General features: G+C 46.7%; 41 protein-coding genes and 1 pseudogene (1 of these 42 running past the window's edge). 21 read left to right on the top strand and 21 right to left on the bottom strand.

Translation table 11 applies throughout. The features are described 5' to 3' along the window. Positions 1–1057 carry the 3' portion of an alanine dehydrogenase gene (gene ald, locus G493_RS0110185; protein ID WP_028580294.1) on the top strand. 56 nt of this gene lie to the left of the window's left edge, so the window shows 1057 of its 1113 coding nt (coding positions 57–1113); its start codon lies beyond the left edge, outside the window; the stop codon is at positions 1055–1057. A gap of 398 nt (positions 1058–1455) precedes the next feature. Then, the gene (locus tag G493_RS28760; RefSeq protein ID WP_035274176.1) at positions 1456–2835 is read left to right on the top strand and encodes an alanine/glycine:cation symporter family protein; all 1380 of its coding nucleotides are present in this window, start codon (positions 1456–1458) and stop codon (positions 2833–2835) included. 425 nt (positions 2836–3260) lie between these two features. Here G493_RS28760 and G493_RS0110175 read toward each other — a convergent pair whose 3' ends face one another. The 3 genes from G493_RS0110175 to G493_RS32070 form a co-directional block, all read right to left on the bottom strand. After that, positions 3261–5987 (bottom strand): MlaD family protein, encoded by a 2727-nt coding sequence (locus G493_RS0110175; RefSeq protein ID WP_028580293.1) that lies wholly within the window; start codon positions 5985–5987, stop codon positions 3261–3263. Positions 5988–5999: 12 nt separating this feature from the next. Further along, a complete protein-coding gene (locus tag G493_RS0110170) occupies positions 6000–7259 on the bottom strand; it encodes a paraquat-inducible protein A (RefSeq protein ID WP_028580292.1) in 1260 nt (419 codons plus the stop codon). Between the two features lie 70 nt (positions 7260–7329). Next, on the bottom strand, positions 7330–10293 hold the full coding sequence (locus G493_RS32070; protein WP_051309201.1) for an EAL domain-containing protein: 2964 nt from the start codon (positions 10291–10293) through the stop codon (positions 7330–7332). A gap of 988 nt (positions 10294–11281) precedes the next feature. On the opposite strand from G493_RS32070, the gene G493_RS0110155 reads away from it, so the two are divergent. After that, positions 11282–12646, top strand: a complete 1365-nt coding sequence (locus G493_RS0110155; RefSeq protein WP_028580290.1) for an MFS transporter — start codon at positions 11282–11284, stop codon at positions 12644–12646. On the opposite strand, the gene G493_RS0110150 is transcribed toward G493_RS0110155, so the two are convergent. Together G493_RS0110150 and G493_RS0110145 are read right to left on the bottom strand one after the other, a co-directional pair. Further along, complete coding sequence (locus G493_RS0110150) at positions 12641–15787, bottom strand: efflux RND transporter permease subunit (protein ID WP_028580289.1); 3147 nt, start codon at positions 15785–15787, stop codon at positions 12641–12643. The two genes, G493_RS0110155 and G493_RS0110150, sit on opposite strands and share 6 nt — an antisense overlap. A gap of 40 nt (positions 15788–15827) precedes the next feature. Then, entirely contained in the window at positions 15828–17003 is a 1176-nt protein-coding gene (locus G493_RS0110145) for an efflux RND transporter periplasmic adaptor subunit (protein ID WP_028580288.1), read from the bottom strand. 464 nt (positions 17004–17467) lie between these two features. Here G493_RS0110145 and G493_RS0110140 point away from each other — a divergent pair, with 464 nt between their 5' ends. Together G493_RS0110140 and G493_RS32065 are read left to right on the top strand one after the other, a co-directional pair. Further along, positions 17468–18835: a TolC family protein gene (locus tag G493_RS0110140; RefSeq protein ID WP_028580287.1), complete on the top strand. Its 1368-nt coding sequence runs from the start codon at positions 17468–17470 to the stop codon at positions 18833–18835. 113 nt (positions 18836–18948) lie between these two features. After that, a complete protein-coding gene (locus G493_RS32065; protein ID WP_051309199.1) occupies positions 18949–21306 on the top strand; it encodes a mechanosensitive ion channel family protein in 2358 nt (785 codons plus the stop codon). Positions 21307–21726: 420 nt separating this feature from the next. Here G493_RS32065 and G493_RS0110130 read toward each other — a convergent pair whose 3' ends face one another. Next, entirely contained in the window at positions 21727–22470 is a 744-nt protein-coding gene (locus G493_RS0110130) for a VWA domain-containing protein (protein ID WP_028580286.1), read from the bottom strand. 406 nt (positions 22471–22876) lie between these two features. On the opposite strand from G493_RS0110130, the pseudogene G493_RS34810 reads away from it, so the two are divergent. From G493_RS34810 to G493_RS0110120, 3 genes and pseudogenes are all read left to right on the top strand, one after another. Next, positions 22877–23038 (top strand): annotated as a pseudogene (locus tag G493_RS34810) (TetR family transcriptional regulator); the annotation flags it as partial. Between the two features lie 27 nt (positions 23039–23065). After that, the gene (locus tag G493_RS0110125; RefSeq protein ID WP_028580285.1) at positions 23066–23539 is read left to right on the top strand and encodes a CerR family C-terminal domain-containing protein; all 474 of its coding nucleotides are present in this window, start codon (positions 23066–23068) and stop codon (positions 23537–23539) included. A 449-nt stretch (positions 23540–23988) separates the two neighbouring features. Next, positions 23989–24615: an MlaC/ttg2D family ABC transporter substrate-binding protein gene (locus tag G493_RS0110120; RefSeq protein WP_028580284.1), complete on the top strand. Its 627-nt coding sequence runs from the start codon at positions 23989–23991 to the stop codon at positions 24613–24615. A 212-nt stretch (positions 24616–24827) separates the two neighbouring features. Here G493_RS0110120 and ureG read toward each other — a convergent pair whose 3' ends face one another. The 15 genes from ureG to G493_RS0110035 all read right to left on the bottom strand — a co-directional run bounded on the left by ureG (position 24828) and on the right by G493_RS0110035 (position 40233). After that, entirely contained in the window at positions 24828–25442 is a 615-nt protein-coding gene (gene ureG, locus G493_RS0110115) for an urease accessory protein UreG (RefSeq protein WP_028580283.1), read from the bottom strand. A gap of 7 nt (positions 25443–25449) precedes the next feature. Next, the gene (locus G493_RS0110110) at positions 25450–26157 is read right to left on the bottom strand and encodes an urease accessory protein UreF (protein WP_205623665.1); all 708 of its coding nucleotides are present in this window, start codon (positions 26155–26157) and stop codon (positions 25450–25452) included. Next, positions 26117–26566, bottom strand: a complete 450-nt coding sequence (gene ureE / locus G493_RS0110105) for an urease accessory protein UreE (protein WP_028580281.1) — start codon at positions 26564–26566, stop codon at positions 26117–26119. Before ureE ends, G493_RS0110110 begins: the two co-directional genes overlap by 41 nt. Positions 26567–26568: 2 nt before the next feature. Further along, the gene (gene ureC / locus G493_RS0110100; protein WP_028580280.1) at positions 26569–28272 is read right to left on the bottom strand and encodes an urease subunit alpha; all 1704 of its coding nucleotides are present in this window, start codon (positions 28270–28272) and stop codon (positions 26569–26571) included. Between the two features lie 2 nt (positions 28273–28274). Continuing rightward, positions 28275–28586 carry an urease subunit beta gene (locus G493_RS0110095; RefSeq protein ID WP_028580279.1) on the bottom strand — a complete coding sequence of 104 codons (312 nt, stop codon included), beginning with the start codon at positions 28584–28586 and terminating at the stop codon, positions 28275–28277. A gap of 17 nt (positions 28587–28603) precedes the next feature. Further along, the gene (gene ureA, locus G493_RS0110090; protein WP_028580278.1) at positions 28604–28906 is read right to left on the bottom strand and encodes an urease subunit gamma; all 303 of its coding nucleotides are present in this window, start codon (positions 28904–28906) and stop codon (positions 28604–28606) included. Between the two features lie 25 nt (positions 28907–28931). Beyond that, positions 28932–29765 carry an urease accessory protein UreD gene (locus G493_RS0110085; protein WP_028580277.1) on the bottom strand — a complete coding sequence of 278 codons (834 nt, stop codon included), beginning with the start codon at positions 29763–29765 and terminating at the stop codon, positions 28932–28934. Then, positions 29765–30460: an urea ABC transporter ATP-binding subunit UrtE gene (gene urtE, locus G493_RS0110080; RefSeq protein WP_028580276.1), complete on the bottom strand. Its 696-nt coding sequence runs from the start codon at positions 30458–30460 to the stop codon at positions 29765–29767. Before urtE ends, G493_RS0110085 begins: the two co-directional genes overlap by 1 nt. 1 nt (position 30461) lies before the next feature. Continuing rightward, positions 30462–31292, bottom strand: coding sequence for an urea ABC transporter ATP-binding protein UrtD (gene urtD / locus G493_RS0110075; RefSeq protein ID WP_028580275.1), 831 nt, complete (start codon positions 31290–31292; stop codon positions 30462–30464). Further along, positions 31289–32380 carry an urea ABC transporter permease subunit UrtC gene (gene urtC, locus G493_RS0110070; protein ID WP_035274168.1) on the bottom strand — a complete coding sequence of 364 codons (1092 nt, stop codon included), beginning with the start codon at positions 32378–32380 and terminating at the stop codon, positions 31289–31291. The genes urtD and urtC overlap by 4 nt, the downstream gene beginning before the upstream one ends. Positions 32381–32384: 4 nt before the next feature. Then, entirely contained in the window at positions 32385–34013 is a 1629-nt protein-coding gene (urtB, locus tag G493_RS0110065) for an urea ABC transporter permease subunit UrtB (RefSeq protein WP_084813517.1), read from the bottom strand. Positions 34014–34077: 64 nt separating this feature from the next. Continuing rightward, the gene (gene urtA, locus G493_RS0110060) at positions 34078–35367 is read right to left on the bottom strand and encodes an urea ABC transporter substrate-binding protein (RefSeq protein ID WP_028580272.1); all 1290 of its coding nucleotides are present in this window, start codon (positions 35365–35367) and stop codon (positions 34078–34080) included. Positions 35368–36029: 662 nt separating this feature from the next. After that, positions 36030–36971, bottom strand: coding sequence for a thioredoxin-disulfide reductase (trxB, locus tag G493_RS0110050; protein WP_051309198.1), 942 nt, complete (start codon positions 36969–36971; stop codon positions 36030–36032). Positions 36972–36985: 14 nt separating this feature from the next. Continuing rightward, positions 36986–37201, bottom strand: coding sequence for a YgaP family membrane protein (locus G493_RS0110045; RefSeq protein ID WP_028580269.1), 216 nt, complete (start codon positions 37199–37201; stop codon positions 36986–36988). 281 nt (positions 37202–37482) lie between these two features. Then, positions 37483–40233, bottom strand: a complete 2751-nt coding sequence (locus G493_RS0110035; RefSeq protein ID WP_028580268.1) for an RND transporter family protein — start codon at positions 40231–40233, stop codon at positions 37483–37485. A 710-nt stretch (positions 40234–40943) separates the two neighbouring features. Between G493_RS0110035 and acs the strand changes: the two genes are divergently transcribed. From acs to G493_RS28735, 13 genes are all read left to right on the top strand, one after another. After that, the gene (acs, locus tag G493_RS0110030; RefSeq protein WP_028580267.1) at positions 40944–42932 is read left to right on the top strand and encodes an acetate--CoA ligase; all 1989 of its coding nucleotides are present in this window, start codon (positions 40944–40946) and stop codon (positions 42930–42932) included. A 590-nt stretch (positions 42933–43522) separates the two neighbouring features. Next, on the top strand, positions 43523–46168 hold the full coding sequence (gene alaS, locus G493_RS0110025) for an alanine--tRNA ligase (RefSeq protein ID WP_028580266.1): 2646 nt from the start codon (positions 43523–43525) through the stop codon (positions 46166–46168). 331 nt (positions 46169–46499) lie between these two features. Continuing rightward, complete coding sequence (locus G493_RS0110020; RefSeq protein WP_028580265.1) at positions 46500–47750, top strand: beta-ketoacyl-[acyl-carrier-protein] synthase family protein; 1251 nt, start codon at positions 46500–46502, stop codon at positions 47748–47750. 165 nt (positions 47751–47915) lie between these two features. After that, positions 47916–48167: an acyl carrier protein gene (locus tag G493_RS0110015; protein ID WP_028580264.1), complete on the top strand. Its 252-nt coding sequence runs from the start codon at positions 47916–47918 to the stop codon at positions 48165–48167. 56 nt (positions 48168–48223) lie between these two features. Continuing rightward, positions 48224–49597 (top strand): phytoene desaturase family protein, encoded by a 1374-nt coding sequence (locus G493_RS0110010; protein ID WP_035274166.1) that lies wholly within the window; start codon positions 48224–48226, stop codon positions 49595–49597. 33 nt (positions 49598–49630) lie between these two features. Next, positions 49631–51037, top strand: a complete 1407-nt coding sequence (locus tag G493_RS0110005; RefSeq protein WP_028580262.1) for a phytoene desaturase family protein — start codon at positions 49631–49633, stop codon at positions 51035–51037. Positions 51038–51254: 217 nt separating this feature from the next. Continuing rightward, on the top strand, positions 51255–51992 hold the full coding sequence (gene fabG / locus G493_RS0110000; RefSeq protein WP_028580261.1) for a 3-oxoacyl-ACP reductase FabG: 738 nt from the start codon (positions 51255–51257) through the stop codon (positions 51990–51992). Next, on the top strand, positions 51992–52435 hold the full coding sequence (locus tag G493_RS0109995) for a 3-hydroxyacyl-ACP dehydratase FabZ family protein (RefSeq protein ID WP_028580260.1): 444 nt from the start codon (positions 51992–51994) through the stop codon (positions 52433–52435). The genes fabG and G493_RS0109995 overlap by 1 nt, the downstream gene beginning before the upstream one ends. Before the next feature lie 2 nt (positions 52436–52437). Beyond that, positions 52438–53238: an enoyl-ACP reductase FabI gene (locus G493_RS0109990; protein WP_205623664.1), complete on the top strand. Its 801-nt coding sequence runs from the start codon at positions 52438–52440 to the stop codon at positions 53236–53238. Positions 53239–53242: 4 nt separating this feature from the next. Then, complete coding sequence (locus tag G493_RS28740; RefSeq protein WP_051309197.1) at positions 53243–53476, top strand: YkvA family protein; 234 nt, start codon at positions 53243–53245, stop codon at positions 53474–53476. A 198-nt stretch (positions 53477–53674) separates the two neighbouring features. Then, on the top strand, positions 53675–54709 hold the full coding sequence (locus G493_RS0109980) for a 3-oxoacyl-ACP synthase III (protein ID WP_028580258.1): 1035 nt from the start codon (positions 53675–53677) through the stop codon (positions 54707–54709). After that, complete coding sequence (locus G493_RS0109975) at positions 54703–55587, top strand: alpha/beta fold hydrolase (protein WP_028580257.1); 885 nt, start codon at positions 54703–54705, stop codon at positions 55585–55587. The genes G493_RS0109980 and G493_RS0109975 overlap by 7 nt, the downstream gene beginning before the upstream one ends. Then, positions 55568–57223: a fatty acid CoA ligase family protein gene (locus tag G493_RS28735; protein WP_035274165.1), complete on the top strand. Its 1656-nt coding sequence runs from the start codon at positions 55568–55570 to the stop codon at positions 57221–57223. Before G493_RS0109975 ends, G493_RS28735 begins: the two co-directional genes overlap by 20 nt. Positions 57224–57671 lie beyond the last annotated feature (448 nt).

The raw sequence follows: 57671 nt of genomic DNA, 5'->3' as shown, positions 1-57671 counted from the left end.
GCCTGCCGGTGTTGAGGTCATGCGCGCCAACGGGCATGATGTTGTGGTTGAAAAAGCAGCCGGTTTGGGTAGCGGGTTTTCCGATGAAGCCTATATTGCCGCTGGTGCAAAAATAATCGATACTCCGGCTGAAATTTACGCTGATTGCGAAATGATAATGCACGTGAAAGAGCCGCAACCGTCTGAATATGACCTGGTTCGCGAAGGTCAGATCGTGTTCACCTATTTTCACTTCGCTCCTGATGAGCCCTTGACTCGGGCCTTTATCAAAAACAAATCTGTTGCCATTGCCTATGAAACAGTGGAAGGACCCTCAGGCGATCTGCCTTTGTTGACTCCCATGAGCGAGGTTGCTGGCCGCATGTCCATCCAGGAAGGAGCAAAATATCTTGAACGCTACTATGGTGGACGCGGCCTCCTTATGGGCGGCGTTACTGGGGTTGCCCCGGCAAATGTTGTCGTTATCGGTGGCGGTGTTGTCGGCACCAATGCAGCCCATATGGCCTGTGGGCTTGGTGCAAAAGTGCATCTGCTTGATATGAACCTGGACAGGCTACGCTACCTTTCCGAAATTATGCCCAAGAATTGTTTTCCCATGATGAGCAGTCCTGCTCTTCTTCGCGAGCTGGTTATGGATGCCGATGTTGTTATCGGAGCTATACTGGTTGCCGGTGCCAAGGCTCCAAAGCTAGTAACCCGCGATATGCTCAAATCCATGAAAAAAGGTTCTGTGATTGTTGATGTTGCCATTGATCAGGGCGGATGCTTTGAAACCTCAATCCCCACCACGCACGGTGATCCTGTCTATGAAGTGGAAGATGTCATTCACTACTGCGTTGCCAATATGCCGGGAGCCGTTCCTGTAACCTCCACCATAGCTCTTACCAATGCCACCCTCCCTTATGCTGTTGAAATTGCGAATAAAGGATGGAAGCAGGCTGCCATTGAAAACAATGCCATCAAAACAGGTCTGAATATGGTTAATGGCAAGGTAACTTACAAAGGGGTTGCTGAGGCTTTTGACCTTGAGTATGTGGTCGTGGACAACGTGCTGTAATACAACCCCTTGCCATTACAGTGAGTAGTTTACCGTGATACGGTAGAACAATCTAACCGCGCTACGGTTTGTGTCGAACCCGGCAATATGCTCACCATGGCCTTAAATTCGGGTTAATAATTTCCTGCTGCAGTTCTATAGAGGTAACAAGGGCAGCCTTATTGCAGCAGGAAATGAAAAAAGTCCAGATTGATGTCTAGAACTCTCTGCATATCAGAGGATGAAGTTTTGAGCCTGATGGCTCAATTTGGCAGGCAGGTGTAGGCCAGGAAAAGATCATTTTGGGGACAGACACAGATTGACGACTCAAAGAGAAGGGGATTGGCGAACAGCAAGAACAACAAGCTACACAGTACAAAGCAGTACTACGCATCAAGAAAAAAAATCAAGGGGGAAAGATGGATTTTTTTACGTTACTGGATGGAATAGTAGGAAAGATATGTACCTTGGTATGGGGAGTGCCTATGCTCATTCTGCTTGTGGGAACGGGAGTCTGGCTTACCATCTCACTGCGTGGGCTACAATTCAGGAAGCTACATTATGCCTTGTATCTTGCGTTGATTAAACGCAAGGAAGAAGGTAACGAGCCTGGCGATATTACCCATTTTCAGGCTCTTATGACAGCCTTGTCGGCAACGGTGGGAACAGGGAATATTGCCGGAGTAGCCACGGCTATTGCCGTAGGGGGGCCGGGAGCGATGTTCTGGATGTGGATTACCGGTCTTGTGGGGATGGCAACGAAATATGCAGAGGCTGTTCTGGCTGTAAAGTATCGCGTTGTTGACGAAAATGGCGAGATGAGCGGTGGCCCCATGTATTATATCTCCAGAGGGCTCAACATGCCGCGGCTGGGAACAATGTTTGCCGTTTGCGCCGCCATAGCCTCTTTTGGCATCGGCAATATGGTGCAATCCAATTCTGTTGCCGACGCAGTACATGCAACCTATAATATTTCCCCAGTTGTCACGGGAATCGTCTTGATGATCTGTACCGCTGCAGTTATTTTGGGCGGCATTAAAAAGATCGGGCAGGTGACAGGCTATCTCGTACCGATCATGATCGTTTTCTATATGGGCGGTGCGTCCTACATCATTCTTGCCAAGATTGCCGAAGTACCGGCAGCCCTGGTCCTCATTGTTGAGCAAGCGTTCAATCCCACTGCTGCAGTCGGTGGATTTACCGGGGCAACCGTGATGCTCGCCATCAGGATGGGAGTTGCACGCGGCATTTTTTCCAACGAATCCGGCCTCGGAAGCGCACCTATTGCAGCAGCGGCAGCGCAGACCAAGTTTCCTGTAGCCCAGGCGCTGGTATCAATGACCCAGACTTTCATCGATACCCTGATTGTCTGCACAATGACCGGTTTGGTCTTGATTCTCACCGGTGTATGGTCAAGCGGTGCCACCGGGGCTGAGCTTACCACCATGGGGTTTGCCGCAGGTTTTCCAGGAGGTGAGCAGGTTGTAACCATCGGCCTGATTCTCTTTGCTTACTCCACCATCCTTGGCTGGAGTTATTATGGTGAAAAGTCAGTGGAGTACCTCTATGGAGTGAAGGCTATTAAGGCTTATCGGATTCTCTTTATTCTATTTGTTGGGATCGGCGCATTGTCAAAACTCAGCCTGGTCTGGAACATCTCAGACACTTTGAACGGTATAATGGCTGTACCAAATCTTATCGGCCTTTTGTTACTGACGCCGGTGGTAGTCTCGGAAACCCGTGAGTACTTTTCGTCTGTCAAAGAGGCCCAAAAAAAATATGAACCTAGTCTATCATAACTTTTTCAGCAGCGTTTTGCCTGGCTTCTTTCAGGATACCTGGGAGAAGCCTAATCTGATTGTAGGCTTCTTCTATGAAAGTTGTTATTGTAATATTACGAAATCATTTGTAAATAATGATTTTCAAAGCTGATAGATGTAATGAATGTGAGCAAAAAGCAAAAGAAAAGGCATGTTCAGCATTTTCTGGCGTAGTGGCTCAAGTCTTAGATATGGTTAACACGATGAGAGTATTGGCGTGTGTAACTGATCACAGGTATTCCACGAAGTTTCCCCCCTGGTCGCTTACCTTCGAAACACCGCGCTTGCACAAATTTGAAGCAGCTATGACCCGTTACAACTCAGAACTCATTGAAATATCAGTGTTGTAAACCGCGTGATCAGTTATTAAAAAAGGGATGGTGGTGGCCATGCCCCCTGATGCTTCATTCATTTATGGTATCTTCGTGACCAAGGGTTTTCTTTTGAGTGGACTCCTCTGCGGGTGGGGGAAGGATCGGCTGCCAGGCGAGCCATTGCTCTTCTGCCTTATCAGCAAGGGTGAAATGATCACCGTTTTTTGCAGGCATTCCCATTTTTTCATACTCAGGCGTAGCAAGGGATATGCCTCCTTTGAGTAGAGCCTCCATGGATTCTGTACTCACGGAAAGCCCTGTGAATACCCCTCCTTTTACCCGTAAGCCGCTGGAATTCCAGAACTTTGATCCTGAGTAAACCAGATGGCTATATTCAGAATCAATGCGAATACTGACCCATACCTGCTGATTTGTAGGTGAAAGTGTATAACCTGTTACCTGGCCTATCTGAATCTGGCGATAATAGATGGGGTTTCCAACGGCTATGGATCCAAGGTAAGGTGTTTCCAGGATGAGTGTCAGGCCGTTTTGTCCGACCAGTGCCAGGGCCGTCTTCTCCTGAACAGTGTATTCCGTACAGAGTGTACCTTTTCCCTGGATAACATCAATATAGGGACCAGTGAGCAGTGTATCAAGATGCATAGCACCAGTGAGAGAAAGCTGAGGTTTCACCAGCCATAGCCTGCTTTGGCTTCGCAACAGATCACTTCTTTCCGGCAGAACGTACGCAGTGGCAACTATGTCTGTATTGTTTTCATTAAGATTGATGGTATCTACTTCACCAATACTGACGCCTTTATATAAGAGCTTAGTGCCTTTTTGTATCCCTTTGCCATGTGGAAAATGGAGTGTTACACGAATGTCTCCTGCATGCAGCGCTGCAGCTCGATTGGTGAAAAGCTCAAAAGTATGTCCGTGTTTAACAGGTTTTCCTTTTTCGGGATTCAACAGAGAAAGTCCACCGCTGACAATGGTATCAAAGGAAGCGAGCTGTACTTTTATCCCCCTCAGACCGCCTTCAACTGTGATGCCCGACACGTTATAGACTCGCGAACTGGTGGAAATAAGGTCTGTGTATGGCGAGTTGACCAGTATCTCTATGGCGACCCTTGTATTATTTTTGTCTAGTTTGAAGCTGACTACTTTGCCTATGGTGACGTTGTTATAGATGAGCGGTGAACCAATGGCAAGAGAAGGCATACTTTCACTGGTTACCTTGATGAGCAGTCCCTGGCTACGGAGTACTTCGTTGCTGGTAAGCGCTTCGCCCAGATCAGCGTGCAGCTTGAAAATAGTCTGTTCTGCTGCCTGATCGTGAGATGTAAGGTTTTGCCCCGGATTGAGAAAAGAGACCCCCCCTGCCAGCATTGCCTGTAGAGAAGCTAAATTTATCTTGATATTGGAAATGCTGCCTCCCACATTGATACCTGATACATTCCAGAAAACAGAATTGTCTCTCACCAGATGGGCGTATTCATTATAGATCAGTATTTTGATGGATACATTTGTTCCATTGGGGTTCAATGTTATGTTTGTAATCTCACCAACCTGAAGACGTTTGTAGAGTACCGGTGCCCCAATGGTCAGGGACCCGCTGTCACGGGTCAGGAGTTGAAATCGTTTGCCCTCTCTGTTCGTAGGTTGCGGCATGGGGCCGGATTCTGCGATAAAGCTGTCTCTGTACTCGCCATCACCTAAGGCGAATGTTATGTACATTCCCCCTAACAATGTTTCTATATTGTTTATTCCGGTGAGTCCAATCTCAGGCTTTATTACCCAAAATTTGGTGTTTTGACGTAAGATTTTTTCCCCTCGAGGATCCAGTAGAATGTGAGCGGTCACTGTGTGCATGTCGTCATTGTTGAGTACGACTTCTTTAACCACTCCAACCTTTAATCCCCGATACATGACTTTGGTTTTGCCTGCCATGATTCCCTCACCAGAAGAGAGTTGCAGGCGCATATGAATTCCGTATTCTGCATCTTCAAAGTCTTTGAACAAGGTAAAAACTGCCCCGGATGTTGCCTCGGTGGTTTTTTCCATATTGGGGTCTGTTGCACAGGTAATACCACCGTAAACCAGGGAGGCCAGTGATTCGATGTTGACTGACAGACCCTGCTGAAGGTTGCCACTCAGTGAAAGACCGCTGGAATTCCAGAATCTTGTTTCGTTTTTTATCAAATGGCTGAATCGAGGCCTTACGTATGCATTGAAGACGATCTTGCCGTCATCTCGAAGAGCGTAATCTTCTATGTGCCCAATTTGCAGGTTTTTTGAATAAATATTGGAACCTCTTTGCAGGGAATACAGATTGTCTGCAATCAGGGAAAATCTGAGGCCGGGAATTGCTGGGTCAAGTGGAGGTCTCTCCTGCAAACCCTCAAATCTTTTGGATGGCGTCTTTGATTTGCCTTTCTGAGCCCCTATATATGAACCGCCGAAAAGGGTGTCCAATCCACTGATGCGGCCTGCTGAGACCTCGGGTTTCACAAGCCAGAATGCAGTGTCCTCAACCAGAAAAGGGTGGGTGTTTTTCTGCATTTCAATGAGGATGTCTACTCCGCTCATTTCCTTGTCAATGGTAATGTCCTTTACTCTGCCGATGGGAATTCCTTTGAAGATAACTTCTGTTTTTCCAGGTGTTATTCCCTTTGCATCCTGAAAATGAACGGTGATATCAATGCCAGCATCACGGATACTGGTATATAGCAGCCAGCCTCCTATACACAATGCAAGCAGGGGCAGAATCCATACGGGTGAGAAAAAATATCGAGGTTTCTGAATTGGTTGCTCCATGGATGTACCTGTCTACGATGGGGAACCTGTGGTATCCCAGATGAGTCGAATATCAAAGGTGGTTGCGGCCATCATAGTGCAGATGACAACGCCTGTAAAATATACAGCTGCCGGGGCGATTTCAATGGTTGAGAGAAAACCAAACTGAACGAGGGCGCAGAGAAGCGAAATAACGAAAATATCCAGCATGGACCAGCGACCGATAAACTGGATGAAACGCATCATGGTTGTTTTGTGCCGCAGCCATGATTTCCAGCGTAATTGTATGGAGAGAAGCACTATGATCAGTCCTGCAATCTTAAACAGTGGAACAAGGATGGAAGCTGTAAAAATAATGAACCCGATGCCGTAAGAACCTTCATGGAAAAAGTAGATTATACCATCCAGTATGGTGGAACGGTCCGGCATGCCAAAGAATTCCACCTGCATTATGGGCAAGAGATTGGCTGGGATCGTGAGGATGATAGCTGTTATCAGAAGCGCCCATGTGCGCGCCACGCTATTCTGTTTTCTTGGGTGCAGTGAGGCCCTGCAGCGGGGGCAATGGGAATGAGTTGCCGCGGTTGCAGGAATAATTTTGTGACAGCAATGACAGAGAATGGGAGGGGTGGTCTCGTGCTCCTTAAGAGGCCATTGGGTATTTGTACTCCCGCTGTTTTTTTCCAACAGCTGCCAAAACAGGTAGGGTGCTGTCGTTGACTGTGCAGCAAGAGTCATAAGGACCAGCCCGATAAAGCAAAAAAAACCTGTGTTGAATTCAATGTCTGAACTGTGGGCCATCTTGATGATGGTTATAAAAATACCGATGAGAAAAACATCGGTCATCGCCCATTCATTGACGTGGTGGTACCAGCGAAACAGGGTGGTCAGAGGCGTGGCGGGCCAGTTTCTGATGATTCCAAGGGACACGAGAAACAGCATTATCAAAATAGTGAAAGGAGCAATGATTGCTGTACAGAGAACCACCGTTCCAATCAGGTAATCCTGTTGTGCAAAGAGGCTTGCTACAGTCTCTGCAAGGGAACTGGTCGATGAGAGTCCGAAGACTCCCAGGGTGAGCAATGGCAGGGAAACTGCGGGAATAAAGAGAAGTAATCCTGTAAGGCTGAAGGCCAGTGTTTTTTCCAGTGAATTACGCCTGTACTTATACAGTGTCTGTGCACACCGAGGGCATTGAAGACGGTGATGTGGTCTTGGGATAACCAGATATAAAGGGAGGCTGCAGTGTGGGCAGATAATGGCAGCCTGCTGGTGATTTTGCTCTGACTCCATAGGTATTTTGTCTGGTTAAGGCTAAGATGGTAGTATTCCATGGGGTGGCGTTATAGCCGGATCAACGCGTTTATTCAATTTGCACATAGTCCCCATCCGGCTCCGGGCGGGTAGTGAGATACTGCATAGTCTGTATCTCAGACAGGGGTTGGGCAAAGTAGAAGCCCTGCACCTCATCGCAGCCCAGATCCCTGAGCCACAATAATTGATCCCTGGTTTCGACTCCTTCGGCTACAATTTTTAGTTGCATCTGGTGACTCATTGCAGCAATGGCAGCAACGATGGATTTTTTGTTTGTATCTTTGGAGCGGATAAATTTTTGGTCGATTTTCAAGGTCGATACCGGCATTTCACTCAGGTAACTCAGGGAAGAATACCCTGTGCCGAAGTCGTCAATGGAGAGATGGATACCCCGTTGTCTGAATCTGTGCATGGTGGCTATGGTATGTTCAACATCACTCATGGCTGTGGTTTCTGTAATTTCAAATTCTATATATCTGGGATCAACACGATTATCTTCCAGGATACGATCAATGGTTTCAACCACTTCAGGGTTGTTAAATGTTCGTGGGGCCATGTTGACACTTACTGGAAACAGTTCTATCTCCTGTTCTTGCAATTCACGTAAAAAGCGACAAACTTCTTCCAGGGAATACAAGCTCATGATATCAATGAGCCCTGATTCTTCAGCCACAGGGATGAACATTCCCGGGGATATGATCTGATCGCCTTTTTTCCACCGAATCAGAGCTTCAAACGAAGTTAGCTGTTCACTTTTGGCATTGAGTTTAGGCTGATAGTAGATGACAAATTCACGTTTTGCCAGACCTGTACGGATGGCATTTTCTATGCGGATATGAGCAAGGAATTTTTCATGCATCTCCCTGGTGAACATGACAAACTTGTTCTTACCCTCATTTTTTGCCCGATACATGGCCATATCGGCATTTTTAATAAGCTCATGGGTTGTACTGCCATCTTCCGGATAGGTCGAGATGCCTATACTGGCGTTGATGTATATTTTACTCGGTCCAAGGGTGAATGGTTTTTTCAGGCAATTGAGCAGACGACTTGCCAGTGTAAAGATACCGCTTTCGTTTTCGGTATATTCACTGAGGAGAATAAATTCATCGCCTCCCAAACGGGATAAGGTATCCTCGTAACGAATGGTTTCCAACATGCGTTGGGCAACTTGTATAAGCACCTGGTCGCCTTTGTCGTGACCCAGGCTGTCGTTGATATTTTTAAAATTATCGAGATCGATAAAAAAGACTGCCACTATGGTTTTATCCCTTTTGGCACGGGAGATGGCCTGGGTGAGTCTTGTTTCAAGGGCCGCCCTGTTGGGGAGTTTTGTCAGAGCATCGCGGTAGGCCATAAAAGAGATCTGCTGTTCCTTATTTTTCAGCTCTGTAATGTCGTGGAAAAAGGCGAAGTAATGCGTGACATTATCAGCCGTGTCTTTTATGGCACTTATGGACAGCCATTCCGTGTAGGTAACACCATCTTTTCTTCTATTACAGATTTCACCAGACCAGTTGCCTCTTTCATTCAGGCGATCCCACATCTCCCTATAAAAATCTTCTGATTGCTGCCCGGATTTAAGCAGGTTGGGTTTATTGCTGATGACCTCATAGGCCTTATAGCCTGTTATGTTGGTAAATGCTTTATTTACAGCAAGGATTCTCTGTTCTTTATCCGTGATGATAATGCCTTCATTGGCATAGTCGAAAATGTTTTTAAATAAAAGAAGGTAATTTTCAGCACTTTTTCTGGTAGAGATTTCTGTCAACAACTTGTCGTGAGTTTCCTTACGGTTAAGGAGTTCCATACGCAACTGTTCATGGATGGTTTCACTTACACGTTGTTCTTCCTGCAGTTCGTTTTTTAACTGGATGCACTGGGCGATTAATGTGTTGAGATGGGTCGCCACTTTCTTATATTCAAGAATGTGCGTTTTATTAATCGAAAGGGGAGACATTTTATCAACAGCTGTTTCTGTGCGATCAAGAAAGTTATACAGGGGAGCGACGAGGTTCTGGCGAAAAAATAGAAACAGGCCGGCAACAAAAATAATGGTGCCGAGGGTGAAATGAATCCATGAATGATTGAGCAGGGCAAGCCACGGCTTTGTGTGCGGAAGCACTCCAATTACACCTGTAATAGTGCCGCAGCATTCATTTTCACGGAAGGCCAGCGCCTTGGTAATGTGTTTCTTTTTGTTTTGTGGTAACCAGTTGTAAGTATGATATCCATTTTTCTTTTTTTGCAGAAATTCGATCAGGGTGGAAACTTCTTCACCATGCCCGTTTGCTGTCCCTGATTCGTTAGAACTCGACAGCCAGAGTCGACCCTCGGGGTAAAGAATGAACCATTGCCTGGTAGCATTTTGAGAAAGAGTATTAAGGTGAAGTTCAATGAGCCCGGGATTAAGAAGAGTGTATCTGTTTTGCACTGGAATTGAGGTGACAATGATCCAATCCCATGGCTTGAAATAGCTGAGATAAGCGAGTTGCACAGTGCCCTGTCCAGATTTTTCAGATGTTTGCCAGCTATGTTCGATAAAGCCATCTCGCTGCTTGAGAATCCCTTTGATATTTTCATCTTTGGCAAAATTTTTACCAATCAGTTCCTTTTTTGGATGAACTTTCATGGTGCCTTTTGAAGTAATGGCAAAGACACTGCCCTGAATACCAAGTTCCTGTGAAGATAGAATCTCTGCAGCCAGCCACTGGGCCTCATCTCTGGTCAGAGCATCACGCTGCTGCTGTGTATAGAGAACTTTGATGGCCTGAACAATATGATCGTCAGATGCCTGTAAAGCATTTTTAGCTGCGAGTGTTGTGGAGGTTTCAAGTAACCGTTGTAATTCATCAGCGCTTTGATTGAGAGCCTGTTGCTCCTGTTTCGCTGACTCGGGCCACTTGGGCAAAAAAAAGTGCGCACAGGCTGGCACAAGAAGGGCGAGGAGAAGCGCGACTTCTGTGCAGAGGGTGAATATGCGTTGAACGGAGAGGCTTTGAAATATTTTCATGTGTTTTTACGACAGCTTATATCCTGAGTCTCAGGCTGCCTGTTTGGAAGACGAAATGAATGTATTGCCTGGCCTGAACACTTTTGTTGCACTGAGTATAGCATCCTTTTATGTAGTGGATGATCAAAGGTCACGCTTCCTCACTGCCCATCCTGTTTGCTGTCATGCTATACTTATACTGCCACCTTACTCAAACAGATCAAAAAAAGAGAATGGTTTTTTAGCGTAAGCGACATTTCCTTTCCCTCTCGGCAGGGCTTTGGCCCCCTTAACAGGAATTGTTATGTAGGGGCCGCGCGAAAAAATAGTAATTTTTGCAAGTCTCTCAACTCGTTCTCCTGTGCAATGTATGGAGAGCTATTCTTTTGTCGCGATCCTGAGAAAAGCAGTATAGCAAATGATCTGCATGCCGCTGCTGGAAGTACTGTTTTGGTAACTGATCACGGGGTAGGTAATCCTTTCCTTTCATCTATATTATAATTGTAGGTGATTTATGGTATTCCAGAATTGTGCAAACGTGATTGTTCGCAGGTAAGAGTATATTCCGATAGCGGCTCTATATTTGTGGTGCGATGTTTCTTAGGCCTCAGATTCTATACTTACCTAAGGGCCACGGAAAAAAATGCATTATCCAATCTTGCTTGTCTCTCAACTCGCTAACGTCATCTCGTCAATGGCTCAATACGGCCAGTATTCAACCATTGACGAGACAACGTTACCAAACCGATATCCTACGCGATTTTTGGATATTTATTATTTTCCGTGACCCTAAACTTGGGCAAAAAACCTCATTTCTGGGCAGACACCAGGTAATAGCGATATTATAGAAAAAGATTCGTTTTAAGTCCAATCTAATGATTTTCTTCACTGTTTTCGATTTTTATGCCAGAGTGTCCTGTATGGGAGTATGGTTCATTTTTTGATCTACTATATTGTTGAATGCTCTCGTAGCCCTTGTCCTATAACCTCTTTGTGGAAAAGGTGGAGAATGGTACCTAACAAAATGTCCCCTTTCAGACTTACGAATATCAGACTGTTTATATTGTTTCGGGTGTTGTTTAATGCCCGGTTTTATTACCCGGTATTCACCATTCTGTTTTTAGATTATGGATTGAGCCTAGAACAGTTTTCCCTGCTTAATACTGTTTGGGCCTTTACCATTGTCTTGACGGAAGTTCCTTCCGGTGCTTTGGCTGATGTCTTTGGTCGGAAAAGACTCCTTGTGGCTACCAGCATGCTCATGGTCATCGAGATGACTTTACTTGCCTTTGTGCCACTTGGAAATATGCGGGTTATTTTTGTTGTTTTCCTGCTGAATCGAATTCTCAGCGGTCTGGCTGAAGCCATGGCGAGTGGAACTGATGAAGCTCTTGCTTATGACACTCTGGTTGAACACGGGCTGGAAAAACAGTGGCCCAGGGTGCTTGAAGTACAGATGTGGGCACAGAATATTGGTTTCATGATTGCCATGACCTTGGGAGCAGCTGTATATGATCCGGGGGTCATGAATTCCCTTCGAGAATGGTTGGGTATGGAACCGCTATTGAGTCAGCAGGTGACCATGCGTTATCCTTTGTACCTTACTTTCGGGTTTTCCATGGTAGCCTGTTTGGTCACGTTGTTGATGAGAGACCCACTGCTGGTTGATGAAAATTCTTCGAAAGAAACGAAGGGTTATGGTATTGCTGCCATGACCAGGATGACATTATCCGCCGGTGGATGGATTTTACGTACGCCCTTTGCCCTGGCTGTAATTCTGTATGCCACAACTCTGGACCATATCTTGCGCATGCTGGTAACCATGACCAGCCAGTATTACCGTCTTATCCATCTTCCTGAAGCCATTTTCGGCATTCTGGGATCCATTGTAGCTGTGGTTGGCCTGATTGTTCCGAGAATAGCCAGACGCATGACGGAGCGTTTCAGTCCTGCATATAACGTTGCTGTTCTGGCGGGCACCATGCTGGTCGCTCTTTTGGCCTTGACGTGGTTTATCCCTTATGTGGGGGTACTCCCTATGCTGATGGTGTTCTGGGGTATGATGATGACTTCATTTTTTACCAGTCATTACCTCAATGAAATTACTTCCTCATCTCAAAGGGCAACGGTTTTGAGTTTTAAAGGTCTTGCTTTCAATGCAGCATATGGCTTGATCGGTATTCTGTATGCCGGTTTAATGGTTTATTCACGGGAGCGCCAGCGTCAGGCCTTTCCGGATTTGGACGGACAGGTCTTAGAAAACGAGGCTTTTAAAGCATCCCTGCAGTGGGCTCCCTGTTATTTGTTGATTGGGTTGCTCCTGGTGACACTTATATGCTGGCCATTACTGAGGAAAAGATCCAGGGATTTATAGCAACTCTCTGTTTTTCACTTCTTCCTCAACATCAACAAAAATTTCCCGCACTGTTTCCAGCAGTACGTATATCACCGGCACCAGCAAGGTGGAAACAAAGGTAGCTGCAATCATTCCTCCCATGATAACCACACCGATTGAGCGCATGGTCATCGCGCCTGCACCGCTGGCAAAAGCAAGGGGTAACACTCCAAGGAGAAAGGAAAGAATAGTCATCATTATGGGTCTGAAACGCAGGCGTGCTGCGTTTTGGGCAGCTTCGATGATGGAGATGCCTTCTTCCCTCTGTTCTTTACAAAATTCGATGATCAGAATGGAATTTTTGGCAGACATACCTATGAGCAGCACCAGGCCGACCTGGGCAAAAAGGTTAAGGTCCAGTCCTGCAAGTCGTTGGGCTGCAAGTGCTCCCAGCATAACGAGGGGAACCGGCAGCATGATCATCACTGGCAGAACCCAGCTTTCATACTGGGCGCAGAGAAACAGGTAGACGGCAATGAGGGCAAAAGAAAATACAAAAACAGTCATATTGCCGGCAAGCTTTTCCTGATAGGACATGCCTGACCAGTCAAAACCAAAATTTTTACTGGTTACCTGTGTATTGGCAATTTCGGCCATGGCATCCATGGCCTGTCCGGAGCTGTATCCCGGAGCTGCAGAACCGTTAATGGTTATGGCGCGGTACATATTGTGATGCTGCAGGCTTTGCGGGCCTGTTTGGTATTTGACTTTGAGCAGTGTGCTGAGAGGGACCATTTGGTTATTGGTGTTGCGTACGAAAATACGACTTATATCGCGGCGATCGTTTCTGTAAGGGCTGTCAGCCTGTATGTATACCCTGAAGACTTTACCAAACTTGTTGAAATCATTAATGTAAATTGATCCAAGATAGGCTTGCAGGGTCCCAAATAATTCATCCATATTCACGCCGAGAGCGGCGACTTTTTTTCTATCTATCTCTACCTGGAGCATGGGATAGTTGGCAGCATACGTTGTGTATGCCATACCTATTCTCGGATCCTTGTTAGCTGCCGCGATAATGGCACCGGTATTCGCAAGAAAGGTGTTGATGTCTCCGGCCATGTAATCCTGATAACGAAAGTCGAATCCGCCTACGGTTCCCAACCCGGGAATACCCGGTATATTAAAGGCGACAACGCTGGCATCGGTTATCTGACGACCTTTCTTGTTGATGGCCATGATGATTTCCTGCACAGACATTCCGGGGTCTGTCCTCTCTTCCCAGGGAATAAGGGAAATAAATCCGGCTGCTGCCGCCGAGTCCAGGGTGGATGTGAGCAGGTTGTATCCGTCGATGAGGACGCTATCCTTGATGCCGGGAATGCTATTAAGGAGCGTTTCAACCTCTTTACGCACCTCAGTGGTTTTTTGCAGTGATGTGCCTGGCTTCAGGTTTACTATTACCAGAAACGCGCCTTTGTCTTCTTCCGGAACAAATCCCGACGGGCTGTTTATGAACATAAGGTATGTTGCACCAATCAGGGCTATGAACACAAAGATAACGATATAACGGAGTTTTATCAGCAGGTTTACCAACAACATATAGCCAGTGGTTATACGTTCAAAGAGCAGGTCAAATAATCGAAAGACAATAAATTTCACCTGACCTTTTTTCTGGCGTTTAATCAGGATGGCGGATAGGGCAGGGGAGAGTGTTAAAGCGTTAAGAGAGGATATGAGTACAGAAAAGCATATGGTGAGTGCAAATTGGCGGTAAATTGATCCCGTAAGACCCGGCATTAATGAAACCGGAACAAAGACTGCAACCAGGACCAGGGTTGTGGCAATGATGGGCGCTGTCAATTGCAGCATGGCTTCCTTGACAACCTGGGGAACTGTGAGGTCGGGATGTTCGTGGAGCAGACGTTCAACATTTTCCACCACGAGAATGACATCATCCACAACAATTCCTATGGCCAGAATAAGGCCGAAAAGAGTTAGAAAGTTGATGGAGAAACCAAAAACCTTCATAATGGCAAAGGTGCCTATCAGTGATACCGGGACCGCAACAGTGGCAATAATTGTGGGTCTTACTGCGCCGAGAAACAGCAGAATAACCAGGATAACCAAAACAACGGCAATAAAGAGGGATTCCACAACATTTTTAATGGCAATCTCTACAAAAAGGGTTGTGTCATATGGAATTGTCCAGCTGACACCGTCTGGGAATCGTGCTTCCAGCTCTGCCATTTTTTGTTTAACGGATTTTCGTATCTCTAGAGAATTTGAGCCGGGAAGCTGGTAAACACCAATGGCAGCAGCACCTTTTTGGTTGAGTATGGCATTCCAGTCATAACTTTCTGACCCCAGTTCAATCTCAGCGACATCCTTCAGGTAAACCAGGGTACCATCAGCCTTATATTTTATAACGATCTGCTCAAATTCTTCGACATTTTCCAGTTGGCCGCGGGTTGTAAGAACGAACTGGAGTTTCTGGTCCTGGTCGGTCGGCGCAGCACCGATTCGTCCCAGGGCTGCCTGTCTGTTCTGGGACTTTACAGCATTAATGACATCTGTTGGTGAAAGATTCAGTGCTTTAACCCGGTCTGGATTAATCCAGATGCGCATGGAATATTTTTTTTCACCCAGATTTTCCGCTTTACCAACACCTGGGATACGACGCAATTCATCCAGGATATTTAATGTGACAAAATTACTCAGGAATTTATCGTCGTAACGTTCATCCCCGGTCAGGCCAACCAGGCAGACAATGGAAGGTGAACGTTTATCGACAATAACCCCCTGCTGACGAACTTCGGCCGGTAGTTGAGGGGTGGCCATGGAGACCTTGTTTTGCACATCAACAGCTGCAATATCAAGGTCATAACCAGGTTCAAAAAAGACGTTGATGGTTGCCTGGCCCGTACTGGTGCTGGAAGACTGCATGTAAATCATTCCTTTGACGCCATTTATTTTGTCTTCCAGGGGACGGGTGACAGCCTCTTCAACCGTATAGGCGTTTGCGCCCACATACGTCGCTGATACAGCAACTGTCGGTGGAGAAACGTCTGGATATTCCTGTATCGGAAGGGTGAAAATTGCTACAGCACCTGTCAGTACAATGATCAGGGAGATGACCATGGCGAAGATGGGTCTTCTGATGAAAAAAACCGGTAACATATTACGCTTCCGTTAAAAGGTTAGGGAGTGGGATGTCGGGTTATTTCGGGATCATACCCTTTTCTTTAAAGACAGCCAGAACGCTTTTTGTATCGGTGACATCGTCAGGCTCAACCCTGATTCCTTCCTGCAATCTGGCAAGACCATTTATGATGACCCGGGTACCTTCATCTAGACCTTTCTGAACCACCAGCATATATCGATTGTCATGGCCTCGCTCTATATAGGTTTTCGTGGCTGTATTCTGTTCTCCAACAGTATACACATAGCTGCCCAATTGGTCGTCGAACACAACTTCAGGTGGGATGGTAATAAAAGAACTTTTACCGGTCAGGAAAATTTCCGTGTAGACGAATGTTCCTTCCAGTAAGAAATGTTCAGGGTTATCAATGATGGCCCGCATGGTAATGGTACCTGTCATGGGGTCAACCTTATTGTCTGTGAAATCTACATGGCCGGTGAAATGCGGGCGATTGACTATTTGAGCCATTGTATCAGGTACTCGAACCCGGGCATCCATGGAATCCTTGTCCCTGTATTGCCGCATTATCTGGAATTCTTCTTCTGTTGGGTTGAAATAACTGTAGATGGGGTTGTCGACAATGATCGTGGTAAGCAGGGTGGTCTCACCGTACCCGACAATATTCCCCACATCAACGAGCTTACGGCTTATCCTGCCGGTAACAGGGGCTACTACTTCAGTATAGTCAAGATTGAGCCGGGCATCGCGTATGGCTGCTTCATCTCCTATGATGATGGCTTCAAGTTCTCCCTGCCTGGCTATATATTGTTCAAGAGTCGCCCGGGGTGCCAGGCCTTCTGCAACCAGAGGTTTGTAGCGGGCGACATCGGCTTTGGCCAGGGCGAGGGATGCCTTGTTTTTTTGCAGGGTAGCTTTTGCCTTGGCTAGGGCAGCCTCATAGCTGTCTTTTTCGATGACAAAAAGTATCTGTCCCTGTTCGACCACATCACCTTCATTGAACGTGACCTGTTCCAGGCGTCCGCCTATGCGGGCACGGACTTCAATTCGTCGGGTTGCCTCTGTTTTGCCGGTGTATTCAAGCCAGATGGGAATATTTTCTTGTTTGACTGTGATGACTTCAACCGGCATCGGAGGCGGTTGTTGAGGCTTTTGTTCTGCCTGCTGATTTTCATTACAGGCAGAGAGAGAAGCAAAGAGAAACAGGGAGAGAACAAGCTTGCGGAGACATTGCATGGAAACACCCCAACCAAAGCTGTAAAAAGGATAAAAGAAACAGATTACACGTAACTGCCAAGCCTGCACGGGCTTTGTATATCTGCACAGTAATGTAATGCTTCAAGCTCTCACTGAGGAGGTCAGATGAAACCCTCCAGCTGCCTTGCAAAAAAGTTACCGGAAGTGTTGAATCAGGCTGACCGTATAATGTCGTTACAACACATCATAAGAAGATGATGTGCCAGCGAGAAGCTATCGAAAACCTTGTCAGGAAAAGAAATTGTCTGTAATACACTAGTCTAGTAGACTGATGCGATCACCACAAGGATAAAAAGAAATTCCTGTAATAAAATAGTGTTTTGGATTTCTCCATACCTGTGTTTGAATGATGATACAGTGGTCAGCTGGTTTCCCTGTTTTTTGGTATTACAGTTCTGTGGTACCTTGCAAATGTTACCATATCTTCAGTTGGAGAGAGCACGATGCAATTCAGACGATTGGGATGTTTACTGTTGATGTGCCTGATGGGAGTACCGTTGCAGATTACCTTTGCAGCCCCTGATGAGCTCTCATTGGATAAAGCGGTTCAACTTGCGTTACAGCACAATCCGAGTATTGATGTCGCCCTCCAGCAATGTCGGCAGGGAGAAGGGGTTTTGCAGCAGGCACGCTCAGCCTATCTGCCGCAGGTCTCCCTTGGTGCTGATTATGGACGGCAGTCCATTGACGGCCTGACCCCTGAAGATGAAGACAATGTCGGGCACGGTTCAATTGCCCTTTCTCAGTTGATTTATGATTTTGGAAAAACTACCGGGGCCATTGATGCCGGTAAATTTTCCCTGCTTGCCACCAATGCTAACCTTCAGCAATCCTTTTTAGATGTCATCCTCCTGGCCAAAGAGGCGTTTTATAATGTTTTGGAAAAACAACAACTCGTTGAGGTGAGCCGGGAAACTGTAACCAATTACGAAAAACACCTGCACCGTGCCAAACGGTATTATGAGGCCGGGGTTCGTACCCGGGTGGATGTTACCAATGCCCAGGTAAACCTCTCAAATGCGAGGCTGGAGCTTGTACAGGCACAGTCGAATCTGAAGTCAGCCCTGGTATCGCTTAACAGGGCTTTAGGGAGCAATTCGAAACAGGATGCTTATGAGGTGGTATTCGAACATCAGCCTCTTCATCTGCTCGCCCAAAAAAGGCCTGCCATGTCCACTTCCCTTGACACTCTCCTTACAACTGCTGTCGAAAATCGGCCAGATATGCAACAGGTGCAGTTTCTTGTGAATGCTGCCCAGGCGAAGGTTCGTCAGGTCAAAGGACAATTTCTTCCATCCCTGCAGGCCAAGGGCCGATATGATGATTATGAAACAGATCTTTCGTCCCTGCGTGATCAATGGAGTCTAGGGGTTGGTCTAACCTGGGAGTTGTTTTCAGGCTTTCGTACCCAAGGGGAGATGGTGGAAGCCAAATCCAGATTCCGTGAACTCCAGGCTGGCATGCATGAGCTTGAACTCGCTGTTACCCAGGAGGTTACGGAGAGTTATCTGCGGGCAGAAGAAAATAGTCAGAGCGTTACCCTGGCCGATGAAACGTTGATACTTGCCCTGGAAAACCTTGATTTAGCCGAAGGTCGTTATAAAGCTGGTCTGAACGATATGATAGAGTTCAACGATGCTCAGCTTAATCTCTCTGCAGCGAGAACCAGTCTTGTTTCTGCTTATTATGGGTATCTGGTCAGCCTGGCCAGAATCGAAAAAGCTACTGGCGTTGCTGAAGGATTGGTATTGCCGGAAGATGGGGGGCTTTGCAGCTCGCCACATTGGAAGGAAGGGCCCATTAAACATTGACCAGCGCCCCTCTGCAAATGATCTGCTTGAAGTCTTTGCTTTACCTGTTCCTTCATTATGGACAGGCATTAACCAGCTATCCGTGATCCATGAAAAGACAAAAGGAGGGACAGATGATACAGGGAGGGAGATTGAAACACAGCGTTGTGTTGCTTCTTTTTGTCGTACAAATTTTTACAAGTATTGATCTTGCGTCAGCCCAATCCTTGGCGGAGAGTGAACGTGTGCAAGCGTTGGATTTCGTGCAGGATCAGGCTCAACTTGATAGTGTACTTGCAACCATGGATGACCAACAGGTACGCGAGGTCCTTCGGCAGGAACTACAGCAAAAGCTGCAGCCTTCACAAAATCATCAGGTTGCAGAGAAGAACGTGTTCACATATATACAGGGTTTGCTGCATATATTGCAAGGTGTCACGTTTGAAGATATTGAAGATGGTGATGGTGCTGCAGGATTCGCAGCTGCTATGAAACGCATTCCAGCAGATGTTGCTGCTGCGTTTCTGCAGGTGGGCGATGGAACCGTTGCTGGTTTTGCACTTCAGCTGGCCCTGATTGTGGCGATACTTGTCGCATCTTGTGGTGTGGAATACTATTTCCATCGTGTAACGGGAAATGCAACATTGCAGTTCCCGGAAGTCAAGGCAAGTGACGAGCTTGGGGGAGGTCGTCTGATTGCGGCCTGTCTGGTCCTGTTACCTGCTGTGGTGCATCTGCTGATCTTTACCTTAACAGCTTTTTGTACCTTTTTTCTTCTTGGCGTTGAACAGTCTGCTGTCCGCATGGCATTTATGGCGTGTCTGCTGGCCATTGCACTTGGCAGAGGCATGTCGCTAATAATGCGTTTTCTTTGTGCTCCTGATCATCCAAATCTTCGTATGCTTGCCATTGATGATCATCTGGCCAAATCCCTCTACAAGGGATTACGCTTCCTGGTCTGGTACCTGTCCGTTGGGCTCTTGCTGTTTACCTTCTTGAAAGAACTGGGAGGAATCAGGCCCGGCTATCAAGCGCTGTTGGTGCTGGTTGGGACCCTGTTGATTGTTTTTCTTGGCGGGGGCATGGTGTTTTGCAAAGATACTGTTGTCCGGGCGATCATCAGTGAGCATGGGGGAGGGATTTCATGGGCTCGCAGGCAGATGGCTCAATTTTGGCATATTCTTGCACTGTTATATCTGTTTGTCGTCTGGTTGGTGTGGATAAATTCTGTCTTTTCTGGAGAAATCAGGAATAACGGAGCCTTAATTATCAGTTTACTGATTGTTCCTATTTTTTTAGTCATTGATCGCTTGGGGTTCTGGGTTATCGGTAATATTGTCGAAGCATTGGAAATACAACCGGATCAGGAAGAAGAAGAAAAAAAGAAAAAGGCCCTGGGTGAAGACTATCGTCCTCCGGAAGAGCGCATTGATACCATTCGTCGTCTCCTTACACAGGCAGTTCGCCTCTTCATCTTTTTTATCCTGGCTATATGGCTGCTCAGTTTGTGGGGGTACCCTTTTCCTTATGGATATGCAATTGTAGACGCAGCATTTGATATTTTAGTAACCCTGGCTCTGGCTCTCTTTGTCTGGCGTTTCACTTCCCGGTTTATTGAACGCAAAATAGCAGAATCCATGCCGGAAGAGGAAGACGTCCCTGAGGATGATGGCGGTGAATTCGGCAATGTCAGAAACTTTGGGCGCAGCTACACTCTGCTTCCACTTATACGGAAAATGGTGGCAATGAGTCTCATGGTGATGGTGACCATGATAATTTTGTCTGCAATAGGTATAGATATAGGTCCTCTTCTTGCCGGTGCTGGCGTCATTGGACTCGCGGTAGGGTTTGGAGCTCAGAAGCTGGTCAGTGATGTATTCTCTGGGATTTTTTATCTGCTAGATGATGCCTTTCGCGTTGGAGAGTACATAGAAGCTGGGACTGTTAAAGGCTCTGTGGAAAATATAACCTTACGTAACGTCATGCTTCGACACCACAGAGGCATGTTGCAGATTGTTCCCCATAGCGAGCTTGGTTCCATAACCAACTATATGCGCGGTGGTATTGTGGTGAAATTCAACCTTGAATTTCCCTATGATACTGATGTGGAAAAAGTACGTAAGATTATCAAAAGAGTCGGCCAGGCCATGCTGCTGGATGAAGAACTCGGTCCGGATTTTATTTTACCGGTCAAGTCCCAGGGTGTGTATGAGATTACCAACTCAGTCATGGTTATCCGGGTGAAGTTTACCGCGAAACCGGGGCGGCAGTTTTTAATACGCAGGGAGGCTTTTCGTAGAATCACAGAGGCTCTGGCTGCCAAAGACATTCATTATGCCCACCGTAAAGTTATTGTCGAGGTCCCCCAGAACGGGCAGAATCAGCCGTCACCGGATCAGATAAAACAGGCCGTTGAAGCTGGTGCCGCTGCAGAGCTGATTAAACAGGGGGGAGAGCAAGCCCTTGAAGAAGATGTTCACAAGTTACCATAAACTTGGTTTGATGAGTTTTTAAGAGATTTTGGCGGAAAAGGTGATTTCATTCGGCGTTGCCAGTGCTGCGGGAATACGATTAGCACTTTTTCTTCTTGTTTTTCTCCCGGATGTGAAAAGCATTTGCTTTCGGGCATGCCATAGCCCGTGAAGTTCGGGAAAAAACAGGGACCTAAGAATACGTCGGCATGCTTTTACAGGTTAGAATTGTTTGAACCAGAAAAATCTATTTCGCTTATGCGGAAAAATCTTAAAGACCTAAAACCCGTAATTGTAAGCGATGAAATAAACGATGAAGTAAGCGATGAATAGTCTGCAGTGAAATCGAATTGAGAGTGAGCAGTGTATATAAAAGAGTGGGCTTGTTCATACAAGCCCACTTACAACAGGAAATGCTAATGATTTGGCTTGAGGTCTCGTTTATTTTTTTCTTCTGCTTACTGCAGCGAGTCCAGCCAGGCCAGCTCCGAACAACAGCATGGTGGTTGGTTCGGGAACTGTTGGGTTGTAGTTCTGAATTTCAGTCAGTTTTGCAGCGGTAAAGTCTGCTGTGAATGCTGTGGGGTTACTTTGCAGGTAAGAAAGATCAAATAATCCGTGATACCCATCAGTGGTGGAGAAAACAGCATCATCCCATTGATTAAAATAGTATTGATACGTGATTACATTGAGCAATATACCACTGGTCGTCATAAGAGAACCCAGATCTGTCTCACTGATACCACTGTATTGATCACCTTCTTCATCGGTAAGCAGAATCAGGACTTTTGCATAATCACCGCCTGACCAGTTGAACCCGTTTGTGGACCATTCTGCCGCATGATAGCCTCTTTCCTGATACCCGTACAAACTTGAACCTGCAGCGTTTGCCTCTGAAATTACAAGACTGATATCTGATGTAAGATCTTGGAAAACATTGGAAGAACTTTCGGTGCCAGCATAGTACTCATAACCAGCGATTCCGTAGTTTGCTGTAATGCCTGCTGAAGAGATAGATGAGGCAATGGTACTGATGCTGTTGCTGATCCAACCGAACTCATCACCCATACTGCCCGATTGATCGACCATGAATACCACGTCAGCATAGCTGGCTGCAGAAGCGTTTTGTGCCAACCCCAATCCCATTGCTCCGATTGCTACAGCCGTCAATATTTTCTTTTTCATTTCACTTCTCCTTTTTTGAAATGAGTAATAATCGTCTTAGTGCTTTTATCTAAAGCAAACAGCGTGCCATTGATTTTCAGTTTATTGTCGCAATAATAACAATAAGTTAATGTTTTGTATTTTTTAATGCTGTGGATACAGTTTTCTTTAGGACGGATTAGCGAATTTTTTTTTCATAAATCTGGAATAATACCTGGGGGAGAATGGTTTTATGAATTGAGCTGTGCACATCAGCTTGTTCTCGCGTATAGGAGTGGGTAGATGTAAGAGAGCGGCAAAGACCAAATTACAGTATAGGCAACCGTCTGATCTGTCGCCTTTAAAATACTGTTGACATTTTTTGGTCAAATGACTAAATTTCTAGGTCAAATGAAAGTTTAAGATCCAGAAAGGCTTTGGTGTGTAAATAAGGGAGGAACGTACACTGGACACGAAAGAGACGCTGATTCTTACAGCAGGTAAATTATTTGCGGAATTTGGCTTTGATGGGGTCAGTACTCGGGCAATTGCTGAGAGGGCCAACGTTACCCTGGGAAGCATTCATTACCATTTCGGGACCAAAGAAAATTTATATATCGAAGCATGCCGGAGAGCTATGGGGGCCAAAAAAACCAATGGCTTTGCTGATGCTTTACAGGAAAATTCAGCCCTTATGGAGTCTCCCGAAGGCCTGGCAGAATTGATCCGCATGGTTGTGTTTCGCACCTTTCATGATTATTTCAGGCCGGAAAGAAAACAATGGGAGCGAAAGATACTTGTGCGTGAAGTCGTTAACCCTTCATCCGCCATGCCCAGGATTTCTGAGCAGTTGTTCATGCCGGATATCTTGGCGACTCGTGCCGTGTTCAAAAGAATTAAGCCATCGGCAACCGATGAAGAGGCTGATATATGGATGGATTTACTCCATGCTCAAATATTTTTCTATTCAGCGGCAGAAGATACTTTCTGCCTGCTGCAAGGAAAGGAATATATTGACCAAGAATTGTATCAACATGCTGCACGAGCAGTGGCCAAAGCAATGATTTTGCTTGTGCAGCTTCCGTTACCCCGGGATTTGCGCGGAGATTGATTGTGTGTATCCGGGGGAGAATCTGTAGAGTGGTAAGGAAGATGGATGCGTTAATATGTCATCTTGTTCGATGCGACCGTTGTAATAAAATGGTTGCCATGGAAAAAGTTAATCTTCTTCCAGGAAAGAACTTATGTAACCGTTGTCTCTATAAAGTAGAATTATCGCAAGTTGTTTCGAAAATCTGGTGTTTGAGAAAAAGGACCTGATTTGTATTCAGTTTGTGTATTTTACTGTTTCTGTGTATTTAAGCATGTGCCCGGTTTGGGGTAATTTCGGGTCGCGTTGAAATCGAAGTCCATGTTCATCAAAAAAGGTTTTCGTACCCCTTGGAACATTTGTTGCTATAATTGGACTATCGTTTTCAGACAATATGCAGAGTTTCTCAATATATTGCTGATAAAAATAATGGAAAATGCATGTTCGCATGTAATAACGAGGAGATAAAAATGAGGCGAAGACTCTTTGTTTTGCTCATGATTGTTTTGCCATGCTCATTGAGCCTTGCTGTACAGGTCGGTGCTGCCACCCAGGACCCGACAGATCAATTGCGTCCTCTGATTGATAAGGTCACTGATATATTAACTGATTCCTCTTCAGCTCATCACAGTAATGAAGAAAAAGTTGATAGAGTAATGGAGATTGCCCGCGATGGTTTTGACTTTGAGGAGATGTCCAAGCGGGTATTGGGGTCCCGATGGCGGTCACTGTCAGCCCAGGAGAAGTCCAAGTTTGTTGATACCTTTACAGAGTTATTGAAATATGCATATGTGAGACAGATAGACAGATATTCGGGTCAGCGTATAGAGTTTTTGGACCAGAGGATTCGTGGAAAAAGGGCTGAGGTCAAAACGTTGTTCCTTGATGGCGACACTCAGATCCCTGTCTCGTATATTTTGATTGATCGAGAGGGAAAATGGTTGATTTATGATGTGGTTGTCGAGGGGGTAAGCCTGATTCGTAATTATCTGGAACAGTTTCAGGAAATATTGCGAAAAGAAGATTTTCAGGGACTTATCGTCAAGTTGGAGGCAAAAATTACTGAATTAAAAAACAGTCCCACACAAGAATCCTAGTCTGGGTTTTTCGTAAGTGGTTCAGGTGCTGTGATACATACAGGGCGATTGTCTTTGTGAGGCAATCACCCTGTTTTCATTAGAGTGGGTTAGGCAGACTCGGCAGGTATTCAGCCCGGGAGACTATTGGTCGATTCCCCATATTTCTGCTTCATTTATACTGACCTGAGACATAATGATGTAGCACGTGCAGCTGGATTGTTCTGGGCCTGTTATGGCAGCATGCCTTCACGTTCAATAAACGTGATGATTTCTTCAAGGCCTTGGCCGGTTTTCATATTTGCAAAAACAAAGGGGCGTTCTTTTCGCATCTTCCTGCTATCCTTGTCCATCACATCCAGTGATGCACCCACGAAGGGTGCGAGATCAATCTTATTGATAACCAGCAAATCGGATCTGGTTATGCCTGGGCCGCCTTTACGCGGAATTTTGTCTCCAGCAGCAACATCAATGACATATATTGTCAAATCTGCCAGTTCTGGGCTGAATGTCGCGCTCAGGTTATCTCCCCCACTTTCAACAAGGATGAGATCCAGTTGGGGGAAGCGTTTTTGCAGTTCATCAATAGCTGCCAGATTCATGGATGCATCTTCACGAATGGCTGTATGGGGGCACCCTCCTGTTTCCACCCCCATGATACGCTCTGAAGGCAGGACCTTGCTGCGTATGAGGAATTCCTGGTCCTCCCTGGTGTAAATATCATTGGTTACCACAGCCAGCTGGTATTTTATCGACAGGCGGCTGCAGAGCTGTTCAAGGAGAGCTGTTTTGCCTGAGCCAACAGGGCCGCCGACTCCAACTCGCAGAGTGTGTTTTGTGTGTGTCATGGAGTAATTAGGAACGATAAAGTCTGGTATATTGGGTTTCGTGCAAACTGGATGCCATGGCCAATGCAGGCGATGAGCTGCCAATTTGTTCGTCTTGTATTTGTATTGCACTTTTTACGACAGGCGCAATATGTGTACGTAGCTTCATGAGGATGCGCTGTCCCTCGGTTTGGCCAAGCGGGATGGTTTTTATCCCGGCAAGGACTTGATTTTCCAGCCAACTCCAGCAGTATCCTGTTGCTGCCGTTTCAATGTCTACCTGCCAGCTTACAGTAGCACAGACGAAGCCTGCCAGTTGGCTTTGTTCAAGCAAGGATGGTTCAACCCACTCTGGCAGCAGGTCAAGTCCCTTGAGAAGTGAGCACATCGCTTTCCCCCTGTTTATTTCTTCCTCACGTAGTTCAAAGGTTTCTCTGCAGGCAAGCAGCGTTTTGCACCAATGTGACAGGGCTGCGGAATCTCTTTTATGGTATGCTTCAGCCATTCGCATGAGGATGGGCAAGTCGACCTTCGCAAGAGGGCCATGCAATGATTCTTTGAGCCAGGTTGCAAGGGATGTGCTGTCATGAACCCAGTCTTGTTCAATGGCCCATTCCAGCCCCTGGGAATAACTGAAAGCACCTGTTGGCAGAGATGGACTGACAAGTTGGAGAAGAGCTACATGTGCTGCCGGATTAATGGGCATGGTGGTGTCCGTGTTCGGCGTGTGATCCATATGCTCCATGTTCGGGCTCAAAAGGAAGGGAGTCTGAAAACACTTCAGCTCCCAAGCCTTTTACCATGTCATCTAAGACATGATCATGTTGATATCTTGCTTCTCCCTGGTCAATTTGCAGGGGCACATGTCTGTTTCCAAGATGATAACAGATCCTGGCAAAGAGCAGCGGGTCCTCGCAGCGAACGATTGAGATTAGTTCAGGTGCGGCAATGACTGCAATGATGGTATCCTCTGCCTGAAGCACATCCCCCCCTCTGAGTACGGTTCCTCTGGGAAGGATGATCCCGGCTTCTACACCGTTGTCCAGGGTGACTTTGATTCGACTTTTCAACCGCAGATCCCAGGGGAGAGTGAGCGTTGTCCAGGGGGCTGACGCGGGGGTGGTTTTTGTCGTAAAGGTAAGCATGATTAAAAGAGGAAATAGCGTTGTGCCATGGGGAGTACCTTGGCGGGTTCACATAACAGAAGCTGGCCATCGGCGCGAACTTCATAGGTCTGAGGATCAACTTCAATAAGCGGCTGGTAGCTGTTGTGGATCATATCCTTTTTACCGATTGAACGACACTTTGAACATGCAGCTAAAATCGATTGCAGTCCAAGAGACGAACCTATTCCAGATTCCAGGGCAGCTTTGGAAAGAAACGTCATACTGGTGGCTTTGGCAGCCTGCCCATAACTGCCGAACATTGGGCGATAGTGCACGGGTTGCGGAGAAGGAATAGATGCGTTGGCATCGCCCATGGGTGCGGATGCAATCATACCGCCTTTCAGAATAAGGCTTGGTTTCACGCCAAAATGCATGGGTTTCCACACGACCAGGTCAGCAAGTTTCCCTACCTCGATGGAACCCACTTCATGGGCAATTCCATGGGAAATAGCAGGGTTAATGGTGTATTTGGCAATATATCGTTTAATTCGAAAGTTATCGTTCTCCATCGGATCCTCAGGCAGGCTTCCACGCTGCACCTTCATCTTGTGAGCGGTTTGCCAGGTGCGGATAATTACCTCACCGACTCTTCCCATTGCCTGGGAATCTGAGGCAATCATGGAGAATCCTCCCATATCATGGAGAATGTCTTCAGCAGCAATGGTTTCCCTTCTGATACGGGATTCAGCAAAAGCCACGTCTTCGGCAATTTTGGGATCAAGGTGATGGCAGACCATGAGCATGTCCAGGTGCTCGTCTATGGTATTGATGGTGTATGGCCTGGTCGGATTTGTCGATGAAGGCAGTACGTTGGCTTTACCACATGCACGTATGATATCAGGCGCATGGCCTCCACCTGCACCCTCTGTGTGATAGGTGTGAATGGTTCTATCCTTGAATGCAGCCATGGTCTGTTCCACAAATCCGGATTCATTCAACGTGTCAGTATGAATTGCCACCTGAATATCCATCTTATCCGCCACAGTGAGGCAGTTGTCTATGGAGGCAGGGGTTGTGCCCCAATCTTCATGAAGTTTTAGCCCCATGGCTCCTGCAAGAACCTGTTCTTCCAGGGCCTCTGGCAGGCTGGCATTCCCTTTACCAAGAAAACCCAGATTCATGGGAAACACATCGGCAGCCTGAAGCATTCGGTGAATGTTCCATGGCCCTGGCGTGCATGTTGTCGCATTTGTTCCGGTGGCTGGACCTGTTCCCCCTCCAATCATGGTGGTTACACCACTGGTCAGAGCTTCTTCAATCTGTTGGGGACAGATGAAATGGATATGTGCATCGATTCCACCAGCAGTGACAATGGAGCCTTCTCCGGCAATGGCTTCAGTTCCAGGACCGATAATAATGTCAACTCCTGGCTGAATGTCTGGATTGCCTGCTTTGCCTATACCACTGATACGGCCATTTTTGATACCGATGTCAGCTTTGATTATTCCCCAATGGTCAACGATGAGTGCATTGGTAATGACAGTATCAGCTACTTGAGCCCCGCATTTCTGGCTTTGTCCCATTCCATCTCGGATAACCTTGCCACCGCCGAATTTTACCTCATCGCCGTATATGGTACGGTCTTCTTCCACTTCCAGCCACAGTTCAGTATCAGCCAGGCGCACTCTGTCGCCGGTGGTGGGGCCGAACATTTCCGCATATGCCTTTCTTGAAATCCGTACCATAATCAGTCCTCCACCTTGCCCATAACCTGAGCATTAAAACCATAGATTTTCCGTTCACCTGCAAAGGCAACCAACTCAACCTGTCTCTGCTGTCCGGGTTCAAATCGAACTGCGGTTCCAGCAGCAATATTTAAACGAAACCCTTTGCTTTTTTCTCTGTCAAACTGCAGAGCTGGATTGGTTTCATAAAAATGGTAGTGGGATCCGACCTGTATGGGACGATCTCCGTTGTTTTCCACGGTTATGCTCACAGTGCTTCGTCCCTGGTTCAGTTCGATTTCACCTTCAGCCGTACGTATCTCTCCTGGTATCATCAGCTGCTCCTTATCATTCAGACTATGGGGGTATGGACCGTAACGAGCTTGGTTCCATCTGGAAAAGTAGCTTCAACCTGCACTTCTTCAACCATCTCAGCTATTCCATCCATGACATCATCCCTGGTCAAAAGGGTCCGGCCATAGGCCATGAGTTCTGCCACGGTCTTGCCTTCTCTGGCTCCTTCCAGTATAGCTCCACTGATATACGCGACAGCCTCGGGATAGTTGAGTTTAAGGCCTTTTTCTTTACGGCGTTCAGCCAGAAGCGCAGCTGTAAATAGCAGGAGCTTATCCTTTTCTCTTGGTGTCAGTTCCATAAGTAGTATCCTTGCAGTGGTTGCATTATGTCGTCCAGATTCTTGGCGGACAGGCTTCACAGTTAAAAAGGGCCGGCCTCAGGCTGGTCCAGATATGTTGAAAAATAGTCCTGGCTTCAAAGGTTGAGAATCCCAGGTATCTTGCCACCAGAATTTCGCCGGCCAGGGTTACAGATATCATGGCACCGTTAAGGAGGGGGAGGGACTCCCTGGCTTTATGAACCAGAGACTGATTTGCGTTGGTTGCCAGAAAAAGCCCGTTTACCGGATAACCGTGTAAACCTGTCAGGCTGTTTAACTGATCTGCTGTTTCGATCTGCAGTCGATCGATGAAGACAGGGGCGTTATTTCTGTACAGGCAAAATGAGTTGGTCAGGCTTCCGTGGTCAAACGCTCTGTTCTGGGTGGGAAGGCCAAGGCTTACAACTTCCCAGCCCATGAATTGTCCTTCCTGTTCCAGGTCTACCCTGGTTTGTATTCGTGCATGGGCTCCTGGGAAAAGTATGGTATCCTGTGGAAACCATTCCAGGTTTCCCCCGTTTATGGAAAGCTGGGTGTTCTGGTGTGCTGTAAGCCCGTTTGAACGATAAAATTTTGTCGCACCCGGAGTGGTTATCAGTGCGTGGCTGTGCGGTTCGGAAGAGGTTTCGATATGTAATGCATCACCGCCAACCACTCCACCTGGCGGGTGGAGGATACAGACGTGGCATACCTTTTGTTCCGGGTAAAGAGGGCGTTGTACCATGAGCGGGCCCTGATGCCTGTTTTCCGCAAGGACAGTGGTGTTACCTCTATGTTCAAAAGCGAGGTTCAAAGAAGCCCGCCAGCCCTCACTGTGCTGTTGTTTGGCTGTGCCCATTAAACTGTAAGATATTCGCGGATCAGGTTTTCGTTCAGTGTGTCGATGTCTCCGGAAGCCATGGCGCGCCCACGGTCCAGTATGGCAAATCGGTCGGCAATGGCCCTGACAAATTTTAACTTTTGTTCTACCAGCAGGATGGTCATGCCCAGTTCACTTTTAAGTCTTTGGATGATATCACCGATTTCCTGGACAATATTCGGTTGGATGCCCTCGGTGGGTTCATCAAGTATAAGCAATTGAGGATCAAGGACCAGGGCTCTGCCAATGGCAAGTTGCTGCTGTTGTCCACCGGAAAGATCCCCACCTCTCCTGTTCAGCATTTCATGCAATACAGGAAAGAGTTCAAAGATCAACTCAGGAATGGCCTGTTGTTTTTTTCGTCCGCTTTTTAAACCTATTTCCAGGTTTTCCCGGACCGTGAGTAGTGGAAAAATTTGTCGTCCCTGGGGGACATATCCTACTCCAAGTGCAGCACGTTTTTCAACTGCAAGTTTATGTAGCGGCTGATCTTGCAGGAGTATGCTGCCTGATGCAATGGCTTGATGTCCCATAATACAGGAAAGCAGGGTGGTTTTTCCCACACCGTTGCGTCCCATCAGTGCCGTGCACTGACCTGCAGGTACCTGAAGCTCAATATCCCAGAGGGTGTGGCTTTCTCCATAGTACTGATTGAGTTGTTCGATCTGTAACATGCTATTCTCCAAGATACACTTCCACAACCTGTTGATTGTTCTGTACTTCATCCATGGTTCCTTCCGCCAGGATGGATCCCTGGTGGAGTACAGACACTTTGCGGGCGATGGAACGGACGAAATCCATGTCATGCTCCACAACGATAACCGAATGTTGGCCGCTTAAAGTGGTAAGCAACTCTGCTGTTCGTTCCATTTCCTGTTGGGTCATACCTGCCACCGGTTCGTCGATGAGCAGCAGTTTGGGGCTCTGCATGAGAAGCATGCCAATTTCAAGCCACTGTTTCTGGCCATGGGAAAGGGAACCTGCCCTTGTCCTGATTTGTTCTTTGAGTCCAATAAGGGTTGCGACTTCATAAATCGAGTCTTTCTGCTCGCTTGAAAGTTTTGCCTTCAGGGTTTTCCATACCGATTTGTCTCCGGCCATGGCCAGCTCAAGGTTGGTATGGACTGTATGCTCTTCAAAAACAGTAGGCTTTTGGAATTTTCGACCAATACCTTTGGCAGCAATTTCAGGTTCATCCAGTTTAAGGAGGTTTATTCCCTGCCCAAACCAGGCAGACCCGATGTCTGGGCGTGTTTTACCGGTGATGATATCCATCATGGTTGTTTTTCCGGCACCGTTGGGGCCTATTATGCAACGTAATTCGCCATCATCAATGTACAGGTTCAGGTCATTGATGGCCTTGAATCCATCAAAACTGACACTTATCCCTTCCAGGTACAGAATAACTCCATGGCTTAAATCAAGCTCAGGGGGAATGTCCGGAACGAGAAAGGGAAAAACTTCCTCTCTGTTGAGCAGTGAACGAAGGGAGCTACTGCTGATCATCGGTGAGCCTCCTGCTTTTTAAATAATCCGGCAACACCTTTGGGAAGAAACAGTGTAACCAATACAAAAATGGCTCCAAGTCCGAAAAGCCAGGCATCCGGAAAGGTGACTGTAAGAAAACTTTTGGCATAATTAACCAGCAAGGCACCCACTGCTGCTCCATAAAGGGTCGCACGACCACCTACCGCCACCCAGACTACCATCTCAATGGAGTTGAGCGGGGAAAATTCGGTTGGATTTATGATTCCGACCTGAGGGACGTAAAGAGCTCCGGCAAGTCCGGCGAGCATGGCGGAAAAGGTAAATATCCATAATTTGATATTTTCAACACGATAACCGATAAAACGCAGGCGTGCTTCCTGATCTCGGATGGCCAATGCTGCCTGGCCAAGACGGCTGCGTGTGATATATCGGCAGGAGATATACCCAAAGGCAAGGGCCAGAGCAGAAGCAATAAACAGGCCTGCACGGGTGGAGTCGGATTGCAGTGAAAATCCAAGTAAATCTTTGAAATCAGTGAGTCCGTTGTTGCCGCCAAAGCCCATTTCATTTCTGAAAAAGGCAAGCATCAGTGCATAGGTCATAGCCTGGGTGATAATGGACAGGTATACGCCTGTCACTCTTGATCGAAAGGCAAACCATCCAACGACTATGGCGAGGAGGGCAGGGACAATCAGGACCATGAGCAGGGTAAACCAGAACATGTCAAACCCATGCCAGAACCAGGGAAGATCTTTCCAGTTGAGAAATACCATGAAGTCCGGAAGCAGAGGGTTTCCGTAAACACCCCTATCCCCGATCTGGCGCATCAGGTACATCCCCATGGCATAGCCACCGAGAGCAAAAAAAGCCCCATGCCCCAGGCTGAGTATACCCAGATATCCCCAGACGAGGTCTACGGAAATGGCTAACAGGGCATAGCAAAGATATTTCCCCAATAGAGCCATGGTAAAGGTCGAGATGTGTACCGGGCTGTTTTCCGGAACGACGAGGTTGCAGACAGGCACTGCCACCGTGGCCAGTAAAAGTAGAATAAGCAGAATGATGCCTGCTCTATCTCCCCGAAGGGAAGCGAATAATGAGATCATGAAATTACTCCGCAGCGCGTCCTTTTTGAGGAAAGAGTCCCTGGGGACGTTTCTGGATAAAGAGGATGATCAATACCAGGATAAGTATTTTGGCAAGAACTGCTCCGCTCCAGGGTTCAAGGACTTTATTGGCAATGCCCAGTGATAGGCCGCCAAGCATGGTTCCCCAAAGGTTGCCGACGCCTCCGAATACAACCACCATAAACGAGTCGATAATATAGGATTGTCCGAGATTAGGTCCCACGTTGGTAAGTTGGGAGAGAGCAACTCCGGCGATACCAGCAATACCTGACCCAAGCCCAAAGGTGAGAGCATCGACTTTTGCTGCATGTATTCCCATGGAGCGTGCCATAGCACGATTTTGTGAGACAGCACGTACCTGCAGTCCCAGTGAGCTCTTTTTCAACAGGATGTAGAGCGTTGTAAAAACGAGCATGGCAAAAATGAATACAGTTACCCTGTTGGTTGTCAGCGAAAGCACTGGGTTGATGGCCAGAGAACCGGTCATCCATTCAGGGGTTATGACAGAGCGGTTAAGGGGGGAGAAAATAGAGCGCACAGTCTGCTGCAGGATAAGACTGATGCCGAAAGTTGCCAACAGGGTTTCCAGGGGACGCCCGTAAAGAAAACGAATAACTGACCTTTCAATAATCACTCCCACCAGGCCGGATACGCAAAAAGCTGCAGGAATGGCCAGGGCCAGCGATAGCCCTATATGGTCTGGCATGCATTGCTGCAGTACATACGTTGTGTATGCCCCGATCATGATCAGTTCGCCATGGGCCATGTTGATAACGCCAATTACTCCGAAAGTGATGGCCAGGCCAATGGCTGCGAGAACCAGAACTGACCCCAGGCTCAATCCAAAGAACAGGGTTTCTAATTTTGCATACCATTTGACTTTGGCTTCTATTGTATGAAGTGCCTGCAAAGCCTTTTTTTGGACCGCCTCACTGTTTTCCTGGGTGGTGATTTTTTTCAGTTCATTACGAACAACCGGTGTCAGGCTGCCGGAAAGCGTGTCCAGAGCTTTAAGTTTTTGGGCCTCGTCGTTACCTTTCAGCCAGGAAATTGCGATTGCCGTTTCAAGTTCTCTGCGAACAGCTTTATTCTGTTCCTTGGTTTTGAGCTCTTCGAGCATTTGCACTGAATCGGCAGTGATTTCTTCCAGCATACTTTCTACAGCATTGGCCCTGACACCTGGATCGGGATGTTGAAGATTGATTTTGGCAATGCCTGATTTAAGGGCACCGCGTAGCGCATTGTTGATGGTGATTTTTTTAAGCTGTCTTGTTTGCAGAGTTCCCAGATCCTGTTGCTGGAGAACTCCTGTAACAGCGTAACCTCCCTTTGCCGATTTGACTTGCACCACGGTCTGGTCTGTCCTGAGCAGGAAAAGTTTGCCGGCAAGAAGATCTTGCAGCACATCCATACTGCGGGGGTCTCCGCTATCTGTGATAAGCTCGACAGCTCGGTTTTTTTCCTGGAATTTTCTGCTTTTCAGAAGGTGTATCCCTTGCTCAAATGATTCCTGGGTCGCAGTCTGGGCAGCAACAGCAGGGAAAAAACACACGAGGAGTAAAAATGGTAGAGTAACCAGGCTCAGAAGAGCACGGTAATGGTGTTGTCCCATGGTTCTATGTACGTTGAAGAGAGTGTGAGCACTCCCTGATGTTACGTCAGGGAGTGCGGGGAGGTTACTCTTTGTTGCCTGCGCAGGTTTTGGTTACAACATTGTAATTTCCGCAGGAAAGAGGCGCTCTCCAATCTGAAATGAGATCTTTAGAGCCTTCCAGGTAATCAGACCATGCATCACCCACAACCAGTCCCGGGGTTTCCCAGACCACATCAAATTGACCGTTTTCCTGAATTTCTCCGATAAGTACAGGCTTGGTTATATGGTGATTGGGCATCATTGCGGAATAACCGCCGGAAAGGTTGGGAACAGTTACGCCAATAATGGCCTCCTGGACCGCCTTGGGATCTGTGGTGCCTGCTTTTTCCACTGCTTTAACCCACATGTTGAAGCCGATGAAGTGTGCTTCCATGGGATCGTTGGTGACGCGTTTTTCATTTTTTATAAAACTGTGCCAGGCTTCAATAAAATCCATGTTTGCGTCGCTATCTACGCTCATGAAGTAATTCCAAGCAGCAAGATGTCCGACCAGTGGTTTGGTGTCAATACCTGAGAGTTCTTCTTCACCAACTGAGAAGGCTACAACTGGAATGTTGTCTGCTGTAATACCCTGGTTACCCAATTCCTTGTAGAAAGGTACATTGGCATCCCCGTTTATTGTCGATACCACGGCGGTCTTTTTGCCAGCTGAACCGAATTTTTTAATATCTGCCACTATAGACTGCCAGTCTGAGTGTCCAAAGGGGGTGTAATTGATCATGATATCTTCCTGGGGTACACCTTTTGATTTCAGATATGCCTCCAGAATTTTATTGGTTGTCCGCGGGTAAACATAGTCGGTTCCCGCAAGAACCCAGCGCTCAACGCCCAGATCGTTCATGAGGTAGTCCACAGCGGGAACGGCCTGTTGATTCGGCGCAGCGCCAGTGTAAAAGACATTCAATGACGATTCTTCACCCTCATACTGAACAGGATAGAAGAGGAGGCTGTTAAGTTCTTCAAAAACAGGTAATACGGATTTTCTAGAAACTGACGTCCAGCAGCCAAATGTGGCTGCAACTTTTTCTTTTTCTATCAGTTCACGGGCTTTTTCAGCAAATAGTGGCCAGTTTGAAGCCGGATCCACAACAACCGCTTCAAGCTTTTTTCCCAGGACTCCGCCTTTTTTGTTCTGCTCTTCGATCAGCATCAGCATGGTGTCTTTCAAGGTGGTCTCGCTGATTGCCATGGTCCCTGACAAAGAGTGCAGAACGCCCACCTTGATAGTGTCGGCGGCTTGTGCGCCGGAAGTTAGTAGGCTTCCGGCGAGTAAACCGCAGGCCAGGGGAAGGGCAAAAAGTTGGTTTTTCATTAGTCTCTCCTGTGAGTCTGTGTTTGAAGAATAAGGGGGATGATTCTGTTCTATCGGTGTTGTGTAGAGGTAAGTGCTCACGGCGCACCCAATCCATCCGCTATCAGCCAGGCTTATGTATGACCAAATACGCTGCACCAATCTGCTTGCGTAAATATCAGGCACCTGCAAGCAGTTACAAATACTGGAGTTAATCGAAGTTATCGGTCTTCTCCTGTGAGTGGTTATGTGCAGAGAGTGTGCCATTATTGCTTTTTCAGCGACATGTGAGGCGTGGAAGGTTGTTTTTGTGTGATTTTTTTTCTACAAAAGTGAAAGGGTGTGGCATGAAGAATGAACAATAAGTTTCATAATTGTTAATAATATGGAGCTGTGTTTACAAAAAAGTGAGTATGGGGTGGCGCATGTTGTTTTTATAGTGAAAAGATCAGGTGATGCTTGCGGGGTGATGTGGAGGGCTAAAAAGGGAGATGGAAGATGGGGGCGTGGGAGTGTCTGAAAAACAGTTTGTGTATGAAGGAAGTTGAAAAAGATCTCCCGGAGGGCGAGCAGATTTTACAGGGCCTGTTATGGTACCGAACATGTGCGGCGGTTCGCCACGGTTGCATGTCAGTTCCTCAAATCTTCTGCAAAATCTGCTTGTGGGAAATCCGGCCAGGATGTTAAAGGGTTTCCTGCTTTGAATCAATGTAATGTGCTGCTGCAAGGGCTGCGGTTGCTCCTTCGCCGGCAGCTACAACAATTTGCTTGGCGTACTTCTGTCTGAGATCGCCTATGACAAAGATACCCGGATTTGTTGTTTCTCCTTTACAATCTGTAACCACATATCCGTCCGCATTCATCGGCGTTCCTGCTGGTATGAGTTGATTGTTTGGATTAAACCCAATGAAAATAAATATGCCATCGGCTTGGATGCTGCTCTGCTCATGGTTGAGGGTGTTCTCGAAGAGAATCTCGTTTACTCCCTGCTCGTCTGCTTTGATTTCAATGGGTACAGTGTTCCAGATTATTTCAATTTTGGGGTCAGCTTTTACGCGTTCCTGGAGGATCATGCCAGCCCGCAGGGTATCTCGTCGATGAACCAGGTAGACTTTTTTTGCTATTTTTGCCAGATAGAGCGATTCTTCGGTGGCAGAGTCTCCTCCTCCTATGACAACAACCGTTTTGTTTCGAAAGAAAAATCCATCGCAGACAGCGCAGTACGATACTCCTTTGCCGTAATATTCATTTTCTCCCGGGATGTTCAATTTCTTTGGGCTACCCCCTACTGCAATGATGACGCTCTGGCAGGGGTACTCATCGCCATTGGTTAAGCGGACGGTATGGTGATTTATACCGGGAATTACGGATTCCACTTCTTCCTGCAGGATTGGAAGATCATAGGATTTGACGTGATGTAAAAAATTGTCCGCCAGTTCCTGGCCAGTGATGTTCTCGATTCCAGGCCAGTTCTCCACCACATCTGTGGCGGCCATTTGACCACCGGGAAAGCCTTTTTCGATGAGTATGGTTTTTAAAGCGGCGCGTTTGGCGTAGATTCCCGCTGTCATACCTCCTGGGCCGCCCCCGACAATAACAAGGTCATACATTTCATGTACGGTCATAACTGTTCCTGTTTTTATCTGGATTCAGGTACTCCAAGTTTTTTAAGGATAAGGCCCAGTGGACAGAATTTCGTCCAGCCGAACTGGAAGAGGTTGAGTCCAACAAAGGCTGTAAACAGTAGCCAGTATTTACTCATGAAAAAAGGGTTGCCGCTGAAGTCAGCCCCCAGAGTAACGCTTATGAGAATAAAAAAGCCAGCTGCAACATGAATCCAATCGTTAATAATCATGAGAAATTTACTCCTGATAGGTTATAAGTATGATCTCTGCTTTACACGAGAAAAAATTTGTTTTTTTTGCAAATAGTTTCCATCTCAAAGATGTTTTTGCCTATATGCAAGATGGGGGAGTGATCCTTGGTGTTACATGACCGGTCAACGGTGCCCTTACCGAATTTTCCCTCCCTTCTTGTCGTGCTCTGTTTGTACGATATGGCTGCCGTGGGCAGATAGCGTACAAAAGAAAGCTTCTTTCAGCAATATTTCCCGGCGGTATAGTAATCTCGCGCTGTTTAAATTTTCAGTGTATTCTCCTTGGACTCTTCGTCTTCCTGGAGAGGGGTATTTTCTGATGTCCCGTCCTGGAAAGATATATCTCCTCCTGCTGCAGTATCTGGCTCTGGTGTTTTAGCTTTACCTTTGTTGAGGGAAAGTGCAGGCGAGATTTCTATTTTAGCTTCTGTATAAAACAACCAGCAAATACTGGGCAAAAGTAACAGTGATGTCAGTAATGCGGCGCCAGTTGCAGCAATAGCTATGCTGCCGCCTGTGCTGAAAAGAGTGAACTGGGTGAACAGGAATGGAAGGGTACCGGCAATGACGCAGCCGAATCCAAGGAGTAGCGGTACGGAATTGTGTTCAATGGCATCTGGTAGCGCTGTGCGGTAGGTGTCGCCTTTTTCCATATACCTGTTCAGGGTATAGAGGATTTGCCAGGTCGCCATGCTGGAGGTGTATACTGCCAGCCCCAGAAACATGGACGAGCAGGGGCTTAAGTGCAGGCTGCCGAATCCCATTATGCCAAGGGTGATGAGCAGGTTGCCAATGCCTGTCGCGCATAGGGCTGTCCCGGTGGTAATTGATCGTGTGCTGAGCGAAAGCAGGGTGGATGTGACTATGAGGAATATACCCCATCGCGCCAGAATAGAGAGGTTGAGTCGTTCGTTCCACTCCGTGTGGGCATGGAGCGGTCCTCGCCAGCTCGTCTCAAGAGGTATAGGCGGCGGTTCTGTTTCAAAGTATTCCAATGCTGTCCGTTCGGTTTTGTGAAGGACAACCGGTGAAGCGTCTTCAAGTAGCAGGAGTATGTCGACTGTGCTGTACGAACTGTTGATAAAGCGGTTGAAGAATTCAGGGTGCCGTCCCTTTTGGTATTGGCGCCATGTCTGCAGAATACCGTTGGTTGTTGTGGGGATGGTGTAGTGTTGTTGTGCACCTTCGTAAAGTTCCTGGTGCATCATCTTGGTCATATCCACTATGGAAAAGACCTTGCTGGCAACTCCTTTATTTCGCAGGAAAAGAGAAAATTGATCAAGGTAGCGGAGAATGTCTGGGTGGGCGAATGGTGCCGATGCGTGGGTGATGCTGGAGAGGCTGTCAAGGGCGATGGACCACAGATCCTGGGAAAGTGCGTCATCTTCCGGGATATTGAGTAGTTCTTGTTGCCACTTGTGGGCAAGAGTGTCGTGGAATTCAGCTGCACTTGTGCTGGCTGAAAGCGCTTCGTCTATTTGGTGCATGATAACGGTGCGCGTGTCAACACCTGCGGCAAGTGGCCTGAAAAGGTTATCCTTCAATTGCAAGGCTATATGTTCCAGTGGTGTGTCTCTGTCTGGTGATTTTATTCTCAAAAAAAGTTGATACGTGCCTGTAAAATTCTTATTGAGCAATTGTTCAGAACGATGCAACGGATGATCCTGGCTGTATAAGGAAACAAGAGGGGGGGATTGTTGAAGGAGAGAAACGCCGAGAGCGCAGGTGAAGGTAACGACACATACTGCAGCAATGAAAGCCAGGGGGGCTTTGGTGATACTATAGGCGAGGTGAGGGAAATCAAAGGTTTTTTCTGGAGTCTCAGGAGGTAAGAGATATGATGCCGCCAGTTTTGACTTTCTTTTCGTCGGCCCGAAGAAAACCAGGCCGGCGGGAATGAGCAGGAGTACCATAAACCATGAAACAACGATGCCGGACGCCAGAACTGCACCTGCATGGAATAGCGGTGTAGAGGTATAGGGAAGCATGACCAGGCAACCTGTAAATAAGCAACACATGAGTTTAAACCAGTTGCCGAGGTACGGTTCAAGGAGTTCAACAATATATTCAGGTTCTTTCTGTGTCCATTTCGCGTTATTATTGATTTTATGAAAAATAAAGAGCCCGCTTAGCAACGTGTATATTGCGATGATGCCAGGCGAGGTGAATATGAAGATGTCTGGCCTGAGACCGGTGGCAAGCTGCGCGACAAGGACAAACATGACGGCGTTGACAATAGGGAACAAAGCCACAAGGCCATGGGTGGCTTTTTTCAGGGAAATGGAAATCGTGGTGTAGACAAGCACACAGGATATAAGAGACAGGAGGATTCCCTTCCAGTAGCCATCCCGGAAAAACGTTTCACGCAATAAGCTCAGTCCTCCATAGTGCACATGATTGCGGGGAAGCTTAAGCTGTTCGATCAGATCTTCGCTGATAGATATGAGTTCACCCGTTACCCCCGGTGAGCGGAGGGGCAGGTACAAAGCTGTTGACTGGCGTCCGCGGGAGATAAGGAGATCGTTGAAGAACAGGTGTTGTTCTGTGCGCTCTATGAGGCTGTCAATATTTTGAGAATCATAAATGAAATTATCAGACATGAGCGGGGTCAGTTGAGCGCTCCCCAGATTTTCTTCAGACACCATGTCCACATTGCACAGGCCAAGGAAATCTGTAGCAATAAAGGCTGGGTGCTCCTTGTCTGTACCAGAGAAATGTTTGAATGCACTGCAGTACTGGTATGCCTTGTGTAATGTTTCTTCTGTAAAAACACCATTCGGCTTACCTGGGGCTCTCAGCGCAATTATCAGGTTGTCCTGCGAGGTGTGGTCAAATTCAGTTTTGTTCTCAATACTAGAAAACGGAAAGCCTTGAGCCAGGCGATAGGAAAGTACAGAGGAGCTTATGGTGATACATGCCGCGCTGCAGGCGATGAGAAATATCATCCCCAGGCCAAGGACCATTTTGGGGCGGGTGATCGCCAGCGTGATGAGTTTGAGTGAAAAAGTCACAGTGTTCCTCGTTTACCTCGCCTGTCGGGCCGACGACAAATTTCCTTTCTCTCCAGGGATGGTACGTCTTCACCCTTTACCGATTGGAAGTGGTTCCTCAAGGGAGTTGCTTTTTGGACAGGTATTTATTGAAATGCACTGGTTTGTATAAAATTATCCATCAGCCTGGAGCAGGTGTCAAGTATGAGAAGGAATGCTTAGGGAAGGGAGGGATGAATGATGGTTCAGATTGGAGGTAGAATTCTGTTGCGGAGTTTATTTTGCAGGAGTCTAGAAAAGTTTTGCATAAGCAAATCTGATGTGAATCTGGTGAAAAAATAAAAAAAAATGATGGTCCAACATGTGTACCTCTGCAGGCCTGTGACAGGTGCAGTCTTTTTCCGGATTATTGAGTTAACTGTTAGATAAAACAGTATGTTTAGTTGCCTGGTTTTGTAATCGCAGAGCTTTTGCAATGGGGTCGCATATAAGGATTTTCGGCCTGGAATGGGAACCGCAACCTCTTCATAGCGCTTGACAAAACAGGCTTTGAAGATTACTCGTATAATCTTATCAGGAAAGGGAGGTTCCTGATAACGTTCGATTTTCTTTCTTCATTGGCCGGCAGAAATCGAGAGTGCGACAGATAAACAGGGCCATTCCGTCAGTTTTTCTTTCAGTAGACCATTGAAAGGAAGAACGTTTCACCCAAAGCTTCAATTGAGGGACATATGAGCGCGCAGGAAGACAAAATCACAAGTTTGTTAAGTGAAGGGAAAACGTTTGATCCGCCTCAGAAGGGGCGTGAGCAGGCTTGGGTCAAGTCTTTGGATGATTATCGTAAAGCGTATAAGAGATCCATGGATGATCCCGAGGTTTTTTGGGCAGAGAGGGCAGAAGAGCTAGTCACTTGGGATAAAAAATGGGATGCAGTTGTAGAAGCCGACCTGACAGTGCCGGAAGTGCAGTGGTTCAAAGGTGGAAAGCTCAATGTGTCAGCCAACTGTCTCGATCGTCACTTAACCGATGGCAGGCGGAACAAAGCTGCCATAATCTGGCAAGGAGAACCAGAGGAAGATGTCAAGGTATATACCTATCAGATGCTGCATTCCGAGGTTTGTCGCTTTGCCAATGTATTAAAAAAGAAAGGCGTTAAGAAGGGTGACCGGGTCGCTATTTATTTGCCGATGGTTCCTGAGTTGGCCATCGCCTTGCTCGCCTGTACAAGACTGGGGGCTGTACATTCGGTTGTCTTCGCAGGTTTTTCTGCCGTTGCCCTGCAGAGTCGTATCCAGGATTGTGAGGCGAAGGTGTTGATTACAGCAGATGCCGTACTGCGGGCTGGCAAGGCCATTCCTCTGAAGGCAAATGCTGATGAAGCACTCCAGGAGTGCGTTAGTGTGGAAAGTTGCATTGTTGTCAATCGTGGAAACACTGCCATTGAGATGCAGGATGGCCGCGATACCTGGTGGCATGAAGAAGTCGCTGCCGATGATATTACGACAGAATGCGCTCCCGAACCTATGGACAGTGAAGATCTGCTCTTTATCCTTTACACTTCAGGCTCCACCGGAAAGCCGAAAGGCGTGGTGCATACTACGGGTGGGTATCTGACATATGCCATGCATACGTGTCAATGGGTGTTTGATCTCAAGGATGACGATGTTTACTGGTGTACGGCAGATATTGGGTGGATTACCGGTCACAGTTATATTCTCTATGGACCACTTGGTTTGGGCGCAACCACTGTGATGTTCGAGGGTGTACCTAATTATCCGGCTCCTGACAGGTTCTGGAAAATTGTTGAAAAATTCAAAGTCAGCATATTTTATACGGCACCGACAGCTATTCGTGCACTGATGCGTGAAGGCGAAGAACATACGCAACGCCATGATATGTCCAGTCTGCGCGTTCTCGGTTCTGTGGGAGAGCCGATCAATCCTGAAGCCTGGATGTGGTATTACGTGAATGTGGGAAAAGAGCAACTTCCCATTGTGGATACATGGTGGCAAACAGAAACCGGTGGAATTATGATTTCACCGCTTCCCTATGCGACACCGTTGAAGCCAGGATCTGCAAGTTACCCCCTTCCCGGCATTGATGCCGCTATTCTCAATGAAGAAGGGAATGAGGCCGGCCCCAATGAAGGCGGGCATCTTGTCATTCGCAGGCCGTGGCCAGGGATGCTCAGGGGGGTATTTGGGGATCCGGAGCGATACAAGAAAACATATTTTAGCCGCTATGAAGGCATTTACGATCCAGAGGACGGTGCCCGGCGTGATGAGGATGGGTATTTTTGGATAATGGGTCGTCTTGATGATGTCATTAATGTCAGCGGACATCGTTTGGGGACAGCCGAAATCGAATCCGCCTTGGTGTCCCATGAGGCTGTTGCTGAAGCAGCTGCAGTAGGTATGCCGCATCCCATTAAAGGGCAGGCTATTTTTGCCTATGTTACTTTGATGAGTTGGGCTGAAGAGACTGATGAGCTTCTCGCTGAGTTACGAACTCATGTGCGTAAGGAAATAGGTCCGATCGCAACTCCTGAGGCGATTCAGTGGGCTCCCGGGCTTCCCAAAACTCGGTCCGGAAAAATCATGCGTCGTATCCTACGCAAGATCGCTGCCAATGATTTTGCAGATTTTGGCGACACATCAACGCTTGCGGATCCGTCGGTGGTTGACCAACTGGTTGAGGGGAAGAAAAAGCTGGATCAATAGACAGGGCGGTAATCTAGACACCCCACTGCAAATAGCATGGATATCAACAGGCAGGGCGTTTTCGCTCTGCCTGTTTTTTTATCTGCTGCTTTGTGTTGCTCCTGTCGTTGTTCAGTTCAATCGCGAGAGTAGTACCAGTATGCTGAAGCTTGGTATGCAGATCGGCCTGATGTCTGCTCTTTTTCTATCAGTCTTCAAGAGTCCTCTGCGTGGAGACGTTGTTTTTTTATTGGCATTAGGAGATTTCATGTATATCATGAAGAGTTAATTTTTGTGACCACTCTGGTGTTCAGGATGGATTAGAGGCTGGCCCGGTACTTTTTCGTTTTTTTGAAGAGTAGGGTAATTGGTTAAATTTGTGGAAGAAAGCTGAGGGCTGTAAAGGCAGAGCACTTTGCATGCAAACTCAAAGTCACCCTGCCGGGCGAGTGGATTTACTGCAGTAGCTTAGGTGCCGACAGTTACGAGGCATTATTACGAACGCAAATTCGATCCGTGCTGCTGCAGCAAAATACGTGTGTAAGAAATCCGGACTAATTGTGCGTGCCAGGTATTCTGGTTCCATGTAAACTTTTACTTTTTGCTGAGCGATGACTGGAAAAGAGATCAGAAGACGTTTCCTGCAATATTTTGAACAAAAACAACATACAGTGGTGTCATCTTCCTCATTGGTACCCCATGATGATCCTACTCTGCTCTTTGCTAATTCAGGCATGGTTCAGTTTAAAAAAGTGTTCATGGGGGAAGAGCAGCGGCCATATCTTCGTGCGACCACTGCCCAGGCCTGTGTGCGTGCCGGTGGAAAACATAATGATCTCGAAAATGTTGGCTATACAGCCCGTCATCATACATTTTTTGAGATGCTGGGTAATTTTTCGTTTGGCGATTATTTTAAAAAGGAAGCCATTGCTTTTGCCTGGGAATTTCTCACGGTTGAACTAGGTATTGACCCCCAAAAACTTTGGGTTTCGGTGTATGAGGATGATGATGAAGCCTATAGTTTGTGGGAACAGGTAGAAAATCTGCCACCGGGCAGAATTGTTCGGATGGGAGAAAAGGATAACTTCTGGGCCATGGGGGATACCGGGCCATGCGGGCCTTGTTCTGAGATCCATATCGATCAGGGAGAGGCAGTCGGTTGCGGAAAACCTGACTGTGTTCTGGGTTGTGATTGTGACCGTTATCTGGAGTTATGGAATCTCGTGTTCATGCAGTTTAATCGCGATGAACAGGGTAATATGACTCCTCTGCCCAAACCTTCCATCGATACAGGTATGGGGTTGGAGCGTGTAGCCGCGGTCCTGCAGGGAAAATTCAATAATTTCGATTGCGATCTGTTTACACAGTTGATCGACTATATCGCCAGTCTTGCAGGGAAAAAATATCATGAAAATGATCAGGATGATGTCTCTCTCCGGGTCATTGCCGATCATGCAAGAGCAACTACTTTTCTTGTAGCTGATGGTGTGCTGCCATCCAACGAAGGAAGGGGGTATGTATTACGCAGGATTATGCGTCGAGCAATCCGATATGGACGTTCCCTTGGATTGGATTCTTTTTTTCCTGGTGTTTGTGCTCTGGTTACTGAAAATATGGTTGAGGCCTATCCGCACCTTGCAGAAACAACTGAGCTGCTTGCAAAGGTCGTAACAAATGAAGAGAAACGTTTTGGCGAGACCTTGGACAATGGACTCCAAAAACTCGATCAGGAGATTGGACGACTTCGAAAAGAGCAGGCTGACAACGTTACCATTGATGGCAATTTTATTTTTAAACTCTATGACACATACGGTTTCCCTGTCGATATTGTTCGAGATATCGCCATTGAGCGCGGAGTAGGTTTTGATCAGAAAGGTTTTGATTTTGCCATGCAGCAGCAGCGCGAGCAGTCCAGGAAATCATGGAAGGGCAGTGATGTCGACCATCTGGACAAAGGCATACTTACTCTTCTTGATAAGGAAACAGTATGTGGGTTTACAGGGTACGCTTCAACATCTGAAAACAGCTCAGTGGTAGGCATTCTTGATGAGCAAGGGGTGCTGATTGATAGTGCGAAAGAGGGGAGCCATGTTCGGGTAGTTTGTGAAAAGACTCCATTCTATGCAGAATCAGGTGGACAGATCGGTGATTGCGGTAAGATTGTTTGGGCTGATGGGATGATGCAGGTAGAGCAGACAAGTTCTCCTGCTGAAGGAATTATCCTTCAGCATGGTGTGGTCACCCAGGGGGTGTTGAAGCAAGGGCAAGATGTAACCTTGACGGTAGCAGCTCGAAGAAACGATGTGGCTTTGAATCATACAGCAACACACTTGCTACATGCTGCCTTAAAACAGGTGTTGGGAGATCATGTCAAGCAGGCTGGTTCGTTGGTTGATGGTAAACGACTGCGATTTGATTTTACACATTTTTCTCCAATAACCGCCGAAGAAATTGTTCGTATTGAGCAGATAGTGAATGCCAAAATCCGTGAAAATGCATCTGTTCAAACAGACGTTCTGAAACGGGAGCAGGCCATTTCAGAAGGGGCGACTGCGCTGTTTGGGGAAAAATACGGGGATGAAGTGCGAGTGGTTACCATAGGAGAGTTCAGCAAGGAGCTTTGCGGTGGCACCCACACATCAGCTACCGGGAATATAGGGCTTTTTAAAATCATTCATGAAACAGGGATTGCCGCTGGTGTAAGAAGAATTGAAGCTGTGACTGGCCCCGAAGCTATTGCCTGGATGCATACTTTGGTGAATCAGGTCGCTGCGGTTACAGATGCAGTCGCTGCACCCCTTGATAGTGCGGCAGATAAAATCAAGACACTGTTTCGACGTCAGAAAGAGCTTGAAAAAGAGATCGCTTCTCTTAACGCTTCCATGTCCCTGGCCAATCTGGATGATATGATTGCAGGATCTGTTGAGGTCGAGGGTGTTCCTGTGGTGGCCTCTCTGGTACAATTGGACAGTCCGAAAACTCTACGCGAAATCGGGGATAAAGTTCGGGATAAGCTGTCGTCTGGTGTCGCTGTCCTCGGTGGTGCTTTTGGGGGAAAAGCTGCGCTTTTGGCTATTGTTTCCAAAGATATGACCTCAAAAATTAAGGCTGGTGATGTGGTTAAAGAGGTCGCAGCTATAGTAGGTGGAAAGGGTGGAGGACGTCCTGACATGGCTCAAGCTGGTGGCTCAATGCCTGATAAACTTGATGAGGCTATGGCAAAAGTTCCCGAAATTGTGCAGCAGCTCCTGAAATAGTGCCTGTAGTTCTTATGATGTTTCTGCAATAAAATTGTATAGGTCATACTCTTTATATTGTCCATGCAAAGAGTATTTTTATACTTTTTCAAGCCTCGCTCTGCTGAGTGAAGTTGTGGTGCAGCATCTGTAGAGTCGCCAACGTGTCTCAAACAGGCAACTACAGCTATATACCGGCAATTCGTCGTTGCAGTTACATCTTTTCATGGGAAATTCTGGCTAAAGGAATTGGAACTCAGCAGTGGTCGGCAGGTTCAGAATGTGCACTTTGTGCTGTTAAGGACGTACGACTTGAAGACAATATGTGTTTTACAGACAATTTAAATAGAGAATGACCGATTTATCAGATTCACAGCGTATCGTAATAACAGGTGTCGGGTTGGTTGCTCCAGGTGCCTCTTCTTTGGAGGAGTATCGTCAAAACCTTCTTGCTGGTAAGAGTGGAGTAGGGACCATTGACCTGCGTTACATGGGGCCCCATCCGGCAGGTATTTGCAAGTTTGATGAAACCAGATACCGGAAGAAACGAGAAAATAAGCGGGGGACACGGGCTGGCTGTACTGCGGTATACTGTGCCAACGAAGCTTTGCAGGATGCAGGGATCACCTTTGATGAGTATGATAAAAGCCGAACCGGCGTATACCTCGGATTAACGGAACACGGAACCGTTGAGACTGAAAACGAAGTCTACAATATCGGACAATTTGAAAATAATGTGGACTACTGGACTCATCATCATAATCCCCGAACGGTTCTCAACAATCCTGCCGGCGAGATAACAATGAATCTGGGAATCACCGGACCCCATTATAGTATCGGTGCTGCCTGCGCTGCCGGGAATGCCGCCTTGATTCAGGGGATACAAATGCTGCGCCTCGGAGAAGTCGATCTGGCACTGTGCGGCGGATTTTCTGAATGTACAGGATCTTTTGGGATTTTTGCCAGCTTTAAGGCTCAGGGAGCATTGGCTGAACATGAAGATCCGACAAAAGCCAGCCGCCCATTTGACAACGCTCGAAATGGTATCGTTATCTCCGATGGAGGGTGTATTTTTACACTTGAACGATTGGACAAGGCCTTGGCAAGAAATGCAAAAATTTATGGTGAACTCGTCGGATATGCCATGAATTCCGATGCCAAGGATTTTGTTCTGCCCCATGGGCCAAGGCAGAAAGAGTGCATGGAAGCCGCGTTGGCTAAAGCTGGGATGTCTCCAGAAGACATTACCATTGTTAATACCCATGCCACTGGAACCAAGCAAGGCGACGGTGAGGAATGCCGCGCGGTGGGAGAGCTTTTTAACTCCTGTACCAACACATGGATTAATAATACCAAGTCAGCTATTGGCCATGCCATGGGGGCCGCAGGGGTTCTTGAATTGGCGGGAAATTTGCCTTCCTTTACCGACAATATGGTACATCCTACCATCAATATTGAAGAGCTGGACCCTGCCTGTGATTTACGAGGCCTGGTAATTAATGAGGCTCGTGAGGTACCTCAGGTGAACGCCATCCTCAATAACTCCTTTGGAATGCTGGGTATAAATTCAGTGGTCATTGTCAAGAGATTTATGGCGAACTAACTTTTTCTATGGTAAAGGTTTCGGCTTTGTCGCCAATCTCAGCTTTATTCTCTCCTGTAACGATTGAAAATAAGGCAGACATTGTATAACTGATAAACGACTATTGACCTGATCCAAATTCACTGGATTCCTGATCAGGTCTTTTGTGTATAGAGAGGAACAGGAATGACTCGTGACGAAATTAAGGACGTTATCCTTGAAATCATTGAAGAAATAGACGAAGAAGCAGATTTCGATAATTTAGATGCAGATGCTCCTCTGCGCGATCAGCTTGATCTGGACTCCATGGACTTTCTGGATATAGTTATGGAGTTACGAAAGAGATATCAATTGCAGATTCCTGAAGATGAATATCCTGAACTGGCAACACTGACAAGTTGTGTGAACTACCTGGAGCCAAAACTGAAAGACGCCTGATTTTTTTGCTGCCAGGTTACTGCAAAGTCTAGGCATAGGGGAACGATATATCCTTTATGGCTGATTATCAGCTTCTCATCATAGGTTGTGGACTCTCAGGAATTGCAGCAGGGATACGTGCTGCCCGTTTTGGTGTAAAAACACTGATCGTCGAGCAACATGCGCTGCCAGGAGGCCTGAACTCCTATTATTACAGGCAGGGCCGGTTTTTCGAAACCGGCCTTCATGCCATGACGAATTTTGCCTCGCCAGGAGATAAAAGAGCTCCCCTCAACCTCCTGTTCCGCCAGCTCAAGCTGTCACGCAAAACGTTCAAAGCGAATCAGCAAAATCACTCACTGGTTCAGTTTCCTTCTGCATTGCTTCGTTTTTCCAATGATCCTGCTCTGCTGGAAGAGGAAATTGCTCAAACGTTTCCAGAAGCGATTGACCGGTTCAGAGTTCTGAAAAAGAATATCTGTGAATACGATTCCTTCTCTGTGAAACCATGGAAATCAGCAAAAGCTTTCTTGAAGCAGCATCTTGAAAATGAATTGCTTGAACATATGCTGCTCCTGCCAACAATGATCTATGGCAATGCAGAAGAAGATGATATGGATCTGGGACAATTTACCATTATGTTCCGTGCCATTTTCCAGGAGGGTTTTTTTCGTCCTGAAGGAACAATCAAAGATTTTCTCCAGCTTTTATTGCAGCAATTCGAACAGTTTGGAGGTGAAATCTGGTATAAAAAACCGGTTGAAGGCATAGAGCACGATCATAATAGGGTTCACCGGTTACGGTTTGCTGATGGCAGTACAGTTTCAGCTGATCATATTGTTTCCACTGTAGGACTGCCTGAAACAATACGCCTGACAGGTTGGCAGACTGATATGCAGCAGTATGTCGGTCAGATGAGCTTCATGGAAACGCTGTCTGTCCTCCGTTCCGATACGACAGTCTCTTCCCGTGAACGGGAAACGATAATTTTTTACAGCCATTCTGACTCTTTTCACTATCGGCGGCCAACCGCTTTGTTTGAGCCTCAGTGGGGAGTTATTTGTTTTCCTGATAATTTTCAGGGACTCCCTGTGAAGACTGAGCCGCAGGTGCGGGTGACCAATGCTGCCAATTATCAGCATTGGTGTGTCATGTCTGAAAGCGAATATGAAGAGCAAAAAAAGCGGTGTGCACAAGAAGCTGTTGTCAGTGCTGGTAAGATAATCGGTCCGTATGAACAGGATATTATCTTTCAGGATAGTTTTACCCCCCTTACAATCGAGCGTTTTACCCGTAAAAAAGGAGGGGCCATTTATGGTAGCCCTGTAAAGTTGGCAACCGGTGCAACTCCCTGGGAAAATTTATATATTGCAGGAACCGATCAGGGATATCTGGGTATAGTAGGCTCCATGCTCAGCGGGGTGTCAATGGTGAATGCCCATGTCCTTTAGTCAACAACGACTCAAACAGACTGAAAAGATTTAATGAATACTGCCCTAAAAAAAGAACTTCTTCCCCGCTATGATGTTGTTGTCATCGGTTCGGGACTTGGTGGTCTTACCTGTGCCAACAGATTGGCCAAAGCCGGACACAGTGTGCTGTTACTTGAGCATCATTTTCAGTTGGGTGGTCTTGCTACCTGGTTTAAACGCGGTGGGCACATTTTTGACGTATCCTTACACGGCTTTCCGTACGGCATGGTAAAAACATGCAAAAAATACTGGGGAAAAGCGATCAGGGATGCCATTGTCCCATTGCCTAACATTGTCTTTAATAATCCTCAGTTCAAGTTGACCACCACCTTCAGCAAAGAGGATTTTATCCGTATTATCCAGGAAAAATTTCATATTGCGGAACAGACTGTTGTTGAGTTTTTTAAAACCGTAGACAGTATGAATTTTTACGATGATCAGTCCATGACAACCAGAGAGTTGTTTGAACAATTTTTTCCAGGCAGGAGCGATGTTCACAGGCTTCTTATGGAGCCAATAACCTATGCTAACGGGTCAACTCTGGATGAACCGGCTATTACCTACGGCATCGTGTTCTCCAACTTTATGAATAAAGGTGTCTTTACCTTTGAAGGCGGCACAGATAAACTGATTTCTCTTATGACCACAGAGCTGGAAAACAATGGGGTGACCATTGTCACCCGAGCGCTGGTTGAACGGGTGGCCATTGAACAGGGGAAAGTCAAGGGGGTTTTTGTTAACGGTGAATTTATTGAAGCAGGGGCTGTGGTTTCAAATGCCGGGATAACTAACACCGTAGACAAACTTGCCGGTCGAGATCAGTTTAAAGAGAGTTTCCTGGAACAATTTGATCGTGTCGAGGTAAGTAATTCGAGCTGTCAGGTGTATTTTGGGCTCCGTAAAGGAGAGACAATAGCAGAAATCGGTGATTTGATTTTTTCTTCCTCTGCTCCCGAATTTTCTGCAGCTGAAATGCGTCGCATGGATACGTCTAGCAGAACGTTTTCAGTGTACTATCCGAAGACACGTCCTGAGCATCCGGATTATACCATTGTTGCTTCGATGAATGCTGACTATGATGATTGGGCTGAGCTCGACGATAATCAGTACCAACAGGCCAAACAGGAAATGATCGAACGGTGCATTCATGATTTGGAAAGATACCTGCCCGGTATACGTGAGAAAATAGACACTGTGGAGTCCGCAACTCCCCGCACTTTTCATCGATATACTCTCCATACCAGAGGCACTTCGTTCGGTACAAAGTTCGAAGGACTCGACATCTCCAGATCCTTGCATAAGGAAATTCCCGGGTTATTTCATGTCGGTTCCGTTGGAATCATCATGTCTGGTTGGCTGGGAGCCATTAATTATGGTGTGATTGTGGCAAATGATGTGGATGGTTTTCTTCACAGTTGAAAGATGAAGAAAACCTGCCGTTGCCTTGCTGGGGTGGATGTGCGGCAGACAAGGAATATACGGTAAAGACTGACAAAAGTGTTGATGCGTGTACATCGCATCTCCTTTCAGGCAGAAGGTTTATAATCTCAACATAACCTGCCTGGACAGGAGAAAACATAAACGTAAAAAACATGTTAAAGCAATAGTCATGAGTGTGGCAGGCTGAGGGGGATCATTGGAGTTTACAGGAAAGAAGGCTATTGTAACTGGTGCCACCCGTGGAATAGGAAAAGCCGTGACCTTGGCATTACTGTCCCGGGGGGCACAGGTAATTGGCATTTATGCAGGTAATACCAAGGCCGCTGAACAGTTGACGGCAGAAGCCGAACAGTTGAGCGGGATATTACAACTGCACCAACTCGATGTCCGTGAATATACCGCTGTGGAAGAGTTTTTTTCACAGATCGAGAGTACGCATGATTCCATCGATATTCTGGTGAACAATGCAGGCGTACGGCGAGATGCCATGGTCGCCTTGATGAAGTTGGAAGACTGGCAGCAGGTTATTGACGTGAACTTGGGCGGAGGCTTCAATATGTCAAAGTTCGCTGTTCCCCTTATGATGAAGCAGAAATATGGAAGGATAATTTTCATCACCTCCCCCATGGGATCCTTGGGGTTTCCGGGCCAGGGAAATTACGCTGCTTCCAAAGCAGGGCAGGTGGGACTTGCCAAGTCCTTGAGTAAAGAAGTTGCTAAAAAGAAAATCACGGTTAACTGTGTCTCCCCTGGTTTTATTGCCACTGATCTCATTGATGACCTCACCGATGTTCAGGTTAAGGAATATAAAAAAATGGTGCCTCTTAAACGTTTTGGAAAACCAGAAGAGGTAGCTGAGGCAGTCCTGTTCCTGGCAAGTGAGAAGGCTGCATATATTAATGGTGCCGTCTTGGAGGTCACCGGAGGTCTGTGATGGGAGAGAGAGGGAAAGAGTATATCTGTCGGCGGATACCACATAGAGAACCATTTCTGTGGTTAGATCGAGTTGTGGAAATCAGCGACGATAGCATTGTTGCAGAGAAAGAGATACTGCCGGATACTGATCTGTTCAAGGGGCATTATCCAGACTATCCTCTCATGCCCGGAGTTATTCTTTGTGAGGCTGTCTTTCAGGCCGGTGCGTTGCTTATAGGCGAACTGGTACAAGGTAATACGTCAGAAGTGGAACAAGGAGTACCGGTTTTAACCAGAATTCAGGGGGCCAGATTCAAACGTGAAGTTCGTCCAGGAGATACCATTACTGTTTCTGCAACCATCAAGGAGTGCTTGGCCGGGGCATGGTTTCTTAAAGGGTCAGTAAAAGTTGGCGGGAAAACAGCCGTACAGGTTGATTTTTCATGTGCACTCAAGGGGTAAACATGGATTTTTTGGGGCTTAAGGGAAAAAAAATTGTTGTTTTTGGTCTGGCCAATAAAAAATCCGTTGCTGCACATGTCGGCAAGGTCCTCACTGAATCCGGTGCCGAAGTCATACATGTTGTGCGCAGTGAGCAACGTGTCGCTGCAGCAAGAAAACTGTTTCCCGACTCACAGGTATACACATGTGATGTGGAAGACGAAGCCAATATCATCGCGCTCAGAGATGAGATACAGGAGAAAAACGCCGGTCCCATTGACGGACTGGTTCATTCGATTGCATTTGCCAATTACAGCCAGGGGTTGAAGCCTTTTCAGCAAACAGTGAAACGCGATTTTCTACAGGCTGTAGATATAAGCTGTTTTTCTCTTATCGCCATTGCCAATCACTTTTCATCACTTCTATCAAGGCAGGCATCGGTTATAACCATTTCGATATCTTCTACCCGCATGGCTGCTGAGAATTATGGGTATATGGCTCCAATAAAAGCAGCACTTGAGTCTTCTGTGGTATTTTTGGCTAAAAGTTTTTCAGCTTTTTCTGAAGTTCGCTTTAACGCTGTTTGTCCTGGCTTACTCAAAACCTCAGCCTCTGCAGGAATACCGGGATACATTGACTCATATCTGTATGCAGAGAAAGCAACTTTTCGTAAACGTGCTTTACAAACCTCTGAGGCCGCTAATGTGGCTGCATTTCTTCTTTCGTCTCGATCTTCCGGGATGAACGGTCAATGCCTGATAGTGGACGCTGGAATGGGCATGAATTACTACGACGCAGAGATCGTGGGCAAGGTGGTTTCCTGATATCATGGGTGGAGATAAAAGTATTGGCAACAAGATGCTAGGCATGTTGAAACATGCGTACCGAGTGTTTATTTCTCCGTCAACTCCGATGTATGTCAAGATAGTATTGGCAGCGGGTTTATTGTACGCCCTTAGTCCCTATGATGTCATTCCTGAATGGATACCCGTAATAGGGGTTCTTGACGATTTGGCGCTGGCCGCACTACTGATTGGGTGGGCAAACAAGTTTGAAGCGTGAGGGTGAGAGACTGATCTGTTTAGATGTGTACCGTATTCCCGGTTACCATGATAACAGTCTGTACTCTCGTCTCAAGCATGACTTTCGATAACCCCCTGTCTGGCGATAACGGACATGTCCGTCATAGACTCTGTCAGCCATTCGACGTATTCACATATAGTTACATATAGATATAATATTTAGGTTCATTTAAGGGATATGCGTTATTCACAGGTGTGTCTTCACAATTTTGGCTATGCTCTGCCACCAAGAGAGATAAGCTCTGCAGGAATTGAACAACAATTGGAAGCGGTGTATACCCGTTTGAAATTGCCGGCCGGAAGGTTGGAATTAATGAGTGGTATCGCCAGCAGACGCCTCTGGCACCCCGGTACGCGACCTAGTCAGGCTGCAGCCCTTGCAGGCAGGCATGCAATCGAACAAAGTGGAATTGCACCAGAGAAATTGGAATGCCTTCTGTTTACCTCTGTCTGTCGGGATATGATGGAACCCGCGACAGCTTCTTTTGTCCATAGTGAGCTTGGACTCCCGTCCACTTGTCAGATATTCGATATCTCCAATGCATGCCTCGGCTTTTTGAACGGCATGATAGCTCTTGCAAACATGATTGAACTTGGACAGGTGGAATCAGGGATTATCGTGGCAGGTGAAACCGCTGAGGATTTGATTGAATCAACCATTGCAGCAATGCTTGCCGACAAAAGTCTCACCAGAAAAAGCGTCAAACCATTATTTGCCTCTCTTACAATCGGCTCCGGAGCTGTTGCTTTAATAATGACAAGGAAAAGCCTCCATGATACCGGTCACTATTTGCTTGGTGGAGCGTGTCAGGCGAATACAGCCTATAATACACTTTGCCAGGGAGGCCAGAATTCTGAACAAGGAACGCTGATGTCCACTGATTCTGAAGAATTGTTACAACAGGGCGTTGCAACAGCCAAGAGATGCTGGCAGAATTTTCTTGCTGTCATGGATTGGCAGCCACAGCAGGTAGACCGCTTCTTCTGCCATCAGGTAGGGCGTGCCCATGCCAAGCTGCTGTTTGAACAACTCCAGCTTCAATCTGATAAAAATTTTGAAACCCTTCCTTTTCTTGGGAATGTTGGTTCTGTCTCGGCACCGATTACCATGGCCCTCGGTATTGAGCAGGGGGCTCTAACCTCGGGACAACGCGCAGCCTTGATGGGTATCGGTTCCGGTATCAATTCTTTGATCCTTGGTGTTGAATGGTGAATTCTCATACTCTTACACAATATCCTTTTACTCCGCGTTTTTTTGATATAAATGGAAACAGGATTGCGTACCTGGATGAAGGATCAGGTCCAGCCATTGTTTGTGTTCACGGCAACCCTACCTGGTCATATATGTACCGACAGGTAGTTTCGGATTTTTCCAAGGAATATAGAGTTATAGCTCTTGATCATATTGGCTGCGGCTTTTCTGATAAACCGCAAAAATTCGACTACACTCTTGAAAACCATATCAGACATTTAGAGTATCTGTTGGACTATCTTGGAATTAAAGAATGTGCCTTGATGGTCCATGACTGGGGAGGAGCCATTGGTATGGGATGGGCTGTTGAACATGTCTCTCAAGTGCGGGGAGTTGTTGTTTTGAATACTGCCGCCTTTCGATCTTCTAGAATTCCGTTTCGCATTGCCCTGTGCAGGGTTCCCATTCTCGGTTCGTTGCTGGTGAGAGGAATAAACGGGTTTGCAAGGGCAGCTCTGTTTATGGCTGTTTCCAAACCACTGGAGCAACCTGTCGCAGCCAGCTTTATTGCACCCTATAATTCATGGAAAAATAGAAAAGCTATTCTTGAATTCGTACATGATATACCTCTTGAGCCAGAGCACAGATCGTACAGCAAACTTCAGGACATAGAATTTAGCCTTGAAAAACTCGCTTCCGTACCCATGCTTATATGCTGGGGTGGGAAAGACTTTTGCTTTACTCAACATTTTTATGCGCAATGGTTGAAATGTTTTCCCCATGCCATAGCTCATTACTTTCCTTCTGCCGGGCATTATATTCTCGAAGATGCCTATTCTGAAATGCAACATCTTCTGTACCGGTTTTTTGCAAGAGTCCATGGAAAAACAACAGACTGATTTCAATATTGGCCATGTTCTTCAGCAACTTGCTGAAGAACTCGATGATAAAACCGCATTGATCTGCCGGCGAGGGCGAGACTGGGGAGCCTGGAATTTTGCAGAACTGACGTGGATAACGAGAGATTATAACTTGCGCTTAAAAGACCTGGGGGTTGCAAAGGGTGATAGGGTTATGCTCATGGTGAAGCCATCTGTAGAGTTTATCTCTCTCACTTTTGCGTTGTTTCAGCTTGGTGCTGTTGTCATCCTCATTGACCCGGGTATGGGATTTCGTAATTTATTGCGATGTATAGGTTCTGTTCGTCCTGATGTACTTATTGGCATTCCAAAAGCTGTACTCCTCAGCCTTGTGTTTCGAAGACCTTTTCATACTTTGAGATTGCGCATTAGCGTAGGGAAAAGTTTCTGGTGGAAAAAATATGTTATACCCTTGGCTGCTCAGAATAGGTTGTCTGTTTCTGGAGCTGAAAAGGAAGCAACTGTGAAGGCCTCTTTTGATGACCTGGCAGCAATTATTTTTACCACAGGTTCCACTGGTCCTCCCAAAGGGGTCCAATATACCCATGGGATTTTTCACACACAATTGCAGTATATACGTGATTATTTCGGTATAAGCAGTTCTGATACTGATCAACCAGGATTTCCCCTGTTCGGATTGTTTTCCATAGCTCTGGGAGCTACTGCTGTCATTCCTGATATGGATCCGACAAGGCCAGCCAAAGTTGATCCTGTAAAGTTTGTGGCAAGTATTCAGAAATATGGCGTGACATATTCCTTTGGGTCTCCTGCAATTTGGCGCGTCGTTGCCCGTTATTGTTTTGAGCGCAACGTACATCTTGGACTGCGAAAAATATTGATGGCAGGTGCTCCTGTGCCTGGAGAACTTATTGAACAGTTACAGCAGATTTTGCCTGACGACGCTGAGATTTTTACTCCTTACGGAGCCACGGAGAGTCTGCCAATTGTCTGTATGGAAGGCCGTGAAATTATTGAAGACACTTGGCAACAGACTGTTCAGGGTGCAGGAACCTGTGTGGGGAGAGCTTTGCCTGGTATCGAAATCCGCATTATAGAACCATCTGAACAGGCCATCGAATCATGGCATCAAGTTACCGAACTTGGGAGTAACGAGATTGGAGAAATTGTAGCCAAAGGTCCTGTGGTGACCAGGGCCTATGATGGTAACGAAAACCAGACTCATCTAGCCAAAATAATGGACTCAGGTTCTTTCTGGCACCGTATGGGAGATATGGGCTACCTTGATGACCAGTCCAGGCTATGGTTTTGTGGGCGAAAGGCTCACCGTGTCATATGCGGGAAAACCATTTTATACTCCGTGATGTGTGAGGCGGTTTTCAATCAACACCCTGCTGTGTACCGGTCAGCCCTCGTCGGTGTAGGTGAACAGGGGAATCAGCAACCTGTCATTATCGTTGAACCCGTAGAAAGAATACAAAACGAAAAGGAATTCTTTATAGAATTACAGAATATTGCCGATAAATACGAGCATACGGCATGCATAAAGAAATTTTTGGTGCATACCAGATTTCCCGTCGATATCCGGCATAATGCAAAAATATTTAGAGAGAAACTGGCTGATTGGGCAGCAGGTAAGATAGGAAATAGTTGTTGATAGCTTATGATCGCCTGGTCAGGCTGATAAGTTGTTAAGAGATAAAATTTGGAAGGATTAGGCTCTCTGCGGCATAGGCTGCAGGCAGTGACTACGAAAGGTCTATTTACAGAGTTTTTTCGTTACACTCAATTGAGAATCTGAAGTTTCCTGAAAATTGTGCGGCAAGGTTAAAAGCTAAACCGTAAACATGGGAAACGTTTTTATATGAGAATGACTATTAAAAAGCGGTTCATTTTCTGTGCCTATCTTGAGTCGGAAATATAAATATATTACGCAATATCAACATGATAAGAGGTGAAAGGTGAGCGCCACTATGGTATAGTTCAATTAGTACTAAGTAACTGAAAATATACCAAAAGGAGCAACTCACCATGTTCATATTAAAGGATTTACTTTCTCCTCTGCAAGCACAATTTTCAAACACCAAGCAGGGGCAAAAGAGAAA

This window comes from Desulfogranum japonicum DSM 18378 (genome assembly GCF_000429945.1).
Lineage (GTDB): Bacteria > Desulfobacterota > Desulfobulbia > Desulfobulbales > Desulfobulbaceae > Desulfogranum > Desulfogranum japonicum.
This window is presented reverse-complemented; position numbering and strand designations above follow the sequence as displayed.

Bases quoted from the DNA above. Each gene is read 5' to 3' on its own strand.
- alaS (WP_028580266.1), top strand. From the start codon at position 43,523: ATGACTGGAAAAGAGATCAGAAGACGTTTCCTGCAATATTTTGAACAA.
- G493_RS0110020 (WP_028580265.1), top strand. From the start codon at position 46,500: ATGACCGATTTATCAGATTCACAGCGTATCGTAATAACAGGTGTCGGG.
- G493_RS28735 (WP_035274165.1), top strand. From the start codon at position 55,568: ATGGAAAAACAACAGACTGATTTCAATATTGGCCATGTTCTTCAGCAA.
- G493_RS0110045 (WP_028580269.1), bottom strand. From the start codon at position 37,201: ATGATTATTAACGATTGGATTCATGTTGCAGCTGGCTTTTTTATTCTC.
- G493_RS0109975 (WP_028580257.1), top strand. From the start codon at position 54,703: ATGGTGAATTCTCATACTCTTACACAATATCCTTTTACTCCGCGTTTT.
- G493_RS0110155 (WP_028580290.1), top strand. From the start codon at position 11,282: ATGGTACCTAACAAAATGTCCCCTTTCAGACTTACGAATATCAGACTG.
- G493_RS0110150 (WP_028580289.1), bottom strand. From the start codon at position 15,787: ATGTTACCGGTTTTTTTCATCAGAAGACCCATCTTCGCCATGGTCATC.
- G493_RS0110145 (WP_028580288.1), bottom strand. From the start codon at position 17,003: ATGCAATGTCTCCGCAAGCTTGTTCTCTCCCTGTTTCTCTTTGCTTCT.
- G493_RS0110120 (WP_028580284.1), top strand. From the start codon at position 23,989: ATGAGGCGAAGACTCTTTGTTTTGCTCATGATTGTTTTGCCATGCTCA.
- G493_RS0110130 (WP_028580286.1), bottom strand. From the start codon at position 22,470: ATGAAAAAGAAAATATTGACGGCTGTAGCAATCGGAGCAATGGGATTG.
- ureA (WP_028580278.1), bottom strand. From the start codon at position 28,906: ATGGAACTGACACCAAGAGAAAAGGATAAGCTCCTGCTATTTACAGCT.
- G493_RS0109990 (WP_205623664.1), top strand. From the start codon at position 52,438: ATGGATTTTTTGGGGCTTAAGGGAAAAAAAATTGTTGTTTTTGGTCTG.
- G493_RS0110015 (WP_028580264.1), top strand. From the start codon at position 47,916: ATGACTCGTGACGAAATTAAGGACGTTATCCTTGAAATCATTGAAGAA.
- ureC (WP_028580280.1), bottom strand. From the start codon at position 28,272: ATGGTACGGATTTCAAGAAAGGCATATGCGGAAATGTTCGGCCCCACC.
- G493_RS0110005 (WP_028580262.1), top strand. From the start codon at position 49,631: ATGAATACTGCCCTAAAAAAAGAACTTCTTCCCCGCTATGATGTTGTT.
- urtC (WP_035274168.1), bottom strand. From the start codon at position 32,380: ATGATCTCATTATTCGCTTCCCTTCGGGGAGATAGAGCAGGCATCATT.
- G493_RS28760 (WP_035274176.1), top strand. From the start codon at position 1,456: ATGGATTTTTTTACGTTACTGGATGGAATAGTAGGAAAGATATGTACC.
- G493_RS0110085 (WP_028580277.1), bottom strand. From the start codon at position 29,765: ATGGGCACAGCCAAACAACAGCACAGTGAGGGCTGGCGGGCTTCTTTG.
- G493_RS28740 (WP_051309197.1), top strand. From the start codon at position 53,243: ATGGGTGGAGATAAAAGTATTGGCAACAAGATGCTAGGCATGTTGAAA.
- G493_RS0110095 (WP_028580279.1), bottom strand. From the start codon at position 28,586: ATGATACCAGGAGAGATACGTACGGCTGAAGGTGAAATCGAACTGAAC.
- urtB (WP_084813517.1), bottom strand. From the start codon at position 34,013: ATGGGACAACACCATTACCGTGCTCTTCTGAGCCTGGTTACTCTACCA.
- G493_RS0110010 (WP_035274166.1), top strand. From the start codon at position 48,224: ATGGCTGATTATCAGCTTCTCATCATAGGTTGTGGACTCTCAGGAATT.
- urtD (WP_028580275.1), bottom strand. From the start codon at position 31,292: ATGATCAGCAGTAGCTCCCTTCGTTCACTGCTCAACAGAGAGGAAGTT.
- G493_RS32065 (WP_051309199.1), top strand. From the start codon at position 18,949: ATGATACAGGGAGGGAGATTGAAACACAGCGTTGTGTTGCTTCTTTTT.
- acs (WP_028580267.1), top strand. From the start codon at position 40,944: ATGAGCGCGCAGGAAGACAAAATCACAAGTTTGTTAAGTGAAGGGAAA.
- G493_RS0110175 (WP_028580293.1), bottom strand. From the start codon at position 5,987: ATGGAGCAACCAATTCAGAAACCTCGATATTTTTTCTCACCCGTATGG.
- urtE (WP_028580276.1), bottom strand. From the start codon at position 30,460: ATGTTACAGATCGAACAACTCAATCAGTACTATGGAGAAAGCCACACC.
- G493_RS0110125 (WP_028580285.1), top strand. From the start codon at position 23,066: ATGGGGGCCAAAAAAACCAATGGCTTTGCTGATGCTTTACAGGAAAAT.
- ureG (WP_028580283.1), bottom strand. From the start codon at position 25,442: ATGACACACACAAAACACACTCTGCGAGTTGGAGTCGGCGGCCCTGTT.
- urtA (WP_028580272.1), bottom strand. From the start codon at position 35,367: ATGAAAAACCAACTTTTTGCCCTTCCCCTGGCCTGCGGTTTACTCGCC.
- G493_RS0110140 (WP_028580287.1), top strand. From the start codon at position 17,468: ATGCAATTCAGACGATTGGGATGTTTACTGTTGATGTGCCTGATGGGA.
- G493_RS0109995 (WP_028580260.1), top strand. From the start codon at position 51,992: ATGGGAGAGAGAGGGAAAGAGTATATCTGTCGGCGGATACCACATAGA.
- G493_RS0110110 (WP_205623665.1), bottom strand. From the start codon at position 26,157: ATGGATCACACGCCGAACACGGACACCACCATGCCCATTAATCCGGCA.
- ureE (WP_028580281.1), bottom strand. From the start codon at position 26,566: ATGCTTACCTTTACGACAAAAACCACCCCCGCGTCAGCCCCCTGGACA.
- trxB (WP_051309198.1), bottom strand. From the start codon at position 36,971: ATGACCGTACATGAAATGTATGACCTTGTTATTGTCGGGGGCGGCCCA.
- G493_RS0109980 (WP_028580258.1), top strand. From the start codon at position 53,675: ATGCGTTATTCACAGGTGTGTCTTCACAATTTTGGCTATGCTCTGCCA.
- G493_RS32070 (WP_051309201.1), bottom strand. From the start codon at position 10,293: ATGAAAATATTTCAAAGCCTCTCCGTTCAACGCATATTCACCCTCTGC.
- G493_RS0110170 (WP_028580292.1), bottom strand. From the start codon at position 7,259: ATGGAGTCAGAGCAAAATCACCAGCAGGCTGCCATTATCTGCCCACAC.